The 57,671-nt window shown below is 74.7% G+C and carries 40 protein-coding genes; 13 read left to right on the plus strand and 27 right to left on the minus strand.

Going from position 1 to position 57,671, the window contains the following annotated elements:
* The first annotated feature begins 220 nt into the window (after positions 1-220).
* Positions 221-670, plus strand: coding sequence for a PTS sugar transporter subunit IIA (locus tag ACZ7MY_RS33140; protein ID WP_499607241.1), 450 nt, complete (start codon positions 221-223; stop codon positions 668-670).
* 80 nt (positions 671-750) lie between these two features.
* Positions 751-2,421, plus strand: a complete 1,671-nt coding sequence (gene ptsP / locus ACZ7MY_RS33145) for a phosphoenolpyruvate--protein phosphotransferase (RefSeq protein ID WP_499607244.1) — start codon at positions 751-753, stop codon at positions 2,419-2,421.
* 96 nt (positions 2,422-2,517) lie between these two features.
* On the opposite strand, the gene ACZ7MY_RS33150 is transcribed toward ptsP, so the two are convergent.
* A complete protein-coding gene (locus ACZ7MY_RS33150) occupies positions 2,518-3,453 on the minus strand; it encodes a DUF8829 domain-containing protein (protein WP_499607247.1) in 936 nt (311 codons plus the stop codon).
* Between the two features lie 31 nt (positions 3,454-3,484).
* Entirely contained in the window at positions 3,485-4,834 is a 1,350-nt protein-coding gene (locus tag ACZ7MY_RS33155) for an MFS transporter (RefSeq protein ID WP_499607250.1), read from the minus strand.
* 47 nt (positions 4,835-4,881) lie between these two features.
* On the opposite strand from ACZ7MY_RS33155, the gene ACZ7MY_RS33160 reads away from it, so the two are divergent.
* Positions 4,882-6,204, plus strand: coding sequence for an aminotransferase class I/II-fold pyridoxal phosphate-dependent enzyme (locus ACZ7MY_RS33160; RefSeq protein ID WP_499607252.1), 1,323 nt, complete (start codon positions 4,882-4,884; stop codon positions 6,202-6,204).
* A gap of 29 nt (positions 6,205-6,233) precedes the next feature.
* On the opposite strand, the gene ACZ7MY_RS33165 is transcribed toward ACZ7MY_RS33160, so the two are convergent.
* Positions 6,234-8,249, minus strand: coding sequence for an acetoacetate--CoA ligase (locus ACZ7MY_RS33165; protein ID WP_499607256.1), 2,016 nt, complete (start codon positions 8,247-8,249; stop codon positions 6,234-6,236).
* 220 nt (positions 8,250-8,469) lie between these two features.
* On the opposite strand from ACZ7MY_RS33165, the gene ACZ7MY_RS33170 reads away from it, so the two are divergent.
* Positions 8,470-10,824, plus strand: a complete 2,355-nt coding sequence (locus ACZ7MY_RS33170) for a glycoside hydrolase family 31 protein (protein WP_499607258.1) — start codon at positions 8,470-8,472, stop codon at positions 10,822-10,824.
* A 63-nt stretch (positions 10,825-10,887) separates the two neighbouring features.
* Here ACZ7MY_RS33170 and ACZ7MY_RS33175 read toward each other — a convergent pair whose 3' ends face one another.
* Entirely contained in the window at positions 10,888-11,397 is a 510-nt protein-coding gene (locus ACZ7MY_RS33175) for an NUDIX domain-containing protein (RefSeq protein WP_499607261.1), read from the minus strand.
* 117 nt (positions 11,398-11,514) lie between these two features.
* Here ACZ7MY_RS33175 and ACZ7MY_RS33180 point away from each other — a divergent pair, with 117 nt between their 5' ends.
* Positions 11,515-12,993 (plus strand): VWA domain-containing protein, encoded by a 1,479-nt coding sequence (locus ACZ7MY_RS33180; RefSeq protein ID WP_499607264.1) that lies wholly within the window; start codon positions 11,515-11,517, stop codon positions 12,991-12,993.
* Here the strand turns inward: ACZ7MY_RS33180 and ACZ7MY_RS33185 are convergent.
* From ACZ7MY_RS33185 to ACZ7MY_RS33200, 4 genes are read right to left on the minus strand one after another with little or no spacing between them, the layout of a single operon-like run.
* On the minus strand, positions 12,924-14,231 hold the full coding sequence (locus tag ACZ7MY_RS33185) for an adenylosuccinate synthetase (protein WP_499607267.1): 1,308 nt from the start codon (positions 14,229-14,231) through the stop codon (positions 12,924-12,926). The genes ACZ7MY_RS33180 and ACZ7MY_RS33185 overlap by 70 nt on opposite strands.
* A 19-nt stretch (positions 14,232-14,250) precedes the next feature.
* The gene (locus ACZ7MY_RS33190; RefSeq protein ID WP_499607269.1) at positions 14,251-15,273 is read right to left on the minus strand and encodes a hypothetical protein; all 1,023 of its coding nucleotides are present in this window, start codon (positions 15,271-15,273) and stop codon (positions 14,251-14,253) included.
* 54 nt (positions 15,274-15,327) lie between these two features.
* Positions 15,328-16,341: a J domain-containing protein gene (locus ACZ7MY_RS33195; protein ID WP_499607271.1), complete on the minus strand. Its 1,014-nt coding sequence runs from the start codon at positions 16,339-16,341 to the stop codon at positions 15,328-15,330.
* Positions 16,338-17,255, minus strand: coding sequence for an NUDIX hydrolase (locus ACZ7MY_RS33200; protein WP_499607273.1), 918 nt, complete (start codon positions 17,253-17,255; stop codon positions 16,338-16,340). Before ACZ7MY_RS33200 ends, ACZ7MY_RS33195 begins: the two co-directional genes overlap by 4 nt.
* Before the next feature lie 167 nt (positions 17,256-17,422).
* Here ACZ7MY_RS33200 and ACZ7MY_RS33205 point away from each other — a divergent pair, with 167 nt between their 5' ends.
* The 4 genes from ACZ7MY_RS33205 to glpK all read left to right on the plus strand — a co-directional run bounded on the left by ACZ7MY_RS33205 (position 17,423) and on the right by glpK (position 21,524).
* On the plus strand, positions 17,423-17,890 hold the full coding sequence (locus ACZ7MY_RS33205; RefSeq protein WP_499607275.1) for a Zn-ribbon domain-containing OB-fold protein: 468 nt from the start codon (positions 17,423-17,425) through the stop codon (positions 17,888-17,890).
* The gene (locus tag ACZ7MY_RS33210) at positions 17,880-19,076 is read left to right on the plus strand and encodes a lipid-transfer protein (RefSeq protein WP_499607276.1); all 1,197 of its coding nucleotides are present in this window, start codon (positions 17,880-17,882) and stop codon (positions 19,074-19,076) included. Before ACZ7MY_RS33205 ends, ACZ7MY_RS33210 begins: the two co-directional genes overlap by 11 nt.
* Before the next feature lie 152 nt (positions 19,077-19,228).
* Positions 19,229-19,960: an MIP/aquaporin family protein gene (locus ACZ7MY_RS33215; protein WP_499607278.1), complete on the plus strand. Its 732-nt coding sequence runs from the start codon at positions 19,229-19,231 to the stop codon at positions 19,958-19,960.
* Positions 19,961-19,967: 7 nt separating this feature from the next.
* A complete protein-coding gene (glpK, locus tag ACZ7MY_RS33220) occupies positions 19,968-21,524 on the plus strand; it encodes a glycerol kinase GlpK (protein WP_499607281.1) in 1,557 nt (518 codons plus the stop codon).
* 28 nt (positions 21,525-21,552) lie between these two features.
* Here glpK and ACZ7MY_RS33225 read toward each other — a convergent pair whose 3' ends face one another.
* From ACZ7MY_RS33225 to ACZ7MY_RS33240, 4 genes are all read right to left on the minus strand, one after another.
* On the minus strand, positions 21,553-22,158 hold the full coding sequence (locus ACZ7MY_RS33225) for a GTP-binding protein (RefSeq protein ID WP_499607284.1): 606 nt from the start codon (positions 22,156-22,158) through the stop codon (positions 21,553-21,555).
* Between the two features lie 245 nt (positions 22,159-22,403).
* Positions 22,404-22,796, minus strand: a complete 393-nt coding sequence (locus ACZ7MY_RS33230) for a DUF742 domain-containing protein (RefSeq protein ID WP_499607287.1) — start codon at positions 22,794-22,796, stop codon at positions 22,404-22,406.
* A gap of 10 nt (positions 22,797-22,806) precedes the next feature.
* A complete protein-coding gene (locus ACZ7MY_RS33235; protein ID WP_499607290.1) occupies positions 22,807-23,229 on the minus strand; it encodes a roadblock/LC7 domain-containing protein in 423 nt (140 codons plus the stop codon).
* Positions 23,226-25,835 carry a sensor histidine kinase gene (locus ACZ7MY_RS33240; RefSeq protein WP_499607292.1) on the minus strand — a complete coding sequence of 870 codons (2,610 nt, stop codon included), beginning with the start codon at positions 25,833-25,835 and terminating at the stop codon, positions 23,226-23,228. The genes ACZ7MY_RS33235 and ACZ7MY_RS33240 overlap by 4 nt, the downstream gene beginning before the upstream one ends.
* 325 nt (positions 25,836-26,160) lie before the next feature.
* Here ACZ7MY_RS33240 and ACZ7MY_RS33245 point away from each other — a divergent pair, with 325 nt between their 5' ends.
* Positions 26,161-26,601, plus strand: a complete 441-nt coding sequence (locus ACZ7MY_RS33245; RefSeq protein ID WP_499607294.1) for a hypothetical protein — start codon at positions 26,161-26,163, stop codon at positions 26,599-26,601.
* Between the two features lie 64 nt (positions 26,602-26,665).
* On the opposite strand, the gene ACZ7MY_RS33250 is transcribed toward ACZ7MY_RS33245, so the two are convergent.
* From ACZ7MY_RS33250 to ACZ7MY_RS33285, 8 genes are all read right to left on the minus strand, one after another.
* Positions 26,666-31,384 (minus strand): coiled-coil domain-containing protein, encoded by a 4,719-nt coding sequence (locus tag ACZ7MY_RS33250; protein ID WP_499607297.1) that lies wholly within the window; start codon positions 31,382-31,384, stop codon positions 26,666-26,668.
* Between the two features lie 80 nt (positions 31,385-31,464).
* Positions 31,465-32,346 carry a hypothetical protein gene (locus tag ACZ7MY_RS33255; protein ID WP_499607298.1) on the minus strand — a complete coding sequence of 294 codons (882 nt, stop codon included), beginning with the start codon at positions 32,344-32,346 and terminating at the stop codon, positions 31,465-31,467.
* Positions 32,347-32,386: 40 nt separating this feature from the next.
* On the minus strand, positions 32,387-33,907 hold the full coding sequence (locus ACZ7MY_RS33260) for a hypothetical protein (protein WP_499607300.1): 1,521 nt from the start codon (positions 33,905-33,907) through the stop codon (positions 32,387-32,389).
* A 74-nt stretch (positions 33,908-33,981) separates the two neighbouring features.
* Positions 33,982-37,584 carry a hydantoinase B/oxoprolinase family protein gene (locus tag ACZ7MY_RS33265; RefSeq protein WP_499607303.1) on the minus strand — a complete coding sequence of 1,201 codons (3,603 nt, stop codon included), beginning with the start codon at positions 37,582-37,584 and terminating at the stop codon, positions 33,982-33,984.
* Positions 37,585-37,588: 4 nt separating this feature from the next.
* Positions 37,589-38,623, minus strand: a complete 1,035-nt coding sequence (locus ACZ7MY_RS33270) for an SGNH/GDSL hydrolase family protein (RefSeq protein ID WP_499607305.1) — start codon at positions 38,621-38,623, stop codon at positions 37,589-37,591.
* On the minus strand, positions 38,620-39,774 hold the full coding sequence (locus tag ACZ7MY_RS33275) for a glycosyltransferase (RefSeq protein WP_499607308.1): 1,155 nt from the start codon (positions 39,772-39,774) through the stop codon (positions 38,620-38,622). The genes ACZ7MY_RS33270 and ACZ7MY_RS33275 overlap by 4 nt, the downstream gene beginning before the upstream one ends.
* A complete protein-coding gene (locus ACZ7MY_RS33280; RefSeq protein WP_499607311.1) occupies positions 39,771-40,892 on the minus strand; it encodes a glycosyltransferase family 4 protein in 1,122 nt (373 codons plus the stop codon). The genes ACZ7MY_RS33275 and ACZ7MY_RS33280 overlap by 4 nt, the downstream gene beginning before the upstream one ends.
* Before the next feature lie 526 nt (positions 40,893-41,418).
* Positions 41,419-42,843 (minus strand): HEAT repeat domain-containing protein, encoded by a 1,425-nt coding sequence (locus ACZ7MY_RS33285; protein ID WP_499607314.1) that lies wholly within the window; start codon positions 42,841-42,843, stop codon positions 41,419-41,421.
* Positions 42,844-43,190: 347 nt separating this feature from the next.
* Here ACZ7MY_RS33285 and ACZ7MY_RS33290 point away from each other — a divergent pair, with 347 nt between their 5' ends.
* On the plus strand, positions 43,191-44,678 hold the full coding sequence (locus ACZ7MY_RS33290) for a PP2C family protein-serine/threonine phosphatase (protein WP_499607316.1): 1,488 nt from the start codon (positions 43,191-43,193) through the stop codon (positions 44,676-44,678).
* A gap of 253 nt (positions 44,679-44,931) precedes the next feature.
* Here the strand turns inward: ACZ7MY_RS33290 and ACZ7MY_RS33295 are convergent, their stop codons facing one another.
* Positions 44,932-46,407, minus strand: a complete 1,476-nt coding sequence (locus ACZ7MY_RS33295) for a DNA-binding protein NsdB (protein ID WP_499607319.1) — start codon at positions 46,405-46,407, stop codon at positions 44,932-44,934.
* A gap of 395 nt (positions 46,408-46,802) precedes the next feature.
* On the opposite strand from ACZ7MY_RS33295, the gene ACZ7MY_RS33300 reads away from it, so the two are divergent.
* Both ACZ7MY_RS33300 and ACZ7MY_RS33305 read left to right on the plus strand, forming a co-directional pair.
* Positions 46,803-47,897, plus strand: coding sequence for an aminoglycoside phosphotransferase family protein (locus ACZ7MY_RS33300; protein WP_499607322.1), 1,095 nt, complete (start codon positions 46,803-46,805; stop codon positions 47,895-47,897).
* 318 nt (positions 47,898-48,215) lie between these two features.
* A complete protein-coding gene (locus tag ACZ7MY_RS33305; RefSeq protein ID WP_499607325.1) occupies positions 48,216-50,225 on the plus strand; it encodes an N-acetylmuramoyl-L-alanine amidase in 2,010 nt (669 codons plus the stop codon).
* Here ACZ7MY_RS33305 and ACZ7MY_RS33310 read toward each other — a convergent pair.
* From ACZ7MY_RS33310 to ACZ7MY_RS33335, 6 genes are all read right to left on the minus strand, one after another.
* Positions 50,188-50,688 (minus strand): hypothetical protein, encoded by a 501-nt coding sequence (locus ACZ7MY_RS33310; protein WP_499607328.1) that lies wholly within the window; start codon positions 50,686-50,688, stop codon positions 50,188-50,190. The genes ACZ7MY_RS33305 and ACZ7MY_RS33310 overlap by 38 nt on opposite strands.
* Positions 50,689-50,867: 179 nt before the next feature.
* Entirely contained in the window at positions 50,868-53,750 is a 2,883-nt protein-coding gene (locus ACZ7MY_RS33315; RefSeq protein ID WP_499607331.1) for an ATP-binding protein, read from the minus strand.
* Between the two features lie 371 nt (positions 53,751-54,121).
* Entirely contained in the window at positions 54,122-54,361 is a 240-nt protein-coding gene (locus tag ACZ7MY_RS33320; protein WP_018561140.1) for a DUF397 domain-containing protein, read from the minus strand.
* 108 nt (positions 54,362-54,469) lie between these two features.
* A complete protein-coding gene (locus ACZ7MY_RS33325) occupies positions 54,470-55,648 on the minus strand; it encodes a thiolase family protein (RefSeq protein WP_499607333.1) in 1,179 nt (392 codons plus the stop codon).
* The gene (locus tag ACZ7MY_RS33330) at positions 55,645-56,718 is read right to left on the minus strand and encodes a thiolase family protein (RefSeq protein ID WP_499607336.1); all 1,074 of its coding nucleotides are present in this window, start codon (positions 56,716-56,718) and stop codon (positions 55,645-55,647) included. The genes ACZ7MY_RS33325 and ACZ7MY_RS33330 overlap by 4 nt, the downstream gene beginning before the upstream one ends.
* Complete coding sequence (locus ACZ7MY_RS33335; RefSeq protein ID WP_499607339.1) at positions 56,715-57,665, minus strand: OB-fold nucleic acid binding domain-containing protein; 951 nt, start codon at positions 57,663-57,665, stop codon at positions 56,715-56,717. The genes ACZ7MY_RS33330 and ACZ7MY_RS33335 overlap by 4 nt, the downstream gene beginning before the upstream one ends.
* Between the last annotated feature and the right edge of the window lie 6 nt (positions 57,666-57,671).

Here is a 57,671-nt window from a genome sequence, read left to right on the forward strand (position 1 = left end):
TCGGCTTTCGCGCTCCCCGACTTTAGCAGATGCTTTCCGTCGGATTTACCGGCCGCTGAGAGGACGCACGTCTCCGTGGCGTTCTCGTCGCGGGGTTGACCCAAGGTACTGGAGGGCCCCGGTCGGAGCAAATCCGGGGTGGCGTGCGGTGCCGCGGTGTGCCGCGGTCCGAGGGGGTGGCAGACTGAGTGGTCTGGACCACTTGCTGGGAGGCTTCATCATGACGACTGTCTCGTCGCCCCTGACCGGGCGCGTCATCGGTCTGGCCGCGGTGCCGGACCCCGTGTTCTCGGGCGCCATGGTGGGGCCCGGCACGGCGATCGATCCCGTGCGCGAGCCGTCGGTGGCGGTGTCCCCGGTGGACGGCGTGGTCGTGTCCCTGCACGCGCACGCGTTCGTCGTGGTGGACGCGGACGGGCACGGGGTGCTGACCCACCTCGGCATCGACACCGTGCAGCTCAACGGCGAGGGCTTCGAGGTCCTCGTCAACAAGGGCGACACCGTGGCGCGCGGCCAGGAGATGGTGCGCTGGGACCCCGCGGCGGTCGAGGCCGCCGGCAAGTCGCCCGTGTGCCCGGTGGTGGCGCTGGAGGCGGCGGCCGAGGCGCTGACCGGCCTCGTCGAGGACGGAGAGGTGACCACCGGGGCCACCCTCTTCTCCTGGACGTAGCCTTTTCGGCAAGGCCACTCCTGACGCAAACACACAGGCAACGCGGTCGCGAGCGTCCGCGACAACCGGAGACGGGTGAGATGGAGACAACGCTGCGAGGCGTCGGTGTCAGCCACGGCGTGGCGATCGGCGAGGTACGGCACATGGGAACCGCGGTTCTCGAGCCCCCGGCCAAGCAGATTCCGGCCGACGAGGCGCCGCGCGAGCAGGCCCGGGCGCGACAGGCGGTCGACGCGGTGGCCAACGACCTCATCGCGCGCGGCAACCTGGCAGGTGGCGAGGCGCAGGCGGTGCTGGAGGCCCAGGCGCTGATGGCGCAGGACCCCGAGCTGATGGCCGACGTGGAGCGCCGCATCGCGGTGGGCAGCTCGGCGGAGCGCGCGGTGTACGACGCCTTCGCCTCCTACCGGGCGCTGCTCGCCAACGCGGGCGAGTACCTGGCGGGGCGGGTCGCCGACCTGGACGACGTCCGCAACCGGATCGTGGCGCGGCTGCTCGGGGTGCCGATGCCGGGCGTCCCGGACAGCGACGAGCCGTATGTGCTGATCGCGCGGGACCTGGCGCCGGCGGACACCGCTCTGCTCGACCCCTCGCTGGTGCTCGGTTTCGTGACCGAGGAGGGCGGCCCGACCAGCCACAGCGCGATCCTCGCGCGTGCGCTGGGGGTGCCCGCGGTGGTGGCGCTGCCGGGTGCCACGGAGCTCTCGGAGGGCACGGTCATCGCCGTGGACGGCAGCACCGGCGACATCTACGTCGACCCGGGCAAGGACCGGCGGGCCGAACTGGCGAAGGCCGCGGAGGAGCGCAGGGCGGCGCTCGCCGCGACCTCCGGCCCCGGTGCGACCTCGGACGGGCACAAGGTGCCGCTGCTGGCCAACGTCGGCGGGCCCGCGGACGTCGAGGCCGCCGTGAAGGCGGGCGCGGAGGGCGTGGGCCTGTTCCGCACGGAGTTCCTGTTCCTGGACGACTCGAAGAACGCGCCGTCGCAGGAGAAGCAGGTCGAGGCGTACCGGCGGGTGCTGGAGGCGTTCCCCGAGGGCCGCGTCGTGGTCCGGGTGCTGGACGCGGGGGCCGACAAGCCGCTGGAGTTCCTGACGCCGGCGGACGAGCCGAACCCTGCGCTGGGCGTGCGGGGTCTGCGGACGCTGCTCGCACACCCCGATGTGCTGCACACGCAGCTGCGGGCGCTCGCCCTGGCCGCCGAGGGCCTGCCGGTGTACCTCGAGGTCATGGCGCCCATGGTGGCGGACCGCGTCGACGCCAAGGCGTTCGCGGACGCGTGCCGGGAGGCGGGGCTGCACGCGAAGTTCGGCGCGATGGTGGAGATCCCGTCGGCGGCGCTGCGGGCGCGTTCGATCCTGCAGGAGGTCGAGTTCCTGTCGCTGGGGACGAACGACCTGGCGCAGTACACCTTCGCGGCGGACCGCCAGGTGGGTTCGGTGTCGCGGCTGCAGGACCCGTGGCAGCCGGCGCTGCTGGACCTGGTGGCCGCGGCGGCCGACGCAGCGCGGGCCGAGGGCAAGAGCTGCGGTGTGTGCGGTGAGGCGGCCTCCGATCCGCTGCTGGCGTGCGTGCTGACGGGCCTGGGCGTGACCAGCCTGTCGATGGGCTCGGCGTCGATCCCCTACGTGCGGGCGACGCTGGCGAAGTACACGCTGGCGCAGTGCGAGCGTGCGGCGGCGGCCGCGCGGGCGACCGACACGGCCGACGAGGCGCGGCGCGCGGCGCAGGCGGTGCTGTCCGGGGAGTGAGCACTTCCCGTCTCCCGAGGGGCGCCCCACCACCGGTGGTGGGGCGCCCCTCGGCGTTCCGGGCCGGGTCGTGCACGGCAGTACCGCGCGCCGTGCTCAGTCGTCGTCATCCGGTGGTGGGAGGACGAATCCCGGGCGGTGGACGACGCCGGGCTCCGGGGGTACGGGGTCGCCGGACTCGGCGTCGGTGCAGTAGGCGTTGAAGACCTGTGCCTCGGTGAGGGGCTGCAGCCAGCCGTCGCGCAGGGTCCAGCCGCGGACCTCGTCCGGACGCTCCGGTGGGGGCTGTCCGGTGCCCGCGCCGCTGCGCAGGACGACGCCGCCGGGGCTGTCCTCGGCGATCCCGGCGGCGAGGACGGTGCAGCAGACCAGGGCCTCGGCCTCGACGAGGTGGACCATGCCCTGCTCGTCGCAGCGGGCGTGCAGGGCGGCGAGGAGCGTGGTGCCGTCGGCGGGGACGCTGCACACGAGGTGGTGGTGGCCCGGCCCGGCGGCCTCCAGCAGGCGCATCAGTGCCTGGGAGGCGCGTTCGAAGGAGGTGCGGGCGAGGTCGTCGCCGCAGCCCGCGCAGTCCCCGGCGCCGGCCAGGATGCCGGAGGCCCGTTCCCAGGTGGCCTGGCGTCCGGCCTCGTACTCGAGCTCGGTGACGAGGAGTTCCAGGGGTTGCCCGGTGTAGGGGACGGTGGGTCCGGACGTGGTGACGTCGGCCGCGTAGCGGGTGCGGGAGCGCGAACTGTCGGGTTCGTGGCCGGTGTCGGCGCAGTACTCGGCGTACTCGGCCGGGTCGAAGGGGCCGACGCGCACGTGGATGCCGCGGGAGGAGAGCGAGCGCAGCAGGCCCTCGACCTGCCGCAGGTAGCCCGGGTGGTCGTCGAAGGTGAAGCTGCGGTAGCCGCGCATGGCGGCGAAGTCGGCGGGGTCGGTGAGGACGGCGACGGTGGTCGGGGACTCGCGGCGCAGGGTGCGGCGGCCGCTCCTCGCGGCGCGGCGGGCGGGGCGGGTGCTCTGCTTGCGGTGCTTGGTGTGTGCCATGACGGCTCCCCCTCGGTACGGCGGTCAACTGTCACCCACCGTAATCGCCGCCACTGACAGTGACCGCGCCGTCCGGGGCGGCGGGGGTCCGCGGGGCCGCGGGCGCGGGACGTTCCAGGGCGTCCAGCCGGTCCAGGCGGCGGCGTACGAGGGTGCGCTGGCCGACGGACACGGCGGCGAGCCCGGCCCCGAGGCCCAGCCAGCCGAGCGGCCCCGCGGCCATGACGGCGGAGGTGAGCAGGACCGGTCCTGCCGCACGCTGGGCCGACTGCGCGAGTCCGTGGACGCCGAGGTACGCGCCCTGGGAGCGGCCTGGGGCGAGTGACAGGGACAGTTCCCAGGAGATCGCGGCGTGGACGATCTCGGCGGCGGTGAACGCCGTGGCGGCGACCACGAGGGCGACGACGGCGATGCCCGCCGAGTCCGTGGCCGAGACGGCCATGGCGCCTCCCGCGACGAGGAAGGCGACGCCGAGCAGCGGCAGCGAGGCGGCCGCCCTGCGCGGCTGTTCGCCGAGCCGGCTGAGGCGGACCTGGAAGAGCACGACGAGCACGTTGTTGAGCACGAAGAGCAGGGCGACGAGGCTGTGCGGCGCGGCGGTCGCGGTGGCGATCCACAGCGGCAGGCCGACGTTGAGCGCCGTGTCGTCGAGGAACAGCAGGGTCTCGGTGGCGGTGTACGCGAGGTAGCCGCGGTCGCGCCAGGGGCTGGTGGCCGGGGCCTTGCTCAGGGCCGGTCCGCCGTCGCCGGCGGTGCCCGCGCCGGCCACCACGCGTACGGCGGACGGGGGTTCGGCGCAGCGCAGGACGAGCAGGGCGGCGCCGGCGAAGGACAGGGCGTCCCCGATGAGCATGGCGCGGTAGGCAGTGTCGGTGCCGACGGCCAGGGCGACGGCGGCGGCGAGGCCGCCGATGCCGAAGCCGATGTTCACGACGGTGCGCTGGAGGGCCTGGTAGCGGACGCGGTCAGGGCCGGCGACGCGGGCGGCGTAGAGCTTGGTGAGGACGGAGGCGGCGCGGTCGCCGAGGCTGCCGAGCGCGGCGATGGGGAGCAGCAGCCAGAAGGCGCCGGTGAGCAGGATGCCGACGGCGGCCGCGGCGCGCAGGGCGTGGACGGCGGGGAGCAGCCGGGTGAGCGGGACGTGGTCGGCGACGCGGCCCGCGACGGGGGTGCCCGCGACCCCGACGGCTCCGGCGACGCCGAGCAGGAGGCCGATCTCGTGCGGGGCGAGTCCGGCGACGTAGGTGTAGTAGAGCGCCGAAGTGCCGTACCAGAGGCCGGATCCGGCCTTGTCGGTGAGGCTGACCCAGAGCATGCGGCGGCCGTCGGGGCCGCCCGGTACGAGGTCCTCGATGTCTCTGCGGCTGCGAGGGATCCGCATGTACTGCCCCCTTGACCCGAAGTTTGTATTGATACATACTTACGAATGTGGCAGCACAATATGCGATCAGTGGTACGACCGCCAAGGGCATCGCCGCGTCCGTCGAACGGGGCGTGGCCGAAGGGGCGTTGTCCCCCGGGGCCGCGCTCCCGCCGGTGCGGGCGCTGGCCGAGCGTCTGGGGATCAGCCCCGGCACGGTGGCGACCGCCTACAAGGAGCTGCGGCGGCGCGGGATCGTCGTCACCCGCGGGCGGGGCGGCACCGTCGTCGCGGAGGCGCCGGCGGTGGCGTCCAGGAGGCCGCCGAAGGTGCCCGCGGGACTGCGGGACCTGGCGGGCGGCCATCCGGACCCGGCGTTCCTCCCGGAGCTGCCGCGGTCGGTGCGCGTGACGCCCGGGGCGCGCTCGCACCGGTCGGCGCCGCGCCTTCCCGAGCTGGAGGCGCTGACCCGGGCGTGGTTCGACCGCGACGGGGTGCCGGCGCGGGACGTGACCTTCGCGCACGGCGCCCTCGACTGCGTGGGGCGGCTGCTCTCCGTCGAACTGCGGCCGGGAGACGCCGTGGCGATGGAGGACCCGGGCTACCACCACCTGCTCGACCTGGTCCCCGCGCTGGGGTTGCGGATGGTGCCCGTCGCGGTGGACGACGAGGGCATGCGGCCCGACGCGCTGCGCGACGCGCTGCGGGCCGGGGCCCGTGCGGTGGTGTGCAGTCCGCGCTCCCAGAACCCGTACGGCGGGTGCTTCTCGCCCGAGCGACGGGACGCGCTGGTCGAGGTGCTGCGGGAGGCGCCCGACGTGCTCGTCGTGGAGAACGACCACGCCGCGGAGATCGCCGGTGTGCCGCTGAACAGCCTGACGTCGGGGGGTGCGCTGCCGCGCTGGGCGCAGGTGCGCACCGTCACCAAGTACCTGGGCACGGACCTGCGGTGGGCGGCCCTGGCCTGCGACCCGACGACGCTGGCGCGGCACGACGGGCGGCTGCTGCTCACCTCGGGGTGGGTCAGTCACGTGCTGCAGGGGATGGCCGCGCGGCTCATGACGGACGCGGCCGCGCGGCTGCTGGTGGACGCCGCGCGGGACGCGTACACGGAGCGGCGGGACGCGCTCGTCGCGGAGCTCGGTGAGCACGGCATCGCAGCGCACGGGGCGAGCGGGCTGAACGTGTGGGTACCGGTGCGGGACGAGGCGGCGGTGGTGAACGGCCTGCGCTCGCGCGGGTGGTGGGTGGCGGCGGGGGCCAGGTTCCGGCTCGCGGCGGGGCCCGGGGTGCGGATCACGACCGCCGGGCTGCGGCCCGCCGAGGCGGGAGTCCTGGCCGCCGACTTCGCGGGCGTCCTCGGCGAGTTCGGCGCCACGTACGGGGGGTGAGGCAGGGCCGCGCCACCCCCCGCGGGCGGTCAGCCTCGGGTGCGGGCCAGGTCCTCGTAGAACCGCAGCAGCCGCACGTCGTCGACGGAGCCGGGGTTGACGGCCTTGTCCATCGGCGTGCCCTGCAGCAGCTTCTTCACCGGGACCTCGATGCGCTTGCCGGTGAGGGTGTGCGGGATGCCGGGGACCGGGATGATCTCGTCCGGGACGTGGCGCGGCGAGAGCTGTTCGCGGATCGTGCGCTTGACCTTGTCGCGCAGGGCGTCGTCGAGGACCGCGCCCTCGGCGAGCTGCACGAACAGCGGCATCCAGTAGCCGCCGTCGGCCTGCTCGACACCGATGACCAGCGACTCGCGGATCTCCGGGAGCCGTTCGACGGCCTCGTAGATGTCGGCGGAGCCCATGCGGACGCCCTGCCGGTTGAGGGTGGAGTCGGAACGGCCGTGGATGACGACGGTGCCGCGCGAGGTCAGGGTGATCCAGTCGCCGTGCCGCCAGACGCCGGGGAACATCTCGAAGTAGCTGTCGCGGTAGCGGCTGCCGTCGGGGTCGTTCCAGAAGTGGATCGGCATCGACGGCATGGGGTTGGTGACGACCAGTTCGCCGACCTCGTCGATGACCGGCTTGCCGTACGGGTCCCAGGCCTGCAGGTCGGTGCCGAGGCAGGGGGCCTGGAGCTCGCCGATGTACACCGGGAGGGTCGGGACGCCGCCCGCGAAGCAGCTGCACACGTCGGTGCCGCCGCTGACGGAGGCGATCCACAGGTCCTCCTTGACCTCGTCGTGGATCCAGCGGAAGCCGTCCGGCGGGAGGGGGGAGCCGGTGGTGGCCACGCAGGTGACCGCCGACAGGTCGTGGTCGCGGCCGGGCTGGACGCCGGCCTTGCGGCAGGCGATGACGTACGCGGCGGAGGTACCGAAGACGGTGGTGCCGGTGCGCTCGGCCACGCCCCACTGGGCGCCGGTGTCGGGGAAGCCGGGGCTGCCGTCGTAGAGGACGATCGTGGAGCCCGCAAGCAGGCCGCCGACGAGGAAGTTCCACATCATCCAGCCGGTGGAGGTGTACCAGAAGAAACGGTCCCCGGGCCCGAGGTCGAGGTGCAGGCCGGTCTGCTTCAGGTGCTCCAGCAGGATGCCGCCCTGGGACTGGACGATGGCCTTGGGCAGGCCCGTCGTACCGGAGGAGTAGAGCACCCACAGCGGGTGGTCGAAGGGGACCTGCTCGTACACCGGCTCGGGGTCGCCGGAGACCAGGGACTCCCACTCCAGGGCGCCCTCGGGGGCGGGCGTGCCCAGCAGCGGGATGTGCACGACGGCCCGCAGCGACGGCAGTTCGGCGCGCAGCTCGGCGACGACGCCGGTGCGGTCGTGCTCCTTGCCGCCGTAGCGGTAGCCGTCGACGGTGAACAGGACGACGGGCTCGACCTGCTGGAAGCGGTCCAGCACGCTGCGCGCGCCGAAGTCCGGGGCGCAGGACGTCCACACGCCGCCGACGGCGGCGGTGGCCAGCAGGGCGACCACGGCCTGGGGGACGTTGGGCAGGTAGCCGCTGACCCGGTCGCCGGGGCGGACGCCGAGGACGCGCAGCTCGTGGGCGAGGGAGGCGACCTGGCGGCGCAGTTCGCCCCAGCCGATGGCGCCGATCTCGTGGCGTTCGTCGAGGTGGAGGAGGGCGGGCTCACCGGCCCTCGCCGCGTCGCCGGCGGGACGCAGGGCGTGTTCGGCGTAGTTGAGGGTGGCCCCGGGGAACCACTGCGCGCCGGGCATGGAGGCGTCGGCGAGGACGGTCTCGTACGGCGTGGAGAAGCGCACGTCGAACCACTCGACGACGGACCGCCAGAAGGTCTCGCTCTCGCGCGCCGACCACGCGTGCAGCGCCTGGTAGCCGGCGACGGGGTCGGCGGGGTCGGGCGCGGGCGCCCCGTGGTGCTCGGCCGCCCAGGCCTGGAAGCGGGTCACCTGGGCACCGGATACCCGGTCCGGGCCGGGCTGCCAGAGGGGCTGCTCGGTCACCGGGGCGGCGGTGGGCTCAGGTGTGGTGCTCATGGGGCGGCTCCCGGACGGTACGCGACGCTGCGTGATGTGCGGCTGGACCCCGGCCGGGCGGAATGTCCCCGGTCGCGGCTGGGCAGGACGATGCCACGTGATCGTCTCCGGCGCCAGGGCACCCCCCACACATTCGGGGGTGCGAGCATGTGCCCGGCCGCCAGGTGGAAGGTGGCCGGCCGGCGGCGGGGCGGGCGGGAACGGTGAAAGGGTGGGGCTTATGGATGCTCGGGACCTGGTGCGACAGGTACGGCAGGTCGGATCGGCGAACGGGCTGAGGGCGGTGCGCGCGGCATGGCGCCGGCAGCGCACGGACGCGCGGGACCTCCCGCGGCGGGGACCGGAGCGGGCGCGGGTGCCGGGTCCCGCCGAGGGCGCGGACCCGCTGCCGGGCGGCGGGCTGGTGCGCTTCGCCCGCTCGACCCTGCGGGTGCGGGTCGCGGCGGGCGGCGCGGTGTTCTGCGGCTGGGACGGTGCCGAGCCCGAGCCCTCGTACGCGCTGGACGGCGGCTGCCCCGACGCCGACACACGGGCCGTCATCGAGCCCGACAAGGACGGCTGGCGGGTGGTGTCGGAGCGGATCACGGTGCTGGTCTCCCGGCACGGCGCGGTGGAGTTCCGCACCCCGGGGGGCCTGCTGCTGCGGCGCGACCTGCCGCCGCGCTGGTGGGACCCGGTGAACCGGGCGCAGGGCGCGGAACCGCGCTGGGTGCAGCGCTCGGAGACGGCGGCGGACGCGGCCGTGTTCGGGCTCGGCGGACGGGCCTCGGGGCCGCGGCTCGGCGAGGGCACCTACCGGCTGTGGAACACCGACCCCGGCGGCGCGTTCGAGCCGGAGACCGATCCCCTCTACATCACCATGCCGCTGCAGCTGGTCGTCGCCGACGCGGGCAGCCACCTGGTCTTCCACGACAACACCTGGGACGGCCGGGTGACCCTGCGCGAGGGCGAGGAGGGCGCGGGCTCCGGCCACGACCGCCCGGGCGGCTGCGAGACGCGGATGGACGGCGGCCCGCTGCGCTACTGGGTGATCCCCGGCACTCCCGCACGGATCCTGTCCTCCTGGACGGCGCTGACCGGCCGGCCGGCCCTGCCGCCGCGCTGGGCGCTGGGGTACCAGCACTCCCGCTGGGGCTTCGGCACTGCGGCGGAGGTGCGGCGGGTCGCGGCGGGCTACCGGGAGCGCGAACTGCCGCTGTCGGCGCTGCACCTGGACATCGACCACTACGACGGCCACCGGGTCTTCACCGTCGACCGGGAACGCTTCCCCGACCTGCCCGCGCTCGCCGAGGAACTGCGGGGGCAGGGGGTGCGCCTGGTGTCGATCGTCGACCCGGCGGTGAAGCTGGAACCGGGCAACCCCGTCCACGACAGCGGGGCGGCCGCCGACGCCTTCGTACGGGACGCGCAGGGGCGCACGGTGCACGGGGTGGTGTGGCCGGGCGACGCGGTCTTCCCGGACTTCACCGACCCGCGGGTGCGCAAGTGGTGGGGCGGCCTCTACGCCGAACGCCTCACGCAGGGCTTCGCCGGGGTGTGGCACGACATGAACGAACCGGTCTCCTTCGCGGCGTTCGGGGACACCACCCTGCCACGCTCCGCCCGGCACGCCCTGGAGGGCCGCGGCGGCGACCACCGCGAGGCGCACAACGTGTACGCGCTGGCCATGGCCCGGGCCGGCCACGAGGGGCTGCGCGAACTGCGCCCCGGCTCCCGGCCGTTCCTGTTCTCCCGTTCCGGCTGGGCGGGCATGCAGCGGTACGGCGGCACGTGGTCGGGCGACGTGTCGACCGGCTGGCCCGGGCTGCGCTCCTCGCTGGCTCTGGTGCTGGGGCTGGGCCTGTGCGGGGTGCCCTACTCGGGGCCGGACGTCGGCGGCTTCACCGGGGGCCCGTCGCCGGAGCTGTACCTGCGCTGGTTCCAGATGGCCGCGTACTTCCCGTTCTTCCGCACGCACTCGGCGATCGACGCCGGGCACCGCGAGCCGTGGGAGTTCGGGCCGCAGGTGCTGGCGGCGGCCGGCGCGGCGATGCGCGAGCGCGAGCGGCTCATGCCGTACCTGTACACGCTGGCGCACGTCGCGCGGAGTTCGGGCGCGCCCTATGTGCGGCCGCTGTGGTGGGGCGATCCCGAGGACCGCAAGCTCCGTGCCTGCTCGGACGCCTTCCTGCTGGGCGACTCGTTGCTGGTGGCGCCGGTGATGGAGCGGGGGGCGACGGAACGGGCGGTGCGGCTGCCCCGGGGCCTGTGGTACGACACCGCGACCGGGGAGGCGTACCAGGGGCCGGGGCAGGTGCTGTTGCCCGCGCCCTTGAAGCGCGTCCCGGTGCTGGCGAGGGCCGGCGCCGTGGTGCCGGTGGCGGAGGGGAACGGCACGGTGGCCCTGGAGGTGTGGGCGCCGCCGCCCGGGCGCGGCGGGGGCGGCACCTTGGTGACGGACGCCGGGGACGGCTGGGCGGACCCGCGCGTGGAGCGCTTCACCTCACGGGTGGTGGACGGTGAGGTGGTCGTCGTGCGCGAGGAGGGTGGCGACGTGGGGTACCGGGTGCGGGTGCGCGGTGCCACCGTCCGGTAGGCCCGTTCAGTGGCGGCGGCTCAGTAGCGGCGGGTTCAGTGGCGGCGGTTCTTCAGCGGCGGTTCAGTAGCGGCCGCCGAACCAGTTGCGGGCCGCCTCGGTGTGCAGCGGGAACGCCAGTTCCGCGGGGGCGAGGAGGATCTCCCGGCCGTCGGTCTCGTCGGTGACGACGGCGGGCGGGAGTTCCTCGGCGGCGCGCTCCGGCAGGAGGCCGAAGGCCAGCAGGTGCCCGGTGTCGCCGCTGAGGGCGTCCGCGAGCCGTACGTCGGCGGCGGCGGCCTTGATGCCGGTCTCCTCCTCGAGTTCGCGGACCACGGCCTCCTGCCATGTCTCGCCGAAGTCCACGAAGCCGCCGGGAAGGGCGAGCAGTCCGCGCCGCGGCTCGATGGACCGGCGGATGACGGCCAGGCCGGTGCCGTCACCGGTGCGGACCGGGAGCAGCGCAATGGCGACGGGGAGCGGGTTGCGGTACGCGACGCCACCGCAGGCGGCGCAGGTGCGCGGCCATCCCGCGCCGGGGGCGAACTCCGTACCGCAGTAGGAGCAGTGGCTGTCCTTCTGACGAGTGGTCACGCGCGGACTGTAGCGGACGGTGTGCGGGAAGCCGGCCGGGCCGGCACGGGCCGCGCGGGCACGAGGGTCGTGCGGAGCCCTGTCCGTCGCGGCGGGTGAGGGGGCACACTGGCGTCCGTGACACCCGAATCCCTCGGAAAAGGCGCCAATCTGCCGGTTCCCGTGCCCGCCGTCCGGGCCGTACTCGACTGGACCGCGGGTCCCGGCGTGCCCGACGTCGACGCCTCGGCGCTGCTGCTGACCGGCGACGGACGGGTGCGTTCGGACGCCGACTTCGTCTTCTACAACCAGCCCGCGCACGCCTCCGGCGCCGTGCGGCACGCCGGCAAGCAGGCGGCGGGCCCCGGGCAGGCCTCGGACGCGCTCGACGTCGACCTGGCCCGGGTCGAGCCGGCGGTCGAGCGGATCGTGCTGTGCGCCTCGGCGGACGGCGGCACCTTCGGGCAGGTTCCGGGGTTGCGGCTGCGGTTGCTGGACGCCCGCAACGGGGCCGAGATCGCGCGGTTCGACATGCAGGCGACCACGGAGACGGCGTTCCTGGGCGGCGAGCTGTACCGGCGCAACGGCGTCTGGAAGTTCCGTGCCGTCGGGCAGGGCTGGAACTCCGGACTGGCCGGGCTGGCCACGGACTTCGGGATCACCGTCGACGTGCCGCAGCCGCCGCCCGCGGCACCGGTCGCACCTCAGGCTCCGCCCGTCCAGCCCCAACCCCAATATCCGCGGCCCGCGTTGCCCGTGACGGTGCCCCCGCCCCCTCCCCCGCCGCCGTTCCCGTTCCCGGCGGCTCCCCAGCCCCACCCGCAGCCGCAGCCCCAGCCGGCCCCACGGCTCACCAAGGGCGAGGAGCAACTGCCTCCCGACATGCGCGAGCGGCTGAGCCTGCGCAAGGAGCAGGTCGCCGTCAGCCTGCGCAAACACGGGGCGGCGGGCGTCGTGGCGCGCGTGATCCTCGTCCTGGACGCCTCGGGCTCGATGAGCGGCCTGTACGCCCGCGGGGTCGTCGCCGACGTGGTCGAACGCATGGCGGCGGTCGCGGCGCAACTGGACGACGACGGCGACATGCAGGCATGGACCTTCGCCTCGCACCCGGCGCGCCTGCCGGACCTGCGGATCGCGGAACTCCCGCTGTGGCTGCGGCTGCACGTCAGGGTCGGGGAGCTGAGCCTGTTCGGCCGCCCGAAGAAGCCCCGGCACGGGCTCGCGCCGGGGCAGGTCGACATGCGGTTCGTCGGCATCCAGAACGAGGAGCAGAAGGTCATCGCGGAGGTCCGGGGGTTCGTGCGGGCGTACCCGACGGCGGTGCCGACGCTCGTGCTGTTCTTCTCCGACGGGGGCGTCTACCGCAACGCCCAGATCGAGCAGCAGTTGCGGGAGGCGGTGGAGGAACCGGTGTTCTGGCAGTTCGTCGGTCTGGGCCGGGCCAACTACGGGGTGCTGGAGCGCTTCGACACCCTGCCGGGCCGGCGCGTGGACAACGTCGGGTTCTTCGCCGTGGACGACATCGCCACCGTGCCCGACGCGGAACTCTACGACCGGCTCCTCTCGGAGTTCCCCTCCTGGATCACGGCCGCGCGGCAGGCCGGGATCCTGCGCTGAACCTCCCGTTTGTCGGCGGCCGTCGGGCCGTGGGACTCCAGCACGACCGGAGCGCCCAGGGCCTCGCCGACCGCCTCCGTCCAGGCGGCCGGGTCGGGGCCCGGCACGTCCCAGCGGGCCGGACGGGCCTTCAGCAGGCGTTCGGTGAGGGCGGCCTGGCGGGCCAGGTCCCCGGGCGGCCGGGTGGGCAGCCGCGTCTCGCCGGTGTCGTACGCGCGGACCAGCCGCAGCCACGGGACGCGACGCGGGGCGTCCAGGTGAGTGAGGGCGAGAGCGTCCACGCCCCCGCAGACGTCGACGGCGTAGCGGTGGGCGACGGCGTCGAAGTGGCCGGTGCGGAAGGCGCCCTGCCAGCGGCCGTCGCCGTTGTGCGGTTCGGGCAGCAGCGGGGCGAGCTCCCGGTCCTCGGTGGCGTGCGGTCCGGGGCCGTGCCGGGTGGTGTACGTCCGTACGACGCCGAGCCTGCGGGCTTCCTGCCCGGCCTCCGCCAGCAGGGCCTCGGCGCCCTCGAACGTGGTCGTTGACCAGGTGGTGTACGGGTGGAAGCCGTGCCACTCGTCCAGGAGCACGCCCTGGGCGCCCTCCAGGACGACGGCGCCCTCGCGCAGGACGCGGGCGAGGTGGCCGTCCGCGGTGAGGGTGACGGCACGGGCGAAGGCCGTGAAGGCGTCGGCGCAGTCCTCGGGCGGGGGTGCGGGCAGCCGTCGCCCGAACTCGTCCGCCAGGCGGTCGCGCAGCAGGCGGAGCTTGCGCAGCAGCCGGGGTCGTGAGGCGCAGTCCCCCGCGGTGGGGGCGTCCCCGGGGTGGGCGAGGGCGTAGGCGGCGGTCTCGCCGATGCCCATGCCGCACGAACCGTGGCGGGCCGCGCCCCGGGCCTGCTCCCGCAGCCGGTTGGCGGCGGCGTGGTACGGCGTCGTCAGGCGCGCCTCGCGGTCGACGCTGAGCAGCGCGTACGGCGCGGGGACCCCGAGGGCGGCGAGGTGGTCGGCCTCGGCGGCCAGCGCGAGCGGGTCCACCAGCATGGAGCGGGACAGGTGGGTGGGGACGCCCTGGAGGGTGCCGGAGCCGAACTGGGCGAAGGTGTGGTGGCGTCCGTCGGTGGTGACGACGTTGTGCGCCGCTTGGGCTCCGCCGTTGAAGCGGACGACCGCGCGGACCGGCCCGCTCGCGCAGAGCCGGTCCACGACGGTGCCCTTGCCGGCGTCGCCGTAGCCGAGGTCGACGACGATGGTGTGCACGGGGTCCTCCGGGAGGTGCCTACAGGCGGGTGGTGCCGGTGGCGGGACCGTCGCCGGGGCCTGCGCCGGTGGCGCCGCCGTCGCCGTCGATCAGGGGCGTGTCGGTCACCGCGACGGCCGCGCGGTCGCGGTCGAGGGCGGCGAGTGCCCTGCCCACGGTGCCCGCGGCGGTGGAGCCGAGGTCCGCGAGGTCGTCGAGGCCCTCGGCGAGGTCGATGGCCTCCTCGCCGAGTCCGATGGTGAGGGCGATGGTCTCGCAGACGGCGTCGAGGTCGTCGAGCTCGATGACGTTCTGGCCGAGGAGCCCCCGCCAGGCGCCGAGGACCTCGGTGTTGCCGACGTAGGACGAGCCCGCCGGGAGGATGTAGTAGACGTCGAACTTCTGCTTGAGCTCGGCGACGATCCGGGTGACCGGGATGTCCTCGGCGAGGTCGTCCCCGATGACCTCGCGCACCTCACGGGCCTTGACCTTGCCGTAGGGCAGCTCGTCGCCGATCAGGAAGAGGTAGCCGCGGCGGCCGCGCTTCTCGTGGCAGTCGATCGAGGTGTGCCGGGCCATCGCGTACAGGGCGAGCTCGTAGGACTCGGTCATCTGGCCGCCGCCACCGCCCTCGAGCAGGATGTTGCCGAGGTCGTCGTCCATCCGGTTGTCCGACTCGAACTGCCCGAGCTGCAGCGGGACCCGGTCGCAGGTGGCGTCGCCGACCGCGCCGAACAGGATCTGCGGGTGCTCGGTGTAGCCCTTGCGCAGGAGGAGGCCGAAGAGCTCGGGGAGCTTGGTCTGCAGGACCTGCGGGACGGTGCGCATGGAGCCGGTGACGTCGAACAGGACGGAGATGGCGAGCGAGGTGGGGTGCTCGTCGGAGTCCCGGCTCTCGCGGACGGCGATGTCCTTGGGGTCGAGCGAGGGGTGCGCGGTCCAGGAACCGCGCGGGGCGGACGAGGTGACGCGGTCGCTGTAGGCGAAGGCGCCGGTGCCGCTGGCTGCGCGGTACCGCGAGGCGGCGTCGTAGACGTTGGTGGACCAGCTTCCGCTGCCCATGGTGGTTCCCCCTTGGTGTGTCAGGTGTGTCAGGTACGTCGGTTGTGCCGGGTGTCAGGTGCCGGTGCCCGGCATGGTGAACGGGCGGAAGGCGCGCGGGCCGTAGAGGCGTTCCAGGACGTCGTCGAGCTCCGCGAGCAGCCGCCAGGCGTCGTGCGGACGGCGGGCCTCGGAGGGGAGCGTGCAGCCGCGCAGGAAGGCGCTCAGCGGGCGCGGCGCGCGGTCCCCCATCAGCTGCTCGACGCAGCGCGAGGCGAGGTGGATGTCGGTGGCCTCGGTGGCGGGACGCCGGCCGGGGACCTCGGGCGGGTAGAGGGCGCGGTGCCGCTCCACCAGGGCGGGGACGGTCGCGCCGCGTTCGGTGGAGTGGCACCAGCCGACCAGGACGAGACCGTGCTCGGCGGGATGGATCAGGACGTGCTCGGGCAGCACGGCTCCGTGGACGACCCCGGCCCGGTGCGCCCAGCCGAGGGCCACCAGCAGACGGCGCCACATCCAGGCGGCGTCCCGCGGGTCGAGGCCGCCGGGATGGAGTGCCCGGACCCCGGCGAGGGTGTGGAATCCGCGCAGCCGCTGGAGGGCGTTGACGCGGCGCTCGGTGCCGTCGGGGCCGCGGTGGCGGAAGGACTCGACGAGGCGCGGCGCGTAGGCGCGGTGCCGGGCGTCGGCCACGGTGTGCAGCCGGGTGAGGGCGCCGGCCTCACGCTCCATCAGGTCGTTGTCCGCGGGGCGGCGCGGGATCTTCAGTACGGTGCCGGGCCCCGCGGCGCGCACGGCGAGGTCGCCCTCCGCGAGGACGGGCCCAAGCGGGTACGTGCCGCGCGCGGTGGTGAGCGCCGGGCCGTCGCCTGTGTGCCGCCGCCACAGGGCGGTGAGGCGGACGAAGGCGGCCTCGGCCTCGTCCGCGCGGCCGGGCGGTGCGGTGTCGGGGTGCAGGAGGCGGGCGAGCCGGCGGTAGTGACGGGCGGCTTCGGTGGTGCCGGCCGGGAAGGGCCGGCCGAGGGCGGCCAGGGCGTCGTCGAAGGTACGGACCCGGTGGGCGGAGGCGGAGGGCGTCGTGGCGGTCATCGGACACTGTCCTCACGGTCGGGACGGAGCAGTGCGGGGTGCAGGAGGCGGGCGTCGCCGGCGCGGTAGAGGCGTGCCCGGGGGCCGCCCCTGGAGCCGCCGCGGCCCGCGGTGGTGCCGGTGGACTCGACGAAGCCCGGCACCGACAGGACCTTGCGGTGGAAGTTCCCGGCGTGCAGGGTGCGGCCCCAGACCGCCTCGTAGACCGAGCGGAGCTCGGTGACGGTGAACTCCTCGCCGAGGAAGGCGGTGGCCAGCGGGGTGTACTCGATCTTGGCGCGGGCCCGGTCGAGGCCTCCGGCGAGGATCGTGCCGTGGTCGAAGGCGAGACCGGCGCCGGGGCCGGACGCCTGACCGGACCTCAGGCCGGGCGGGCCAGACTGGTCGGACAGGTCGGACCGGCGGCCGGAACCACCCCCGTGGATCCCGGCCGGCCGGTCCTGCTCCTTGGGACGCACAGGGGCGGCGTCAGGGTTCCCCCGTGGCGCGACCGCCTCGACGGGCACCCACTCGGCCGCCGCGGCGTCGCTGCCCGCCTGCGCCTCGGGCAGGTCCGGGGCGAAGGCGAGGTAGGCGACGGAGACGACGTGCATGCGCGGGTCGCGGTCGGGACGGCCGTAGGTGCCGAGCTGTTCGAGGTGGACGCGGTCGAGGCCGTGCGCCGCGTCGAGCCCGGTCTCCTCGGCCAGTTCGCGGGCCGCCGCCTCGTCCAGGGACTCACGGCCGGCTCGTACGAAGCCGCCGGGCAGTGCCCACGCTCCCTCGTACGGCGGTCCGCCGCGGCGCACCAGGAGCACGTGCAGCCCACCTTGACGCAGCGTCAGGGCGACGACGTCGACGGTCACGGCGATGGGTTCGAAGGCGCGCGGGTCATAGGCGGCGAGGAACGCGTCCTCACCCTGCCGGTCTGCCATCGTGCGCCACCCCTCGCCAGTTGTTCTCACTTCGAGTATTTCTCGTTTCGAGAAGAACTTAGCAGCCGACACCGACACCGTCCACCCCGTTCCGCGGCACCGCCCACCCGTGACAGACTTCTGACGAATCGTCAGATCACGACAGGGTCGATGGGGAGGGGCCGGACGTGGGGCGCTCACGGAAGCCCGTGGTGGCGGGCTGGTTCACGCAGGACACGGCGGACGGCGCCGGCTTCCGGCTGCTCGGCACCCGTTGCCGCGGCTGCGGCGCGGTGTTCTTCCCGCGCGAGGACGACGCCTGCCGGAACCCGGCCTGCGACGGCGGCGCGGCGGAGCTGGAGGAGGTGCCGCTGTCCCGGCGGGGCAGGGTCTGGTCGTACACCGACGCCCGCTACCGCCCGCCCGCCCCGTACGTCTCCGACCCCGCGCGCCCCTGGGAGCCGTACGCCCTGGTGGCGGTGGAGCTGACGGCGGAACGGATGATCGTGCTCGGGCAGGCCGCGCCCGGGACGGGCGTGGCCGACCTGGCCGTCGGCATGGAGGTCGAGCTGGTCCCCGGCGTGCTGCACGAGGACGCGGAGCACCTCTGGACCACCTGGCACTGGCGCCCCGTGGAGGCGGACGATGAACCGTGACGTGGCCGTCCTCGGCGTCGGCATGCACCCGTGGGGCAAGTGGGGCCGCCCCTTCACGCGGTACGGGGTCGCGGCGGCGCGCGCCGCGCTCGCCGACGCCGGACTGGACTGGCGCGACGTCGGTCTGGTCGTCGGCGCGGACACCGTACGCGGCGGCTACCCCGGCTACGTCGCGGGCGCCGCCTTCGCGCAGGCGCTGGGCTGGCAGGGCGCCCGGGTGGCCAGCGTGTACGCCGCCTGCGCCTCCGGGGCGCAGGCCCTGGACACCGCCCGGGCGCGGATCCTGGCCGGCCTGGTGGACACCGCGCTGGTCGTCGGCGCGGACGCGGCCCCCAAGGGCTTCTTCGCGCCTGCCGGAGGCGACCGGCCCGACGACCCGGACTGGCTGCGCTTCCGCGTACTGGGCGCCACCAACCCGGCGTACTTCGGGCTGTACGCGCGCCGCCGGATGGCGCTGCACGGCGACACGCCGGAGGACTTCGCCCGGGTGAAGGTGAAGAACGCCGCCGCCGGGGCCGCCAACCCGCTCGCCCGCTACCGGGCACCGGTCACGGCCGCCGAGGTGGCGGCCTCCCCCGTCGTCGCCGACCCCCTGCGGCTGCTCGACGTCTGCGCCACCTCGGACGGGGGCGCCGCCGTCGTCCTGTCCAGCCTGGACTTCGCCCGGCGCCGCGCGACGGCGGACCCGGTGCGGATCCGCGCGGTCTCCACCGTCACGCCGGTCTACCCGCGCACGGTGCCGGACCTCCCGGACATCGCCACCGACTCCGCCCTCGCCGCCGCGCCCGGGGAGCCGGCCGCGGGCTTCCGGGCGGCCGTCGTCCGCGCGGCCTACGAGGAGGCGGGCATCGGCCCCGAGGACCTGGACCTGGCGGAGGTCTACGACCTGTCGACGGCGCTGGAACTGGACTGGTACGAGGACCTGGGCCTGTGCCCGCCGGGCGGGGCGGTGAAGCTGCTGCGCGACGGGGCCACGGCGATAGGGGGGCGGATCCCGGTCAATCCGAGCGGCGGCCTCGCCTCCTTCGGCGAGGCCGTGCCCGCTCAGGCGCTCGCCCAGGTGTGCGAACTGACCTGGCAGTTGCGCGGCCGGTCGGGGCAGCGGCAGACCGCGGGGGCCCGCGTCGGGGTGACGGCGAACCAGGGCCTGTTCGGGCACGGCTCGTCGGTGGTCGTAATCAGGTGATCTGTCCGATACCTTGACGCTCCATCACCCCGGGACAACACTTCCGGGTGGCGCGGAGGCCGGGCGGGAGGCGGGACCTCCGTACCCGCGTCCGCGTGCGCCATTCTCTGGCGGCGCATGCCCGACACGTGCGCCCGCACGAAGGAGCCGTCATGTATTCCAACGGAGACGTCTTTGTCGGCGAGATCATCGGAACGGCGATCCTGATCCTGTTCGGCGCCGGCGTGGTGGCCGGGGTCCTCCTGCACCACTCGAAGGCGCGGGCATCCGGGTGGATCGTGATCTCCTTCGGGTGGGGCCTCGCGGTCCTGGCCGGCGCGTACACCGCGGGCCCGCTGTCCGGAGGGCAGATCAACCCGGCCGTCACCTTCGGCGTCGCCATCAGCTCGGGCAAGTGGGGCCAGGTGCCGGTCTACCTCGCCGGGCAGATGATCGGCGCGATGCTGGGCGCCGTCCTGTGCTGGCTGGTGTACTACGGCCAGTTCGCGGCGAACCGCGCCGAGGAGACCCGCCAGCCCACGCTCGCCGTCTTCTCCACCGTCCCCGAGATCCGCGTCTGGTGGCAGAACCTGATCACCGAGGCGATCGCCACCATGGGCCTGGTCCTGCCGATCCTGGCCTTCGGCCTCAGCAAGGGCCTCGGCGAGACCGGCACCGGCACCCTGATCGTGGCGCTGCTCGTGACCGGCATCGGGCTCTCCCTGGGCGGCCCCACCGGCTACGCCATCAACCCGGCGCGCGACCTCGGGCCGCGCATCGTCCACTCCGTGCTGCCGATCCCCTTCAAGGGCACCTCCGACTGGGCGTACGCCTGGATCCCGGTGGCCGGTCCGCTGATCGGCGGCGCCCTGTCCGGTCTCATCTACAACGTCGCGTTCAAGTGAGGCGGTCATGACCGAAACGTCCGGTGCGGCGACCCGCTACGTGGCCGCCATCGACCAGGGAACGACCTCCAGCCGCTGCATCGTCTTCGACTCCGACGGGTCGATCGTGGCGCTCGACCAGCGCGAGCACCGCCAGATCTTCCCCAAGCCGGGCTGGGTGGAGCACGACGCCACCGAGATCTGGTCCAAGGTGCAGGCCGTGGTGGCGGGCGCGCTCGCCAAGGCCCGGCTCCACCCGGACCAGCTCAGTGCGCTCGGCATCACCAACCAGCGCGAGACCACCGTGCTGTGGGACCGCACCACCGGCCGCCCGGTGCACAACGCGATCGTGTGGCAGGACACCCGTACCGCCGCGCTGTGCGACCGGCTCGGCGGCCAGGACGGCCAGGACCGCTTCCGCGAGTCCACGGGACTGCCGCTCGCCAGCTACTTCTCCGGCCCCAAGGTGGCCTGGCTGCTGGACAACGTGCCGGGTCTGCGCCGCCGCGCGGAGAACGGCGAGATCGCCTTCGGCACCATCGACTCCTGGCTGATCTGGAACCTGACGGGCGGTACGGAGGGCGGCGTCCACGTCACGGACGTCACCAATGCGAGCCGCACGATGCTGATGAACCTGGAGTCGCTGGAGTGGGACCCGGCGATCCTCGCCGCGATGAACGTCCCCGAGGCGCTGCTCCCGGAGATCCGCTCCTCATCCGAGGTGTACGGCACGGCGGTCGGCCAGCTCGGCGGGGTGCCCGTGGCCTCGGCCCTCGGCGACCAGCAGGCCGCGATCTTCGGCCAGGCCTGCTACGGGACGGGAGACGCCAAGAACACCTACGGGACGGGCAGCTTCCTGCTGCTCAACACCGGGAACCGGCCGGTGCCGTCGAAGAACGGCCTGCTCACCACCATGGGCTACCGGCTGGGCGGGCAGGCCCCGGTCTACTGCCTGGAGGGGTCGATCGCCATCACCGGCGCCCTGGTGCAGTGGTTCCGCGACAGCCTCGGCATCATCACCGCCGCGGACGAGATCGAGGCCCTCGCGGCGAGCGTCCCGGACAACGGCGGCGCCTACATCGTCCCCGCCTTCTCCGGGCTCTTCGCCCCGTACTGGCGCTCCGACGCGCGCGGGGTGATCACCGGCCTCACCCGGTACGTCACCAAGGCGCACCTGGCGCGGGCGGTGCTGGAGGCGACCAGCTGGCAGACCCGCGAGGTCGTCGACGCGATGTACCAGGACTCCGGGGTGCACATCACCGGGCTCAAGGTCGACGGCGGCATGACGGCGAACGGCCTGCTGATGCAGCACCAGGCGGACGTGCTGGGCGTCCCGGTGGTGCGGCCGCGGATCTCGGAGACCACGGCGCTGGGGGCGGCCTACGCCGCCGGCCTCGCCACCGGGGTGTGGGACGGCCTCGACACGCTCAAGGCGCACTGGCAGAAGGACGCCGAGTGGCAGCCCCGGATGGACGCGAAGACCCGTGAGAAGGAGTACCGCCGCTGGAAGAAGGCGGTCGAGCGCAGCTTCGGCTGGCAGGACGACGACGAGGACGAGGGCCCCGCGCCGTCCGCCGGGGGCTGACCGGCTCGCGCCGTACGCGCCGCGCGGCTCAGTTGGCGGCGGCGGCCCTGCGGTCGCCGGCCACCTGGGCCGCGTGCTCGACCACCGTGATCAGCACCTTCTTCGCGGAGGCGCGGTCCCGGGCGTCGCACATCACCAGCGGCACCTCGGGGTCGAGGTCGAGCGCGTCGCGCACGGTGTCGGCGGGGTGCCGCTCGGCGTCGTCGAAGACGTTGACGGCCACGGCGAAGGGGATGCCGCGGCGCTCGAAGTAGTCGACCGCGGAGAAGCAGTCCTCCAGGCGCCGGGTGTCGGCGAGGACGACCGCGCCGAGGGCGCCCTGCGCCAGCTCGTCCCACAGGAACCAGAAGCGGTCCTGGCCCGGCGTGCCGAAGAGGTAGAGCACCAGGTCGTCGCGGAGGGTGATCCGGCCGAAGTCCATGGCCACGGTGGTGGTGCGCTTGGCCTCGACGCCCGCGGTGTCGTCGACGGGCCGCCCGGCCTCGCTGAGCGTCTCCTCGGTGCGCAGCGGGCGGATCTCGCTGACCGCGCCGACGAGCGTGGTCTTGCCGACGCCGAAGCCGCCGGCCACCAGGATCTTCAGCGTGACGGGCTCGACGGGGGAAAGACGGCTCTCAGAGCGTCCGAAGGCCATGGCTCACTCCTCCGGTCGTGCCGTTTACACAGGTCAGAGGCATCCTGGGTCCTAGGGACTGCGTCGGGCGATCAGCTGTGGCAGTGGAACATTACTACGGTACGACCGGACAACTACCAGCGGTCCTTGGGCCGTTACCGGTCCGACGCCCCACCCGTCCGGCCGGGAACGGCCCTGACGGCCCCTCGGGCACGCATGAGGGGGCACCAGGGGCCACGGCGGGCCCACGGTGCCCCCGGGGTGGCTCAGAGCGCGCGCAGGCCGTCGATGACGTCACGGAGCAGCCCGGCGTCGGGCAGCTCCGCCGGCGGGACGGGCCGGCTGATGTGGACCAGGCCGGCCTCCAGGACGTCGCCGATGAGCACCCGCACGACGCCCACGGGCAGGTCGAGGTCGGCCGCCAGCTCGGCGACCGACATCGGCTGCTCCCGGCAGAGCCCGACGATGTCGAGGTGCTCGGGCGACAGGGTGCGGTCGACGTCGGCGTCGTCGTCCTCGCTGCGGGACTCGGCGATCACCAGGGCGATCAGGTCGAGCCGGGCTTCGGCGGCGTGGCTGGTACGGCCGCGCGTCATGGCGTAGGGCCGCACCACGGGCCCGGCGTCGTCGTCGTACCAGCGGTCCGCTTCGGGGCTCATGGCGTCCTCGTCACACCGCCCGCGCCGCGTCGTCGTCGGTGCGCGGGGCGGTGGCGAGGTGCACGCCGACCCGCTTCACCAGCAGCGCCATCTCATAGGCGACCTGCCCGACGTCGGAGTCGGAGTCGGCGAGCACGGCGAGGCAGCTGCCGTCGCCCGCGGCGGTGACGAACAGGAAGGCCTCGTCCAGCTCCACGAGGGTCTGCCGGACCTTGCCGGCCTCGAAGTGCCGTCCGACGCCCTTGGCGAGGCTGTGGAAGCCGGAGGCGACGGCTGCGAGGTGCTCCGCGTCCTCACGGGTGAGGCCCTCGGACGCGCCGGTGGCCAGGCCGTCGCTGGAGAGCACCAGCGCCTTGCGGATGCTGGCCACGCGACCGACCAGTTCGTCGAGAAGCCAGCTGAGCTCGCGGGACGCGCTCGATGGTGCCGTCATGGACCGTTCCCCTCCGTGGTGGTTCTGGTTGTGCTGTCGCCGCCGCGCTCCGCGGCCGGGGTGGTTCCCGGACGGTCGGCGGGGCGGACGTCGTCGGTGCCGTCGGTGCCGAGGTCGTCGGCGACCGCGCGGCCGCGCAGCCATCCTCGCTGCAGCGAGGCCATGCGGTCGCGCACCTCTTCGGGCGAGCGCTCGGGCCCGTCGTCCCCGTCCGCGGCGGCGGCGGTACGGGTCCCGGTGGTGGATTCCCCGCGCAACTGCGGGGCGAGGCTGGCCTGGCGCACCCGGCGGGGCAGTCCGGCGCCCACGGGCTCCTCCTGCGGCTCGGGCACGGCGGGCTCCTCCTGCGGCGCGGGGTCGGCGGTCGGGGGCGCTTCGCCCACGGGGCGGCCGTTCTCGGCGACCAGGACCGGCGTGCGGCGGCGGCGCGGCAGCACGGTGAGCCCGTCGCCCGGCGCCAGGGAGGGCTTCGCCCCCGGGGCCGCGTCGCCCGCGCCGGCCGGGGCCCCCTCGGTCCCGGTGAGGTGCGGCCGGTGCTCGCGGGGCTCGTCGTCCGGCTCGGGGACCAGACCCCACTGGCGGAAGCTGTGCTCGGTGGCGGCCGACATGGGCCGGACCCGCGGCTCGTCCGGCGCGTCCGGGACCACCGTCACGTCCGGCGCGTCCTGCTGCGCGGCCTCGTCGGCCAGGGGCTCCGGCTGCTGTTCCTCGCCGGGCTCGGTCAGCAGCGTCGCCGGCACCAGCACCACGGCCGTGGTGCCGCCGTAGGGGGACGGGCGCAGCGACACCCGGACGCCCTGGCGCTGGGCCAGCCGGCTGACGACGAAGAGGCCGAGCCGGTCGGTGTCGGAGAGCTCGAACTCGGGCGTCTCGGCGAGACGGAGGTTCGCCTCCAGCATGGCGTCGGGGGTGAGGCCGAGGCCGCGGTCGTCGATCTCAAGGACGAAGCCGTTGGCGACGGACTCGCCGTGCACCTGGACGCTGGTGTGCGGCGGCGAGAAGACGGTGGCGTTCTCGATGAGTTCGGCGACGAGGTGGGTGAGGTCGGCGACGGCGTGGCCGGTGACGGCGAGCCGCGGCAGCCGGCGCACGTCGACCCGCTCGTAGTCCTCGACCTCGGCGACGGCCGCCCGCACCACGTCCATCAGCTGCACCGGCTTGCGCCACTGCCGGGACGGCACGGCGCCCGAGAGGATCACCAGGCCCTCGGCGTGGCGGCGCATGCGGGTGGTCATGTGGTCGAGGCGGAAGAGGTCCGCGAGTTCCTGCGGGTCCTCGGTGCGCCGCTCCATGGCGTCCAGCAGGGTGAGCTGGCGGTGCAGCAGCACCTGGCTGCGGCGGGCGAGGTTGACGAAGACCTCGGAGACGCCGCGGCGCAACTCGGACTGGCGCACGGCGGCCTCGACGGCCGCGCGCTGCAGCGTGTTGACGGCCTTGCCGACCTGGCCGACCTCGTCGTCGGGGTAGTCCAGGCGCGGCGCCTCGGTCTCGACGTCGACCTCCTCGCCCGCGGCGAGCCGGCGCATGACGCGTGGCAGCCGGGTGCCGGAGACCTCCTGGGCCTCCTTGCGGAGCCGGGACAGGTCGCGGATGAGGCTGCGGCCGATGCGTATGGAGACGATGACGGAGGCGACGACGGCGATCAGGCCGAGGCCGCCGGCTATCGCGGCGGTCGCGACCAGCCGCATGCCGATCGGTTCGGCGCGCTTCTTGTGCAGGTCCCCGGCCTCGACGCCCATCCGGTCCAGGTCGCTCAGCGCGGTGGAGGCCGTGCTCTGCCAGGACACGCGGTCCGCGGCCCGGGGCGCGCCGGAAGCGCCCGCGGAGATGACGGTGTCCTCGGCGGCGCGCAGGGCACGGCCGGAGGGCCCGGCCCAGTAGGCGTCGTAAAGGGCGCGCTCTTCGCCGGTCAGCAGGTGGAGGTTGTCGGCGTAGTAGGCGCGCTGCTCGGCGACGGCGAAGGTGAAGGAGCGCATCTCCGCCGCGCTCATGCGGCCGGCCGCGATGGCCGCCACCATGAGGGCGTCCTCCTGGCTGATCGCCTCGCGGGCCCGGGTGACCTGGATGAGGGCGCGGCCCTGCTTGTCGATGGTGACGTTGTTGATCGGGTTCAGCGAGTCCAGGAAGGCGTAGGCCGGGTCGAAGAGGCCGCTGTAGGCACGGAAGGCGTCGTTGCGGCTGATGCGGCCCTTGGCGACCTTGCCGCGCAGCGTCTCCAGGCCGCCGAACCCGCGGACGACGAGGTCGAGGCGGCGCCGCGAGTCGGGGGTCAGCCGTTCCCGGTTGCCGGCGTCGCGCGCGTTGTCGCGCAGCCGGGCGATCACCGTGTCCGTCGCGCGTTCCCGCGCCAGAAGTGTGCCGCGGGCGTCGGACCGTCGAGGATCGGCCAAGTAGAGCATGGCGGAACGGCGTTCCTGCTGGAGTGCCTGGATGCCGTCCTCGACCGGGTAGCCGAGCGTGTTGACGGTCTGCTCGACGCCGAAGAGGCCCCAGACCTGACGTCCGGTCAGGGTCGCGGCGAAGGCCCAGATGGCCGTGAGGGACACCAGCGGAATGAGCAGCAGTGCCACGATCTTCCGCCGGATCGTCGTACCGCGAAAGCGCATGGCCTCCCCAACGTCAAACCCGGTCAAGGGCTGTCGTGTTCCGACTGCAAACGGCGCGAGCCTACTACTGCCGGATGACCAAACCGAAAGCCCTGCTTCCGCCCTTGCCCCGGGACGACCCGATTCGTACGGATGAACAGCCGGCACGCCTGGCCGAAATGCACCGCACAGGGAACCCGGGGGGCCCTTCCGGCGTATGAGAGGTGGGGAGGGGGTGCTCCGGAATGCGGAGGGCATTCATCGGCGGAAACCGGGCAGCCACTCTGGAGTCGGACATCGGGGATCCGGCACCGCAGCACCGGTATTCCGCAGGGGAGCAGATTTCATGGACGACCTCGTCGAGGACGCACTGGATCGCGACATTCCGCCGCGGAAGGCCCGGCGGCAGTTGTGGGTGGAGGAGCCCGTCGGGCGACCGCGCCTGCCCGACCCGGTGCGCCGGGCGGCCGTGCGGGCCTGGCTCGTCGTGTCGCTGACCTTGATCGCCGCGGTGATCGCCGCACTGGGGACGGCCGGTGAGTCCTGGCTCGCGGCGCCCGCGATGCTCACCGCCATAGCCTTCACCGTCCTCGCCACCTGGGCGGTGCTGGACGTGTGGATCACCCGCCAGGTCTGGAACCAGCGCAACGGCGTGGTGTCCAGCCCCAGCAGCGCGGCCCGCAGGCTGCGCCGCGAGCGCCGGCGGGAACGGCGGCGGGCCCGGTCCGAGGCCCGCGACGCGGAACGGCGCCGGCACGTGTCCGGCACCGGCGCCCGTACCGCCTGAGCGAGCCGCGGGGACTCGGGGCGACCTGGGCGGCCCAGGGGCGCGACGGCGCCCGGCCGAGGGGTCAGCCGCCCTGCGGGGCCGGCTGCTCGGCCGGGCGGCGGAACATCCGCGTCGCCGTGATCTCGCCGTGCACCGGCTCGGACTCCGGGTCCCGGACGGGCAGTCCGGGCCGCAGGTGCTCCTCGACGCTGATGTACTTCAGGCCCGCGCGCAGGTCCGCGTCATTGCGCAGCCGTACGACCAGCGGGAACTCGGCGAGCGCCGTGGTGTCGAACAGCCCCGTGGTGTAGATCAGCTGGACGCCCAGCGCGTCGGCGACCGCACGCTGCAGCTCCAGCAGGTAGGTGGCGTTGGCGCGGCCGATGGGGTTGTCGAGGAACAGCGTGCCCGCGTGCCGGTGCCGGTCCCTGCCGCGGTCGTTGCTGCGCAGCGCGGCCATCGTGCAGTACAGCGCGATGGCGGCGGTGAGCAGCTGGCCGCCGGAGAAGACGTCGCCCATCTGCCCGACGGGCACGCGCTCGGCCCGCAGCACCGCGTCCGGCTTGAGGATCTCGACGGCCACGCCCTTGGGCTCGAGGGCCGCCGCGACCCCGCGCAGCAGGAGCGACATGCCGTCCCGGCGCAGATCGGAGTTCTTGCGGACGGCAGCCCGGGTCGCCTCGTCGATGACGGCGCCGAGCCGCTCGTTGAGCTCCGCGTGGTCCGGGTCGTCGAAGCGGATCCGCAGGAACTCCTGGCCCGACCACTCCCCCAGCCCCTCCGGCAGGCGGGACAGCCGCTGCGCGGACCGCAGGGTCGCCAGCGAGGACTCCACCATGCCGCGCAGCCGGTCCACGATGCTGTCGCGGTTGCGCTCCAGCTGCTCCAGCTCGTCGGTCAGGACGCGCAGCCGCGGCGCGAAGGCGGCGTGCCAGCCCGCCGCGTGATCGGGCAGCGCGGAGCCGGGCAGTTCGCGGATCTGCTGGCGGGCCGGGGTGCGCACCTGCTCGTAGCGGGCCGCGTTGGCGTGCCGCACGAGGACGTCGCAGGCCTCGCGCAGCTGCGATTCGGCCGCCGACAGGTCGGCGGCGCAGCCGCGCAGGCTGCGGCGGGTCTCGGCGACCGCGGCCCTGGCCTCCTCCAGGGAGCCGGAGTACGGCTCGGGCTCCTCCTCCGCCTCCTCGGGCTGGCGGTCGCCGTCGCGGAGCAGGTCCCGCAGCAGGGCGGCGAGTTCGTCGAAGCCGGTCGCGGCGTCCTCGGCGGCGCGGTGGGCGCGCACCAGGTCCCCGTGGCCGTCCCGGGCGTGGGCCAGCGCCTCGGTGCGGGCGGCCAGTTCGCCGTTGGCGCCGCGCAGCAGCTCCTGGGCGTGCCCGGCGTCGCGAGGCAGCAGCTCCTCGGGGAGCTCGGTGTGCGCCTCGCCGTCCGCCGGGGCGTGCCGCTCGGCCTCGCCTCGCAGCCGGCCCAGCTGCTCGCTGGCCGTGGAGGCGCGGGAGTCCAAGGTCGCCACGAGCTGTTCGGCGCGCGCGGCCGCGGCCTGCCGGGCGGGGCCGTCGGCGCCGTCCGTGCCTTCCAGCAGCTGGGCGGCGCGGGTGCGCACCTTGTTGGTGAGGCGCTCCAGTTCGGTGAGGGCGGACTGCTCGGTGCTCTCGGCGCGGGCCTGCTCGGCCCGCAGGTCGGCGCCGACGCCCACCTTCTCGTACACCTGGGACGCGGCCCGGTAGGCCTCGCGCAGGGCGGGCAGCGAGCCGGACTGCTCTGCCGCGCCGTCCTCGTCGTCGAGGGCCTCGTCGGGGGCGCCGGTGATCTCCGAGCGCTCGGCGCGGAGCACCCGCGCGGTGCGGCGGGCGTCGTCCGCGGCGCGCTGGGCGGCGCGGCGGTCCTCGTCGGCGGCGCGCGCCAGGGTCAGGCACGTCTCGGCCCGGGTCTCGGCCTCGGCCGCGTCCTCGGCCAGCTCCCGGGTCCTGCGCTGCCAGTTGGCCCGCTCCCGCAGCCGGAAGGCGAGTCCGGCGAGCGCGTCGGCGGCCCGGCGGGCCTGCTGTGCCGTCTCCTGGCGCTCGTCGCGCAGGGCGGTCGCCTCGGCGGCGGCCTCGTCGGCCTCCCTCCGTACGGAGCGTGCCTCGGCCAGTTCCTCGCGGGCGGTGCCCGCGGTCTCCCGGGCGGTCCCGACGGCCGCGGCCAGCTCGGCGAGCCGGCCGCTCGGGCAGCCGGAGCGCCACGAGGAGAGCCGGGCGGCCAGCGTGCGGTCCTCGGCCAGCCGGGCGGCGAGGTGGCGGATGTCCTCCTCGCGGGCGGTCGCGCGGGCGCGCAGCGCCTGCCGCTCGCCGTCGGCGGCCAGTTCGTCGTGCATGGCCGGGTTGGGCGGGACGAGGAAGAGCTCGGGCTCGGCGCCCACCGGGGGCGGCGGGGCGAGCAGGGCCGCCGCCGTGCCGACCGTGACGGTCGACCGCGGCAGCAGGGCCGCCTGCGCGAGCACCTCACGGGCCCTGGCGTAGCTCTGCGGGTCGGTGACGACCACGCCGTCCACGAGCTCCGGGCGTGCGGCGAGCACGGCGGCGTGGTCGGCCGGGTCGACGGCCTGGGCGAGGTAACGCCAGCCGGGGAGCGCGGGGATGCCGTGCTCACCCAGGTACTCGACGGTGGCGAGCACGTCGGGGCCCGGCGGCAGCAGCCCGCCGTCACCGAGCGCGGCCAGGATGCGGGCGTCGTCGGCGGCGGCGGTGCGCAGGTCGAACAACTGCCGCTCGGCGGAGGCCACCGCGCCGTCCAGCATCTCCCGCAGCGGCTCCGCGAAGGTGTCGAGTTCGGCCGCGGTCAGCGGGCCCTGCTCGGCCGGACGCCGACCGGACGCGGGGACGCCGCGACGGGCGGTGGAGGCCTGCGCGGGGATGGCGGGGGCCCGGTCCGCGGCGGTGTCGTCCTCCGAGCCGGCCGCCGGGACGGTCCCCGGGACCTCCGCGGGCGGGAGGCCGAGCAGTGCGGCCAGCCGGGGTTCGGCCGCGAGGGCGTCGGCCACGCGCGACTCGGCGGCGTGCGCGGCCTCGGCCGCGGCGAGGGCGTCGGCCGCGCGGGCGGCGGACAGCTCGGCGCGCGCGTCGGCGGCGGCGGCCCCCCGGGCCCGCTCCCCGGCCCGGCGGGCGGCGTCTCGGGCCGCCTCGGCCACGGTCGAGGCCGCCTTCTCGGCGTCCGAGGCCTCCAGTGCCGCACGGGCCGGGTCGGCGTCCGGGGCGGAGTCGTCCAGCCAGCCGGCCCGGACCGCCTCGGCGGTCTCCTGCTCGACCTCCGCGAGCCGCTGCACCAGGTGCCCGGCCTCGCTGCGGGCGCGCTGCCCCTCCGTCGCGGCGGCGGTGGCGTCGCGATGCGCCGCCTCGGACTGCGCCTGGAGTCCCGCGGAGCGTTCCTCCTCCGCGTCCGCCCGCTCGTCGGCGGCGTCCGCGGCGGCGCGCAGGGCGCGGACGAGGTCGGCGGCGGCCTTCGTACGGGCGGCGAGCGCGGGAGCGGCGTCCCGTTCCGCCTCGCGGATGGCGGCGGTGACCCGGGCCAGGCGGTCGGCGGCGGCGCGGTGCCGCAGCACGGTCTCCGCGGCCTGCCAGGCGGACTGCAGCGTTCTGGCGTCGTTGAGCTCGCGGCGCAGCGCGGTGGCGCTCTTCTCACCGGCGGCCAGGGCCAGCGAGGCGTGCCGGTAGGCGAGTTCGGCCGCGACGAGGGCGCCGCGGCCGCGGGCGGCCTCGGCGTCGGTGACGGTGTGCGCGGCCCGGGCCGTCTCCTCGGCCAGTTCCGCGGCACGGCCCCGCTCCTCGCGGGCGCGCGCGGACAGCCGGCGGGCCAGGGCGCGGGTCCGGCGCTCGGACTGTGCGTGCACACCGCGCGCCTGGTCGCGGGCTGCGGTGGTCTCGACGATGCGGCCGAGCAGTTCGAGGGAGCCGGCCGTGAAGTCGCGTTCCGCGGTGAGCTCGGCCCGGCGGCCCAGCTTGCCGGCGAAGCCGTGCACGAGGTCGGCGAGGCCGTCGGTGTCCCGGGTGTCGGTGACGGCGCGCAGCAGCAGGTCGGTGAAGTCGGAGTCCTTCTTCACCGCGAAGAGGCCGGCCGCCTCGCCCTCGTCGGCGTTCATCTCCCGCTGGTAGCGGAAGAGTTCGGGGTCGAGGCCGAGCTCGCCGAGGTGCTCGTTCCACCGGTCGTGGATCTCCTCCCACACCACCTCCAGGTGCGGGTAGTAGCGTCCGGCGTCGGTCAGCGCGTCGCGGAAGCCCTTCATGGTGCGGCGGCGGCCACGGGCACCCGAGGCGCCCTCGGCGGACGGGCGGACCGCGGTGGACTCGGCGACGGGCAGCGAGTCCAGGCCGAGCCCGGGACCGGGCCGGAAGGAGTACCAGGCCTCGGCGAACTTGCGCGGGTCCGAGGAGACCTGGCGTCCGCGCCACTCGCTGACCTTGCCCACGACGACCAGTTCGCCGGTGACCGTGTGCTGCCACTCCAGGGCGACGTGGCCGCAGTCGTCGGCCAGCAGGAACTTGCGGAGCACGCCGGAGCTGGCGCCGCCCAGGGTGTTGCGGTGACCGGGCAGCATGACCGAGAAGATCAGCTTGAGCAGGACGGACTTGCCGCCGCCGTTCTCCAGGAACAGCACCCCGGCCGGGGCCGGACGGCGCGGCGGCCCGGTCGGCTCGTCCTCGAAGAACTCCGCCTGGGCGGGTGCGGGTTGCGGCACGGGCTCGCCGACTCCGCGCAGGTCCAGCACGGTGTCGGCGTAGCGCGCACCGGCGGGCCCGATGGAGTAGAGGCGGACCCGGGACAGCTCGTACATGGGGGGCTCTCGTCGTGGTGGTCTGTGGTCGGCGGTTTCGGGTGGATCGGCTGGATCCCGGTGGCGGCGCGGGCCTCTTGTCAGGAGTGGAAGGGCAGGCCGGCTCCGGCCGCGAGGCCGAGGTCGTCGCCCTCCTCGGCCGGCATCAGGGCCGCCGCCTCCCCGGCCCGGGGCACGATGCCGAGGTCGAGGAGCTCGGCCATGGCGGCGCTGCCCGCCATGTCGCGCACCTGGAGCTGGTAGCGGGCGGTGGTGCGGTAGGTGCCGCCCGACTCGTCACCCGTGCGCTGCAGGAACCCCGAGTCGACGAGGAAGGAGACCGCCTTGCCCACGATGCCGGTGGTGGAGCCCGCCAGGCGGCGCGCGTCCTTGGTGGCCCCGGTGGAGCTGCGGCGCACGTAGACCCGCCAGGCGGACTCGAGGCCCGGGGCGTCGGTGGCCGGGTCGGTGTTCTCGCCCTGCTCCTCGGCCCGTTCCTCCAGCCGGCGGCAGGCCTGGCGCAGGAAGCCGTCGATGCCGTTGACGGTGACGCGGCCGATGTACGCGTCGTCGGCGAGGTCCTCCGGGCGCGGGAAGGCCATGGCGGCGGTGGCGAGGTGGGAGAGGCCGTGCAGGAAGCGGTCGCCGGCGTCGGAGGCGGCGCGGCGCGAGTAGTCGCCCATGCGGACGGCGAAGACGGAGTCCTCACCGGCGGCCAGTGCCATGCCGGCCCGCGGCGAGACCTCCAGCACGACCAGGCCGAGGCCGGCGGCCACGGCGTCGGCCAGCCGGGAGAACAGGGGCTCCTCGCGGTAGCGGCGGATCAGTTCGGCGTACTCGGCGTCGCGCGCGGGCAGCAGCTTCGGCTGCAGGCCGAAGGCGACGAGGCGGGCGGCGTCCGCGGCGTCCCCGGGGGTGACGGCCGCCGCCGCGGGGGCCGCTGCGGGCGGCTGCGTGCTCTCGCCGTCGCGGTGGTCGCTCACGGGGTCGTCTCCTCGGTACGGATGGTCGGTTCGCTCATCGTCACGCCACCTCGGACCGCTCGGCGGCCATTCCGGCGGCGTCCAGCCGGGCCGTGCCCACGACCAGGTCGGCGCCGCCGAACTCGGGGTCGTCCAGCCGAGTGCCGTCGTCCACGGCGAACAGCAGCCGCTCCTCGCCCTGGCGGTAGGCGGTGCCGACCGGCGGGCTGGCGGCGTGCACCGCCAGCAGGGCCACCAGGTAGGGCAGTTCGGGGTCGAGACGACGGGCCTCGGCGAGCAGCCCGGAGAGCCGGCGGGGGGCGTCGTGGGGCAGGTCGAGGAGCTCCAGGGCGGTCTCGAGCTGCTCCTCGCTGAACCGGCTGTCGTCGGGCGTGGCGACGAGGTCGGGCTCGGGCATCTCGGCGCCGAGGTGCTCGCGCTCCAGCGGCGGGGTGAGCAGCGCCTCCACGAGGTCCGTGACGCGCACCGAGGCGGGGGTGCGGTAGCCCGTGCCGCGGGCGAACCAGGCGTCGGTGACGCGGGTGGCCTGCTCCACCGGGAGCGGCAGCACGGGCGCGACCAGCTGCCCGTACAGGTCGAGCATGCCGACGAGGGCGCCGCCGCGGGGTGCGGCGAAGGCCTGCCGGTCCTGCTCGGCGCGGAAGATCGGGCCGGCCTCCAGCAGCCGGGACTGCAGCTGGGTGTGGCGGCGGATGCAGTCCTTGACGATGTCGACGAGTTCGGCGGCGCGGCGCTTGTGCTCCGGGTCCTCCGACTCGTCCCTGGCCTTGCGGATGTTGGTCAGGATGGCGTTCTCGTGCCGGTAGCGGTCGGCGACGTGGTCGAGCGCCTCGGCGATCATGTCGGGGACGGCCGCGACCCAGTCGACGGCCCGCACGTTGCGGCGGGTGGCGTCCAGGGCGCGGCGCAGCGTCTCGGCGTACTGCACCGTGCGGTAGCGGGCCTGCTCGGCGGCGAGCTGGGCGTCGGCGAGGCGGCCCCGGTTGATCAGCACCTCGAGCTTGACCTCGGCGGCGATCTGGGCGCTGGTGACGTCGGTGTCGAGGGCGCCGACGAGCACGTTGACGGCCTCGTCGGTGGTGCGCAGGTAGACGGTGCCGTCGCGGCCCGCGACCTCCTCGATCAGCTTGAAGTCGTAGTCGCGGCGGACGTACACGCCGTCGGCGCCGAAGGTGCCGTAGACGGCGCGGAAGCCGCGGTCGACGCTGCCGACGTTGATCAGGTTCTCCAGGACCCAGCGGCCCACCCGTTCGTGCTCGGGGGCGGGACGGCCGGGGGCCTGGGCGGCGATGCGGGGCAGCAGCCGGGAGATTATCTGGTCGTGGTCGGCGCCGGTGTCGAAGTCCATGTTGAGCGTGACCAGGTCGATGGCGGCCAGGGCGACCTCCGCCATCGCGTACACCGAATACTCGCCCGCGAGGTTGGCCTTGCGCACGTCGAGGTCGTGCAGCGGCGCCGTGCAGGCCAGGGCCTTGAGGCGGCGGGCCAGGCCCTCGTCGGCGGCCGGGCCCGGCGCGGGCCGGACACCGCCGCTGAGCTGGTGCGGAACGGTCGTGGTCACGACGCACAGACTAGGCGCTCCGACCGACAACGGCCCAAACGGCGCGGTCCGGGCACCGCCGCGTCCGGGACCTTTCAGGCGCCGGCGGCCCCGTAGCCGCCCCCGCCGGGCGTGGCGACGACCAGGACGTCATCGGGCCCCACCTCGGCCGAGTCGACCCCGCCGAGCGGGGTGACGGTGCCGTCGGCGCGCTCGATCCGGTTCTCGCCGAGCGCGCCGGGCCCGCCGCCCGCCATGCCGTACGGGGCGACCCGCCGGTGGCCGGACAGCAGGGCGACCGTCATGGGCTCCAGGAAGCGGATGCGGCGCACCGCGCCGCGGCCCCCGTGCCAGCGGCCCTCTCCCCCGCTGCCGTCGCGCAGGGCGAAGCCCTCGACACGGACGGGGTAGCGCCATTCCAGGATCTCGGGGTCGGTGAGCCGGGAGTTGGTCATGTGGGTCTGGACGGCGTCGGCGCCGTCGAAGCCCTCGCCCGCCCCGGCGCCGGAAGCCACCGTCTCGTAGTACTGCACCCGGTCGTTGCCGAAGGTGACGTTGTTCATCGTGCCGGAGCCCTCGGCCTGCACGCCGAGCGCCGCGTACAGGGCTCCCGTGACGGCCTGGGACGTCTCCACGTTGCCGGCGACGGTGGCCGCCGGGTACTCCGGGGCGAGCATCGACCCCTCGGGGACGCGGACGTCCAGGGGCTTGAGGCAGCCGCTGTTGAGCGGGATGTCGTCGGCGACGAGGGTGCGGAAGACGTAGAGCACGGCGGCCATGACCACGGAGCGCGGGGCGTTGAGGTTGCCTTCCTGCTGCGGCGAGGTGCCGGTGAAGTCCAGGACGGCGGAGCGTGCCCCGCGGTCGACGCGGACGGCGACGCGGATGACCGCGCCGTTGTCCGTCTCGTACGCGCGGTCGCCGTCGTGGAGGCCGGCGACGATGCGCCGCACGGACTCCTCGGCGTTGTCCTGCACGTGCCGCATGTAGGCGTGCACGACGTCGAGGCCGAACTCACCGGTCGTGCGCCGCAGCTCGGAGATGCCCTTCTCGTTGGCGGCGATCTGCGCGCGCAGGTCGGCGATGTTGGTGTCCGGGTCGCGCGAGGGGTACGGGGCGTCCGCGAGCAGGGCGCGGGTCTCCTCCTCGCGCAGCCGGCCGTCGCGCACCAGGAGCCAGTTGTCGAAGAGGACGCCCTCCTCGTGCACGGTGCGGCTGAAGGCGGGCATCGAACCGGGGGTGAGCCCGCCGATCTCGGCGTGGTGGCCGCGCGAGGCGACCAGGAAGAGCAGCGAGCGCCCCTCCTCGTCGAAGACGGGGGTGATCACGGTGACGTCCGGCAGATGGGTGCCGCCGTGGTACGGGTCGTTGACGGCGTAGGCGTCGCCGGGGCGCATGGTGCCCCGGTTGCGTCGCAGCACCTCCTTGATGGACTCGCCCATGGAGCCGAGGTGGACGGGGATGTGGGGCGCGTTGGCGATGAGGTTGCCCTCGGGGTCGAACAGGGCGCAGGAGAAGTCCAGGCGTTCCTTGATGTTGACGGAGTGGGCGGTGTTCTCCAGGCGGACCCCCATCTGCTCGGCGATCGCCATGAAGAGGTTGTTGAAGACCTCCAGCATCACGGGGTCGACCTCGGTGCCGACGGCCGTCCTGCGGGGCCGTGACCGCACCCGGGTGAGCAGGAGATGGCCGTGCTCGCCCACCGCGGCCCGCCAGCCGGGGTCGAGAACCGTCGTCGCGTCGGCCTCGGCGATCACCGCGGGCCCGTCCACGGTGTCGCCCGGGCGCATCCCGTCCCTGCGGAACAGGGGGCAGTCCTGCCGCCGGCCCTCCGCGTACAGCGACACCTCGGCGGCCGGCCGCAGCGGGCCCTCGCGGTCCGGTTGCTCCACGAAGTGCCGGCCCGGCGGGCCGGCGGAGCCGACCGCCTCCACCGAGACCGCCTCGACGACCAGCGGCTTGTCCATGGTGAAGGCGTAACGGGCGCGGTGCTCGGCGGTGAACGCCTCGCGCATGGCGTCGACCGTCCCCATGGGGACGGGCAGCGCCGCATCGGTGCCCGCGTAGCGGACGTGGACGCGCGTGACGGTCTCCACGGTGGCGTCGGGGACCCCGTCCTCGCGCAACTGGGCGCGGGCGAGGCCGTCGAGCCGGTCGCGGACCTCCTCCAGGGCGGGCAGCCCCTCCTCGGTGAGGTCGCTCTCCACGGACTGTTCCCGCATGGCGGTGGCGTCGGCCAGGCCGATCCCGTACGCGGAGAGCACACCGGCCAGCGGCGGCACGACGACAGTGTCGACGGACAGGGCGTCGGCGACCGCGCAGGCGTGCTGGCCGCCGGCTCCGCCGAAGCTGGTGAGGGCGTAGCGGGTGATGTCGTGGCCGCGCTGCACGGAGATCTTCTTGACGGCGTTGGCCATGTTCAGGACGGCGATCTCCAGGAAGCCCGCGGCGACCTCCTCCGGGGTGCGGCGATCGCCGGTCGCGGCGGTGGCCTCCTCGGCGAGCCGCGCGAAGCCGTCGCGTACGGCCTCGGTGTCCAGTGGCAGGTCGCCGTCCGGGCCGAAGACGGCCGGGAAGTGCGCCGCCTGGACGCGGCCGAGCATCACGTTGGCGTCGGTGACGGTCAGCGGGCCGCCGCGGCGGTAGCAGGCGGGTCCGGGGTCGGCGCCGGCGGAGTCGGGGCCGACGCGGTAGCGCTGCCCGTCGAAGTGGAGGACGGAGCCGCCGCCCGCCGCGACCGTGTGGATGTTCATCATGGGCGCGCGCATCCGTACGCCCGCCACCTGGGTGCCGAGGACGCGTTCCAGCTCGCCCGCCCAGTGGGAGACGTCGGTGGACGTGCCGCCCATGTCGAAGCCGACGACGCGGTCGAACCCGGCCTGCCGCGAGGTGCGGACCATGCCGACCACTCCTCCGGCGGGACCGGAGAGCACGGCGTCCTTGCCGCGGAAGTGGCCGGCCTCGCGGAGCCCGCCGTTGGACTGCATGAACATCAGGCGGACGCCCCGCAGTTCGGCGGCCACCTCGTCCACGTAGCGGCGCAGGATCGGCGACAGGTAGGCGTCGACCACGGTGGTGTCGCCGCGCGGGACCAGCTTGATCAGCGGGCTGACCTCGTGGGAGCAGCTGACCTGGTCGAATCCGGCCTCGCGGGCCGCCCGCGCGACGGCCTGCTCGTGAGCGGGATGGCGGTAGCCGTGCAGCAGCACCACGGCGACGCTCTTGAGGCCGTCCCGGCGAGCCCCGCGCAGGGCCGCGCCGGTGGCGGCGGCGTCGAGCGGACGGACGACGTCACCGTGCGCGTCGATGCGTTCGGGCACCTCGACGACTCGCTCGTAGAGCGCCTCGGGAAGCACGATCTCGCGGTCGAAGAGCCGCGGCCGGTTCTGGTACGCGATGCGCAGCGCGTCCCGGAAGCCCTCGGTGACGAGCAGGACGGTCGGCTCGCCCCTGCGCTCCAGGAGGGCGTTGGTGGCGACCGTGGTGCCCATCTTGACGGCGGAGATCCGGTCGGCGGGCACGGGTTCGCCGGGCTCGAGGCCCAGCATGCGCCGGATGCCCTCGACGGGGGCGTCCCGGTAGCGGCCCGGGTCGTGGGAGAGCAGCTTGCACGTCTGCAGGCCGCCGTCGGGCCGTCTGGCGACGACGTCGGTGAAGGTGCCGCCCCGGTCGATCCAGAACTCCCAGCGTCCGGTCACGCCCTCATTGTCCCAGGGACGTCCCTCCCAGGCGGGCCAGCGCACCGGCCGTGGCGTCGCGGGAGCGCAGGTCCAGCAGGCCGTCGGTGCCGGCCAGCCGGTGGCGGGTCTCCCGCCCGGCGAGCCGCAGCAGGTCGGGCAGCAGATCGGTGCAGCGGTCGGCGACCCAGCGGGTGCCCTTGGTGGCCATCCACCAGACGCTCGCCGCGGCGCCGGGTCCGGGGCCGCCGGGGGTCGTGGACGCCGGTTCGCCGTCCGACAGGCCGCGCGCCGCCAGGAGGTCGTGGAACTCCCGGGCCAGCAGCCGGTGGCCGAGTTCACTGGGGTGCAGCCGGTCCGCACTCCAGGCGGCGCGGTCGGCCACCCACGGGTGGCGGGCGGCGTGCAGGTGCACGGCTCCGTGGCGTTCGGACAGGACGTGCACGACCTGGTTCAGCGCGGCCATCCGGCGGCCCAGCGGGCGGGCGAGCGGCCACGGCAGGCCCAGCATGCGGCCGGGGTCCGGCAGGCAGGCGGTGAGCACCTCGGCGCCGTGGGCGCGCAGTTGGGCCAGCACGGTGTCCAGGCGGTGGGCGACGGTCTCGATGTCGAAGCTGCCGCGGAGCGTGTCGTTGGCACCGATCACCACGGAGGCCAGGTGCGGCCGGTGGTCCAGGGCGCGGGGCAGCTGCTCCTCGACGACGTCCTTGGTGAGGGCGCCGCTGCGGGAGCAGTTGAGCAGGCGCACCGCCGAGGGTTCGGCGGACAGCCCCTGCGCCAGGAGCGGCACCCAGCCGCGCCATCCGCCGGCGACGGGGTCGCCGAGGCCCTCGGTGAGCGAGTCGCCGAGGGCGGCGAAACGTATCTCCTTGATGCCGGCGAACACCCCGCCCGCCTCGGTGGAGGCAGGCGTCCGGGCGCCGGCCTGGGGCGGGACGGTGACCTGGGCCTGGGCGGCGACCGTGGGGGGCACGGTGGCCGCGACCTCGGTCCCGGTGGGCGGAAGGGGCGCGGGTCTGGGACGTCCGGGGACGGTGGGCGTCTCCGTGCCCGTCGTCATGGCGTGACCTCCGGGGCGGTGAGCCGGGGCGCGGCGTCGTGGGCGGCGAGGAAGGCGCTGACCGCGGTCGGCCAGCCGTAGCGCTCGGCCTGGGCGCGGGCGATGGCCCGGCGCATGGACTCGGGACGGGACAGCAGGTGGCCGACGGCGTCGGCGAAGGCGGGACCGTCGTCGGTGGCGGCGGCACCGGCGGGGCCCAGGATGTCGGGCAGCGCCGACAGCGCGCTGGCGACGACCGGGGTGCCGCAGGCGAGAGCCTCGAGGGCGGACAGGCCGAACGTCTCGACCGGGCCCGGGGCCAGGACCACGTCGGCGGTGGCCTGGAGCGCGGACAGGGCGCGGCGGGTGGGAACGTGCCCGAGGAAGGTGACCGGCAGCCGGGACTCCCGGGCCCGCGCCTCCAGACGGGCGCGCATCGGCCCGTCCCCGGCGACGACGAGGACGGCGTCGACACCCTGATGACGCATGTGGGCGAGCGCCTCCAGGGCGCGGCCCGGCCGCTTCTCGGGCGACAGGCGGGAGCACATCACCAGCAGCACCTCGGCGTTGCCGGCGTACCGGGCGCGCAACTCCGGATCGTGGTGCGCCGGGTGGCACGCCTCGAGGTCGACGCCGAGCGGCGCCCGCACGACGTTGCGGGCCCCGATCCGCTCGAACTCCGCGGCCGCCCAGGCGGTGGTGCAGACGATGCGCGAGTACACGTGCGCGCTGCGGCGGTTGAGCCGGTCGGCGGCATTCTGGGCGAGGCCGCTGGGCAGGCCCCAGGTACGCAGCACCCCGTCGACGCTCTCGTGGGACACCATGACGGACGGCACCCTGCGGCGGCGCGCCCACTCCCCGGTCCAGCGCAGCGTCGTACGGTCGGAGACCTCCAGCCGGTCCGGGCGGAGGCCGTCCAGCACCGTCTCCAGCCGGGCCCTGCCGGTCAGCACGCGGTAGCCGCCGGTGCCCGCGACCAGGGGGCCGGGGAGGGTGATGACACGGCCCTGGGAGGTGGTCTCGTCCTTGGCGGCGGGACCCGGGACGACCAGGACCGGGTCGTGGCCGGCCGCGAGGTAGCCCTCGCCGAGGTGGCGCAGCGCGGTGCGCAGGCCCCCGGAGGTGGGCGTGACGAAGTTCGCCAGCCTGACGATGCGCAGCCGTCCGGTCATGCCGCCACCGCCGTACGGGCCTCGATCACCTGCGCGTAGTGCTCCAGGAGCAGGTCGCCGACGGCCTCCCAGGTACGTGCGGCCACGTCGGCGCGCCCCTCGGCGCCGAATTGGTCGCGCATGGCGGGAGCGCTCGCCAGCAGGCGTACGGCGCCGGTGACGGCGTCCAGGTCGCCGGGCGGCACGAGCAGCCCGGTGCGGCCGTGGTCGACGAGGTCGAGCGGACCGCCGGCGGCGGGGGCGACCACGGGCAGCCCGCTGGCCATCGCCTCCTGGACGGTCTGGCAGAAGGTCTCGAACGGCCCGGTGTGGACGAACACGTCCAGGGAGGCGTAGATCCGCGCCAGGTCGTGCCCGGTGCGGCGGCCCAGGAACACCGCGCCCGGCAACGCCTCGTGCAGCCCCGGGGCGCTCGGGCCGTCGCCGACGACGACCACCTTGACCCCTTGCAGGCGGCAGACGCCGGCCAGCAGCTCCACGTGCTTCTCCGGGGCCAGACGTCCGATGTAGCCGACCAGGACCTCGCCGTTCGGGGCGAGTTCACGGCGCAGCGCCTCGTCGCGGTGCGCAGGGTCGAAGCGCGAGGAGTCCACGCCGCGCGGCCACAGGTGCACCCGCGGGACGCCGTGCTCCTCCAGGTCGCGCTGGGACGCGCTGGAGGGCGCGAGCGTGCGGTCGGCGGCCGTGTGCACGGCGCGGATACGGCGCCACGCGGTGCTCTCGCCGCGGCTCAGGTAGGTGCGGGCGTAGCCCGCCAGGTCGGTCTGGTAGACCGCGACGGCGGGGATGTGCTGCCGGGTGGCCGCGGCCATGCCGCGCACCCCGAGGATGAACGGGCTGGCCAGGTGGACGAGTTCGGCGCGGTGCGCGGCGATCGCCGCCGCGGTCCTGCGGCCGGGCAGCGCCACCCGGACCTGCGGGTAGCCGGGCAGGGGCACCGACGGCACGCGCACGACGGGGCACGGCTCGTCGCCCGGCGTGGACTCGTGCGGGCCGGCGGGCGCGATCACCAGCGGCTCGTGGCCCCTGCGGACCAGGTGCTCGGCCGTGCGCAGCGCGCAGTGGGCCACTCCGTTGACGTCGGGTGGGAAGGATTCTGTGACGATGGCTACTCGCATACGGACGTTGTCGGCTCCCCGGGCGTTGTCCGGGTCACGTGGATCTTTCACCTTGGGGAACGTGCCGTGAGCGTTGGCCCCGGATCGGGCCTTCCGGCCGCCGCGGCGCCCCTGGGCCTCCTCCCGGACGCCGCGTCCGGCGGCGTCAGGCGGCGCTCGCCGGTCCGGGCGGGAGTTCGGCGGCGGGCACGGGGCCGGCGGTCGGGTCGGCGCGCGGGAGGCCGCCGGCGAGTCCCTCGGCGAGGCGGTGGAACAGGCCGCGCGGACCGAGGGGGCGCCGTGGTCCTCGCCCTCGGGTACCGCCCCCGGGGCGCGCGGTGCGGGGGGTGAACCGCCGGGTGGCGCGGTCTGCCCGTCGTCGGCGTGGCGGAACCCGGCGGAGGTCGGGCTCGGGCTCAGCGGCGGCAGGTCGCACCGTCCATCCGGTCCGGTCCCGGTATGTGCCGTCCTCCCGCTCCCTGTTGCGGCCACGGGGAGACGGTGCGCGCGGGCGCCGACAGCCGGGGGCAGGGGCTGTGACCCGGGCCTACCGCGCGGGGTCTCCGGAGCTGAGGCGGCCGCGGACGGCGGTCTGGACCTCGGCCTCCTCGGCGGGATCCGCGGCGAGGCTGCGCAGCCTCGCCAGGACCCGGACGTCCGAGGTCGTGGCGGTGCGGGCGGCGAGTTCGCGGGTGGTCTCCTCGCAGTCCCACAGGCACTCGACGGCGAGTCCGGCGCCGAAGCAGGGATCGGTACGGCCGAGGGCGTGGGCGGCGACGCCGCGCACCTGTGAGGAACTGGTCTCGCGGTAGACGTGGCGCAGCACGGGGGCGGCGCACTCGATGGAGAGCCGTCCTGCCCCCTCGACGAGGGTGGCCAGGCCCTCCGCGTCGGCGCCCTCGCGCTGGACGAGGCGGCGCAGCGCGCCGAGGACGCGGTCCGCGTCCTGTTCGCCGCCGCGACAGGCGAGCATGCGGGCGGCGGCCGCGCCGAGCACGTCGTCGCGGTGCGTCCAGGCGCGGGCCCGGGTGAGGGCGGCGACGCTGCGCATCCGTTCGAAGGACTCGACGGCGGCACGGGAGACGAGCTCCGACGCGCTGAGGGCGGCGGCCTCGATGAGGTCGAGGGCCTCGCGGTCCTGGCGGTCGGAGAGGTGGCGCAGGGCGGCCGCGCGGGCGGCCTCGGGACCGCCGCGGGCCGCCTGGACGAGCTCCTCGCGGTCCTCGGGACCGGCGACGGCGGCCAGACAGCGGGCGGCCGGGGCGTCACGGTATTGCGCCGGGAGGGCGGCCAGGCCCTCCTGGGCCCATTCGAGCACGGCGCGCACGCTCCAGCCCGGGGTGGGCCCGGCAGGCCGCATCTGCCGCTGCCACCGGTCGAAGGCGGTCTGTTCCGACGCCTTGCGCACGCGTTCGGAGACGGCGGGGTCGGGATCCTCCGCCCACAACCGCCAGGGCCGTGGCTCGTACGCCTCACGAAGGGCGGCGGCGAGCTGGGCGTCACCCTCCGTGGTCAGCGGGAAGCGGGCGAGCACGGCCGGGCCGAGCGCACGCAGCGCGTCGTCGTCGTCACGCACGGCGAGCTCGTCCAGGGCCCACTCCCAGTTGCCGCCGGTGGCGGCGTAGCGGCGCAGCAGCAGGACGGCGTCCCGGCGGCCGTAGCCGGCGAGGTGGCCGAGGACGGACAGGGCCAGGCCGCAGCGGTGCTCGTCGGGGCTGACGATGTCGTCGGGGTGGAAGAGGTGCTGTTCGATCCCGTCGAGCGGGCCCTCGAGCTCCGAGTAGAGGCGCGCGTAATAAAGGGAGCGGGACTCCACGCGCCAGTCGTGACGGGGGTCGCGCAGGACGCACTGCTCCAGCGCGGCGAGCGCGTCGGCTCGCTGCGCCGCGAGGGCGTGCAGGGTCCCGTCTCCGCGTCCTCTCTGGAGGAGGCCGAGAAGGGTACCGCTGGGCGCTATGTCGGGGTCGAACATGAGGTCAGCATCCGGTGCGGGGGGTTGGTTGGCAACGGGATTTCCCGTTACCGGCTGCGAGGTATCTTCGCAGATCGTCCCGGGTTCAAACCCTTTGCACAGCACCCGGGCGGCCCGCGAGCGCGCTCACGGGCGGAGTCCCGCAGCTTACCCGGACCGAGGCATTCCGCCGAGTCCCCCGAGCGTGCGGGCACCGCAGGCTTCTGGCATATGCCGTCAGCACCACCGGATCGGGTATTGCAGAAACCCTTACGGGCCATCACTCCTTGTGCAAGAGTCGTGACTGGCCCATCCGTACGGCCCCGTTGAGGCCGGCGCCCGGTTCGGAGACATGTTCGGAGAGCGTCATGCCGCCCCATTTGCATGAGGATCGCGCCACCGCGAAGCCTGAGCCCGGCACCGTGGACGCGCTCATCTCCCAGACCCGCCAGCTGCGCGGCAAGGTCGACGCCGTCCGCCGCGACGCCGCGGCCGAGGACGAGGAGGACCCGCAGCTGCGCTGGCAGCGCGCGCTGTGCGACCTGGCCGTCCACCAGCTCGACGACCTGGGCGCGCACCTCGGGCAGCTGCGGGACGGGCTCCCCGTCCTCGGCGACCGCGAGGCGGACGCCGGGCCCGCGGCCGCCGCCTGGACGGCACCCCGGGCCCCGGAGGCCCCCGTCCCCGCGCCGGTCCCCGCCGCCGTGCAGGCCCTGGGGCGGGCCGGCAGCGCGGAGTGGAACCTGGTCACGGACGGTGTCCAGTGGTCGGAGGAGCTCTACCGCATCTTCGGGCGCACCCGCGAGGACGGGCCGCTGACCCTGGACGAACTGCCCTCCTGGCTCTTCGCCGAGGACCAGCAGACCCTCACCGCGGCCGTCACCGGCTGCCTGGTGGACGCCCGGCCGATCGACTGCGAGTTCCGCATCGTCCGCCCGGACGGTGCCGTGCGTACCGTGCACATGGTGGGCGAGCCGGTGCTGGACGCCGCGGGCGCCACCTCCTCGATGTGGGCGGTCCTCCGCGACGTCAGCGAACTGCGCCGCAGCCAGCGGACGCTGCGCGAGACCCGTGACTCGCTGCAACGCGAGCGGCAGATCGCGCAGACCGAGCGACGGCTGGCGGTCGAGCTGCAGGAAGCCGTGCTGCCGCCGTGGCGCGGTTCGCTGCGGTTCCCGCAGGACGGCGGCCCCACCACGGTCGACCTCGCCGCCCACTACCTCCCCTCCTCGACCGGCGCCCTGGTCGGCGGCGACTGGTACGACGCCCTGCAACTGCCCGACGGCTCGACCCTGCTCACCGTGGGCGACCTGACGGGGCACGGGGTCTCCGCCACCTCCGGCATGGCCATGCTGCTCGGCGCGCTGCGCGGGATGGCGATGACGGGGCTGGACCCGGCACCGCTGCTCGGCGGGCTCAACCGGTTGCTGGACAGCTCGGCCCAGCCGGCGCTGGGCAGCGCCCTGTGCTGCCGCTACCGCCCGGAGGACCGCTCCCTGGTGTGGGCGCAGGCCGGGCACCCCGCCCCGCTGCTGTTCCGCGACGGGACGGGGCGGCTGCTCGAGGCGCCCGAGGGGGTCCTGCTGGGAGCCACCTCCGGCGCCCGGTACGGCCAGGTCGCCGAGGTGTTGCACCCCGGCGACCTGCTGGTGCTGCACACCGACGGCCTGCTGCCGCGCCGCACCGGTTCCGCGACGGCCTCGGACACGGCCGCCGCGGTCCGGCACCTGCTGGAGCTCGGCCCGAGGTTCGCCCGGGCCCGTACCCCTCAGGAGTGCGTGCGCATCGTGGTGGAGGAACTCGGCGCCCCCGAGCGCGAGGACGACGCCTGCGTGCTCGTCGCCAGGTTCCACTGAGCGCCTGACCCCGTCGGCCGCCGCGCGACGACCGCACCGCACCGGGGTGCGGCGCCGGTGGTCGACGTATCGGCATGTCGATGTGTCGACATGAGGAGGACATCCGGGAGAGCCGGCTCGTTCGGCGTCGAGTCGGCTGGTCCCGCTCGGCTCCCGCTCGGCGATGTCCGCTTCGTGTGTGCGTCCGCGACGTCCGCGTCATGCGCCCTTCCGCGACGTGCGCACCCTCCACGTGCCCCGTACGGGGCCCCGCTCAGATCGCGGGTCCCCTGCGCTTCGGGCCGCTGGGCAGCGCGGTCTCGATCTCCTCACGCAGGTCCTGGATCCTGGTGAAGTCGGAGTAGCGGGCCGTCAGCCGGTACATCTCGCGCAGCCGGTCCCAGGTACGCAGCGACGAGTTCTGCCTTATGGTCAGCAGCGCCAGTCGTGCGTAGCGGTCCGCCTGCTCCGGGTCGTCGGCGATGAAGCAGGCCGAGGCCAGTGAGATGTAGTCGAAGATGTTGGACCGGTCCCGGCCCTTGCCGCGCAGTTCCAGCGCCTGCTTGGCGTGCTGCTGGGCCGTCCGCGCGGCCAGCGGCTCGTACTCGGCGAGGGTGCGGTACGCGAGCGCCTGCATGCCGTGCAGGTCGGCCTCGTCGAACATCTGCATCCAGCTCGGCGGGGGGACGTCCCCGCGGTCGGTGGCGAAGAGGTCCTCGGCCTTGCCCAGGGTACGGCGCATCGCCTGGCCGTACCCCATGGAGGCCTGCGCCCAGGCCTCGATGGTGCAGAGCATGGCACGGGTGCGCGGCAGGGTCTCCTGCCCGGAGCCGGACTGCGCCAGCTTCATGAGGTCCAGGGCGTCGTCCGGCCGGCCCAGGTGGACCATCTGCCGGGCGGCGCGGGAGAGCGCCTCGCCGGCCCTGGGCCGGTCGCCGCCCTCGCGGGCCGCGTGCGCCGCGATGACGAAGTACTTCTGCGCGGTGGGCTCCAGGCCCACGTCGTGGGACATCCACCCCGCCAGGACGGCGAGGTTGGCCGCCACGCCCCAGAGCCTGCGCTTGAGGTGCGGGGGGTGGTGGTAGGCGAGCATGCCGCCCACCTCGTTGAGCTGCCCGACGACCGCCTTGCGCTGCAGCCCGCCGCCGCGGGACGCGTCCCAGGCGCGGAACACCTCGACCGAGCGCTCGAGCGCCTCGATCTCCTGGGAGCCGACCGGGGCCGCCTCGTAGCGGTCGTAGGAGGCGGCGTCGACGGCGAAGGGGTCGTGGGTGGTGGGGGCGTCGGCCGCGAGCGCCGGATCGGTGTGCAGCCAGTCGTACATGGCGCTGCTGATTGCGGAACCCGCGGCAAGCGCGGCTCCCGCGCCCACCAGACCGCGTCGGTTGAGCATGAGGTCCATTCCCGTGAATTCGGTGAGGACCGCGGCTGTTCGCTCCGGTGGCCAGGGCAGTCCGTCGGCGCTGACGGACTGCTTCCTTCCCGTACGCCGATGCCGGCCGAACCCGAGATCCTCGATGGTTACGACACGGCCGAGACGCTCGGTGAACAGGGCCGCCAGCACGGTGGGCACGGGTTCGCGGGGAGATTCACCGGTGTCGATCCAGCGGCGCACGCGCGAGGTGTCCGTCGCCAGCTGCGGGTGGCCCATGGCCGCCGCCTGCCGGTTGACGAGTCGCGCGAGCTCTCCCTTGGACCATCCGGTGAGTGCGAACAGGTCCGCTAGCCGTGTGTTGGCTTCCTTGTCCATCCAAGCCCCCAGGTTCCTCGGCACTGTTGACACTAACGGCCGGTCAGCGCCGCCGCGAGCATTCGCCATGGTTCGCCAGGGTGCGCCAGATGGTCTGCCACCCGCACGCGGTGGTCAAGTAAGAACGCGCCACCCGGCCCGGCACTCGCCGGCTCGTGAACGGTCGCATATGAGCAACTTTCGAAAAACGCCGATCAGCGTTGAACAACTCGAGAGACATGTGCGTACTGGTACGCGAGGGGCGTACGGCGCGTGGACAGTTCGGACCGCCGGCCCGGACCCGCATTCCCCAGGGTGCGGGACCGGACGCCGACTCCGGCTCCGGATCCGTCCACGCGCCGGCCCCGCCACCTCGTCAAGAGCTCGTTGGCACACGAAGGGATCTGTCTCCCCATATGTATTCAGCATCGTCCTCCGTGTCCGCACCGCCCCGGCCGACCCGGATCCCGGGGTTCTCCGGGACCGGGACCGCCATACGTCCTCGCCCGGTGCTGCCCGCTCCGCGCAGGGGCGCGCCGGGGACCTCCCACCCGCTCAGCGGGAGGCTCGACTTGACCGGTCCGCAAGGCGCGCAGCTGCGTTCGGCCATCGCCTCGGTGCAGCGCATCTGTCCCGAGTTCACGCCCGTCCAGATGCTGCGCCGCAGCGGCCGCTCGGTGCTGCTGGTCGGCACCTCGGGCCGTGCCCCCGCGGTCGCCAAGTGCCTGCTGGACCACTCCCCCGCCTGGGTGGAGCGGTACCGGCACGAGATCGCCGCGTACCGGGCGTTCGTACGGCACCGGCCGCCGGTCAGGGCGCCGCGGCTGATCGCCGCCGACCCCGAGAGCTGCACACTCGTCCTGGAGCGGATGCCCGGACGGGTCGCGGCCCTGCAGCGGCACCCGTCGGAGGCCCCGCCGCGGGCGGACGTGCGGATGGCGCTCAGCGCGATCTCCCGGGTCAACATGTGGCGTCCGCCGGCCGGGGTCTTCGACGCGCCGGTCGACTACGCGGCACGGCTGTCCCGTTACCACGAGCTGGGCCTGCTCACCGACCGCGACATGGGCGACCTGCAGAAGCTGCTGCACGGACTGGCGCACGCGCAGGGCCAGTTCAACCACGGCGACGCCCTGCTCTCCAACATCCTGCTCTCCCCGGCCGGCCCGGTGCTGGTCGACTGGGAGCACGCCGGCTGGTACCTGCCCGGTTACGACCTGGCGGTGCTCTGGATGATCCTGGGCGACGACCCGGTCACCCGGCGGCAGATCAGCCAGATGGCACAGGCCGCGGGCCCGATCGCGCGGGACGCCTTCCTGGTCAACCTCATGCTGGTGGTCACCCGTGAGATCCGCACCTACGAGACGGCCGTGCAGCGCACGATGCGCAGCACCGTCCCGGCGGGTCCGGGCGCGGCCGAGGCCGGCGAGGAGCAGCGGCTGCTGCTGCGCAGGCTGCACGACGACGCGGGCCTCGCCCGGCGGGCCGTCAGGGCCGCCGTCGGAACGAGGTGATCCTCCGGCCGGTTCCCAAAGGCAGGAGGAGGAACCGGTGCGTGGTGGACGACGGAGCACCGCGGTCGCGGACCCGGGGGCCAGGGGAGAGTCCTCCGGTGCCGTCGCGGTGCCGCCCGGACGGCCGCAGGGCCGGGGCGGCACCGCCGGTGGTCCGGTCCTCTGACGCACCGCAGGCCACGGCGCCCGTGCGGGGAAAGTTCCCGCACGGGCGCTGACATGCGTAAACGGCGCTCCGAACGCACAGTTGACGGGACGTCGGACAAGGGATACCTCTGTGGTGCCGAACGGCCCCGTGCGTCACCACAGGAGGCTGCAGTGCGAGGATCCCCCCACAACGCGAGACGCCCGCGCAAGGTCGTCACCGCCGCGACGGTCAGCGTGGCCGTCGGCGCCCTGCTCTCCGCGCTGTCGCCGCTCCCCGCGGCCGGCGCGGCCCCGGAGGAGCGGGACACGACGCTCCGGCAGGCCTTCGAGGACGCCGCCGAGCGCCAACACGTGCCGGAGAGCGTGCTGATGGGCGTGGCCTATCTGGAGTCGCGCTGGGACACCCACCGCGGGCTGCCCAGCGTCACCGGCGGATACGGCCCCATGCACCTCACGGACGCCCGGACCGCGCTCAGCGACTTCCCTCGAAGGGGTGATGGTGGTGACGACCCGCGCGGCGACGTAGGACGTCCCCTCACCGACGTCGGACTACCCGCCGCGGACACCCGTGCGCTGCCCCCGTCGCTCAGCACGCTGGACCGCGCCGCCGGGCTGACCGGGCTGAGCGCCGAGGCGCTGCGGGAGGACCCGGCGGCCAACGTCGAGGGCGGCGCGGCGCTGCTGGTCCAGGCCCAGAAGTCGCTGGGCGCGCCGCTGAGTTCCGACCCCGCGCGCTGGTACGGCGCGGTCGCCCGCTACTCGGGCGCCGACGACGCCGCCACGGCCGCGGTCTTCGCCGACGACGTCTTCCAGGTGATCCGGGACGGCGCCACGCGCACCACGGAGGACGGGGAGACCCTCGTCCTGGCCGCGCACCCCGCTCTCACGCCGGACACCGGCCGGCTCCGCTCCCTGGGCCTGCGCACCGTCGCCGCGGACCGGACGGAGTGCCCGCGCACGATCGCCTGCGAGTGGGTCCCGGCCCCGTACGAGGAGTACGGCACGGGCGACTACGGAAACCACGACCTCGCCGACCGTCCGCACGACCAGAAGATCGACTACATCGTGGTGCACGACACCGAGGCCACCTGGGACACCACCCTCCAACTGGTGCGGAAGCCGGACTACCTGGCGTGGCACTACTCGATCCGCTCCTCCGACGGCCACGTCGCGCAGCACGTGCGGACCAAGGACGTCGGCTGGCACGCGGGCAACTGGTACGTCAACGCCAAGTCGGTCGGCATCGAGCACGAGGGTTTCCTCACCGATCCGGGCACCTGGTACACGGAGGCGATGTACCGGGCGTCGGCCCGGCTGGTCCGCTACCTGGCGCTGCGCTACGGCATCCCGCTGGACCGGCAGCACGTCCTGGGCCACGACGACGTCCCGGGGCCGACTCCCGCGAACATCCCGGGGATGCACACCGACCCGGGCCCGTACTGGGACTGGGCGCACTACTTCCAGCTGCTGGGGGCGCCCTTCCGGCAGACCGCCGGGCCGGGCAGCGCGCTGCTGACGATCGCCCCGGACTACGTCTCCAACCGGCCCGTCTACACGGGGTGCACGACCGCCGGCGACCCCTGCCCCTCCCGCGGTTCCACGGCCGTACGGCTGTACACCGAGCCGCGCGAGGACGCCCCGCTCGTCAGGGACGCCGGCCTGCACGGGGAGGCCCCCTCGACGACCGGGGTGAACGACACCGGGGCCCGCGCCTCGACCGGCCAGCAGTTCGCCGTGGCCGGACGGCGGGGGGACTGGACGGCGATCTGGTACCTCGGCGCGAAGGCCTGGTTCCACGACCCCCGGGGGCACCGGACCGCCCTGCCCGCCACGGGCCTGCTGGTCACGCCCAAGGACGGCCGCGCGGAGGTCCCGGTCTACGGGCGCGCCTATCCGGAGGCGTCGGCCTACCCGGCGGGCGTCCCGGTGCAGCCGGAGTCCCCGCTGCCGTACCGGCTGCTCGCGGGGCAGAGCTACGCCGTGGGCCAGGCCACGCGCGGCGAGTACTACCGGGCGGTCACCTTCGACGCGTCGCAGCACGTGGTGGTGCGGGGCGAGCAGCTCTACTACGAGATCCAGTTCGGCCACCGGGTGGCCTGGGTCAAGGCCGCGGACGTCGACCTGGGGCCCTCCTGGGCCCCGGTCAGCCCTGCTGGAACATCTCCGCGGGGAGGGGCTTGAGCAACTGGTAGAGGTCGTCGGTGATCGGGCGGTCCCAGGTCGCGATGGTGACCAGGACGCCGTCGCTGCGGTCGAACTGCGTGCAGGCGATGCGCCCCTCGGACAGCTTCACCTTGCGCACGATCAGCAGGTTGTCACCGTGCATGACCGGGGTGTCCTCGCTGCCGACGACCTCCACCGGCTCGTCGTTACCGAGGGACAGCAGCAGCTGCGCGACCTCGAAGGGGACCTGGCCCTCCTCGAGGTCGCGGGCGGGCGAGCCCTCGGGGAGGTTGCCGATCAGCATGGCGGGACCGCGGCCGCCGAAGAGGTCGTAGCGCAGGAAGATGCCCTGGCAGCTGCCGTCCTCACCGGGCAGCAGCCCGGCGCCGAGTTCGCCCGGCCAGTCGCCCGGGTCCATGGCCAGGACGTCGAATTCCGGCCCTGTGGGCGTTGCGGCGTTGCGGCGGCGGAGGAACGACATGCGCCCATCGTACGGTCCCCGGACGGCCCGCGTACCCGGGGTCGGCCGCCCGGCCCCGTCTCCGAAGTCTCGCCCGCCCCGCGGCGCTCGCCGCGCCGCCGGAGCGGTCGAGTGGCCTGGCAGGAGCACGCCTGGGCGCCTCCCGGCGGTGGCGGGTGAGCCGCTCGGACGGGAGGGCCTCAGGGCGCCAGGGCCCTGGCCAGGCCCGCCCGGTCGGTGCCGATCTTGCGATAGACGGCGGAGAGCAACCGGGTGACGCCCTCCACGTCGGTGTCCAGACCCGCGGCGATCTGCTCGTCGTCCTCGCCGCGCGCGGCCCGTGAGGCGGCCGCCCGTTCCTGGGCGGTGAGGGCGTCGGTCTCGGTCGTGCGGAGCCTTCGGGGGCGCAGTCCGGCGGCGGCGAGTTCGTCGCGGGCGCGTTCGGCGAGTGTGTCGGCGCCGCAGTGGACGGCGGTCTCCAGGCCCCGGTAGAGCTGCTCGGCCGCCTCCTGGAGCCGGGCCTCGCGGCGCAGGGCGGCGCCGTGGTCGACCAGGGCCCGGGCCAGCTCATATCCGGCGGGCGAGCGCTCCAGGTGCGCGACGGCCTCGTTCAGCAGCTTGAGCCGGTCGGGCTCCGCGGCCACCTCGGCGGAGACCCGCAGCGCCTGGCCGATCGCGGACGCCGTGCCGTACTGGCGGGCGCGCTCGACGGCGTCGGCCGCGGTGGCACGGGCCCGCTGCGGGGTCTCCCGGACCTCGGCGAGGGCGAGGTGGAGCTGCCACGGGGACCATGCGGGGTTGCGCATGCCCCGGGGGTCGAGCCGCCGGCCGCACGCCTCGAGCTGGGCGATGGCCTCGTTGACCAGGCCCCGGGCGAGCAGCAGCTCGCCGTAGACCGTCTGGGCGTCCGGGAAGGTGACGGCCGCCGGGAACGGCTCGCAGAAGTCGTACTCCTCGGCGAGGGCCGCGGCCTCGCGGACCCGGCCGCGGGCGAGCAGGATCTCGACGAGGATCGCCACCGTGTACCAGACGACGGGGGTGCCGCGGCCGACGCGGTCGGCGAGGCGCAGGCCGTCGCGGGCGAAGTCCTCGGCTTCGGCGAGCCGGCCGCGGCGGTAACGGACGTAGCCGAGCAGGGAGTAGCCGAAGGCGAGGTGGGCGCCGCGCCATCCCTGGCGCTCGTAGTCGCCGATGCCGGCGGCGAAGAGCTCCTCGGCGCGGCCGGGCCGGTCGGCGTACATGTACGTCATCGCGACCAGCACCGGGACCTCGAAGCCGAAGTCCTCGCTGGCCCAGGGCAGGCCGCCGACGAGGGCGCGGTCGGAGTGCCGCAACGCGGTCTCGGCGGTCTCGCCGCGGAGGGTGGCGTCCCAGGCGCGCAGGCCGATGATGTAGCGCTCGGTCAGGTCGCGTCCGGACAGCCGGTCGGCGAGGCGGGCCAGCCGGCGGGAGCGGGCCGGGGAGTCGGGTTCGTCGGAGCGGAAGGCGTCCCACATGAACTGCTCTTCCTGCATCCGCAGCCGGGCCCGCGCGTTGGTGGCGGTACGGGCGGCCTGGCCCACGGTGTCCGCGGCCTCGCCGAGCCGGTCGGAGTGGGCCAGTGCCTGGGAGAGCCGGTAGGTGATCGCGTCGCGCAGCGCCGGGTCGACGATCGGTTCCTCGAGCGCGGCGCGCAGGTGGTTGACGGTGGTGGCCGGCTCGGTGAGCAGGGAGGAGCAGCCCAGCTCGAAGAGGACGGACGCCCGGTCCTCGAACGGCGGCGGCTCGCGCAGCGCGCGGGCGAGGTAGCGGCGGGCCGCGTCGGGGGCGCCGGCCCGGGCGGTGTCCCGGGCGGCCTGGCGCAGCTGGGCGACGACCCAGGGGTCGCCCTCGGGGTGGGTCTCCAGCAGGTGGCGTGCGGCGGCGGAGGGGCCGAGCCCCGCGTCCACGACGGACCAGGCGGCCTGGCCGTGCAGGGCGACCCGGACGGCGTCGGGGATCGCCCGGTACACGGCGGTGGCGATGAGGGGGTGGACGAACTCCAGGACGTCGCTGCCGGTGAGGATGCGGGCCTTGCGCAGCCGGTCCGCGGCGTCGGCGGCCTCCTCGCCGCCCAGGCCCGCCACGCTCGCCGCGATGGCCGGTGAGATGGACGTGCCGAGGACGGCGGAGGCCCACGCCATGCGGACGGTGGAGGTGCCCAGGCGCTCCAGGCGGGCGATGAGTCCGCTGCCCTTGGCGGCGGCGGCGAGGTCGCGCAGGAGGTGCGCGCTGGTCTCGTCGGGCCGCAGCGCGCGGTCGAGCACCTTGGCGGTGAGCTCCACGGCCTCGAAGGGGTTGCCGGCGGTGACGGCCCAGGCCTCGCGGCAGAAGGCCTCGTCGGCGTGCTCGCCCACGGCGTCGCGGACGAGCCGGCCGATGGCGGCGGCGCTGAGCGGTTCCAGGCCGAGCGGGCGGGTCCCGGAGCGGTCCGGCAGCCCGCGGAACGCCTCGGCGTGGGCGGGGAGTTCGTCGGGGCGGTAGGCCACGACGACCAGCATCGGGAGTTCCTCGGCGCGGGGCGCGAAGGCGGCCAGCCAGCCCAGGGACTCGGGGTCGGCCCAGTGGGCGTCGTCGAGCACGAGGACCACGGGGGCGCGGCGGACGGCGATGTGGGTCAGGACCCAGTCGAGTCCGTCCGCGAGGCCCTGCGGGTCGGGGGGCGCGCCCTCGCCGTCGGTGCACAGCCCCAGGGCGGGGCCGACGATGCCGTACCAGCTGCCGAGGGTGGAGCGGAGCACCTCGTCGCCGGCTCCGGCGAGCTGGGGCTGGAGCAGCTGGCGGGCCACGTGGAAGGCGACGCCCTGCTCCTGGTCGCCGCCGCGGGCGTACAGGACGGTGCAGCCGAGGGCGGAGGCCCGGCGCCGGGTCTCCGCGAGCAGGGTGGTCTTGCCGAGGCCCGCGGGGGCCGCGAAGGCGAGGACGCCACCGCGCCGGGTGCCGCTGCGGGGGTGGTCCCCGTGGGTCCGTATGCCCGTGAGTTCCGCCAGCGCCTCGTCGACGGCCACGAGTTCGGCCTCGCGTTCGAGGAGCGGTCGCCGGGACTTCGGTGTGCGCCGCGCCATAGTGCACCCCCTGCCCCTGATCCGGCGCGCGCCGGGGGCGCACCGGTGATGCCCGGACGCCTGCCCGGTGGCTCCTCAGCGTACGCCACCAGGGACCGAGCGTGAGTGGATAAATGCGAACTGGTGACGACTGTTCACAACCGTCCGGGGAATGATCGACCCTGCTCGATCAGGTACGCCCACATGCGGGAACGCACCCCCGCGATGCCTCCGGCACATGCCCGGGCGACGGCGTCATGACGGGCCGTCGGGTGCGTGTGCCGGGAGGCGACGGGGGCGGGCGCACGGGTGGCGCCCCGCGCGCCGGGGGTGCGCCGGCGGCTCGCCTCCGCGGGCGAGGGCGGGCCGCCGGACGCACCCGTGGGGGTCCGTCAGGTGAGGTCGAACTCGCCGTCGCGGGCCCCGAGGACGAAGGCCCGCCATTCCGCCGGGGTGAAGATCAGCGAGGGCCCCTCGGGGCTCCGGCCGTCCCTCATGGCGATGTAGCCCTCGACGAAGGCGATCTGGACGTCTCCTGTGCCCTGGCTGCTCGACTGCCATGTTGCGTTGGCCAGATCAAGCTGCGGCTTCTTCCCGTTGGCCAACGGCGATCCGATCGTGCTCTCGGCCACGTCCGTTCTCCTCCCGACTCCGTCGTCCGGGCCAGCCTAGCGACCGTGCCGGGGCCCGGACAGGTCATGGGAGAACCTGCCCGGACCGGGTACCGGTTCATGCCCGCTTCACTCTCCGGGGTGCCCGGATCCGACCATCCACATGGCGAAGAACTGCGAACCGCCGCCATATGCGTGCCCGAGCGCCCGGCGTGCGCCGTCCACTTGGTGCCCGCCCGCGGTGCCGCGCACCTGGAGGGCGGCCTCGGCGAAGCGGATCATCCCCGAGGCGCCGATCGGGTTGGTGGACAGCACACCACCCGAAGGGTTGACGGGCAGGTCGCCGTCGGGCTCCGTCACCCCCGCCTCGGTGAGCTTCCACCCCTCGCCCTCCTCCGCGAAGCCGAGGTTCTCCAGCCACATCGGCTCGTACCAGGAGAACGGCACGTACATCTCGACGACGTCGATCTGCCGCCGCGGATCGGTGACGCCCGCCTGCCGGTAGACGTCCGCCGCGCAGTCGCGCCCGGCCCGCGGGCTGACGAAGTCCTTGCCCGCGAACATCGTGGGCTCGCTGCGCATCGCCCCGCCGTGCACCCAGGCCACCGGTCCCGGGGCGCGGCGCCCGCCCGCCTCGTCGGTGAGCACCATCGCGCAGGCCCCGTCGGAGGACGGGCAGGTCTCGGAGTAGCGGATCGGGTCCCAGAGCATGGGCGAGGAGCGCACCTTCTCCAGCGTGATGTCCTCCTCGTGCAGATGGGCGTACGGGTTCCGCAGCGCGTTGCGCCGGTCCTTGTACGCGACGAGCACGCCGACGGTGTCGGGAGCACCCGTGCGGCGCATGTAGGCGCGCACGTGCGGCGCGAAGAAGCCGCCCGCACCGGCCAGCAGGGGCTGCTGGAAGGGGACGGGCAGGGACAGCCCCCACATCGCGTTGGACTCGGACTGCTTCTCGAAGGCGAGGGTGAGGACCGTGCGGTGGACACGTGCCGCGACCAGGCTCGTGGCGACCAGCGCGGTGGAGCCCCCGACCGAACCCGCGGTGTGCACCCGCATCATCGGCTTGCCCACCGCGCCGAGGGCGTCGGCGAGGTACAGCTCGGGCATCATCACGCCCTCGAAGAAGTCCGGGGCCTTGCCGATGACGACCGCGTCGACGTCCGCCCAGGTCATCGACGCGTCCACCAGGGCGCGGTGGGCGGCCTCGCGGACCAGTCCCGCGATGGAGACGTCGCGCCGCGCCGAGGTGTGGTGGGTCTGGCCGACGCCGACGACCGCGACGGGCTCCCTGCCGGTCACCGTGCTCATCGGTCCTCTCCTTCCAGGACGGCGACCAGGTTCTGCTGCAGGCAGGGCCCGGACGTGGCGTGGGCGAGCGCCCGGCGGGACGCGCCGCGGTGGATGCGGGCGGCGGCCTCGCCGAGCCGGACCAGGCCGGCGGCCATCACGGGGTTCGCGGCGAGCGGTCCGCCCGAGGGGTTGACCACGACGTCGTCCCCCAGGCGGAGTGCCTTGCGGAGCACGACCTCCTGGGAGGTGAAGGGGGCGTGGAGCTCGGCGGTGTCCACGGGCGCGTCGAAGGCCCCCGCGCGTTCCGCGGCCAGCCGGGTGGAGGGCGAGTCGGTGAGGTCCCGGACCCCGAGCGAATGGGCCTCGATGCGGTGGTCCATGCCGCGGATCCAGGCGGGGCGCGCGCACAGCCGCCGCGCGGTGTCCCCGGCGGCCAGCACGACCGCGGCCGCGCCGTCGCCGACCGGCGGGCAGTCGCCCCGGCGCAGCGGCCGCACCACGTACTCCCCCTGCGGCCGGTCGCCGGACTCCTGCGCGTACGGGTTGGCGACGGCCGCCGTCCGGTTGCGGCCGGCGACGGCGCCGAGCGCGGCCTCGTCGGTGTCGCCGGCGTCGATCAGCGCCTGGGCCTGGAGCGCGGCCAGGGCGACGGAGTCGGGCCACAGCGGCGCCAGGTAGTAGGGGTCGAGCTGGCGGGTCAGCACGTCCCGCAGCCGCCCCGGTGAGGACTTGCCGTAGGAGTAGACCAGTGCGGTGTCGGCCTCACCGGTGAGCAGCTTGACCCAGGCCTCGTACAGCGCCCAGGCACCGTCGGTCTCCACGTGGGACTCGGAGATCGGCGGCCAGGCCCCGACCCCGTCGAGCGCCATGGTGAAGGAGAAGGCCCGGCCCGCCAGGTAGTCGCAGGAGCCCGAGCAGGTGAAGCCGATCTCGCCCGCGGTGAGGCCCACCCGGTCCAGCACCTCGTGCAGCACCGGCATCAGCATCTCGACCTCGGAGAGCGCGGCGCTGTCGCGCACGTGCCGGGTCTGGGCGAAGGCCACGACGGCCACCTCCCGGCGCGCCTCCCGCCTCGTCCGCGTGGTCACAGCAGCTCCTTGTAGGTGTCGTAGTCGGCGTCGGGCTCTCCGGTCGGCCGGTAGTGGTCGGGGTAGCCCCCGTCGTCGCTCCAGACGGGTTCGACGCGCAGGCCCATGCGCACCCGGTCGTACGGGATGCCGCCGATGCGGCCGTGCAGGGCGAGTCCGGCGCCGTCGAGGGCGATGTGGGCGTAGACGTACGGCACCTCGATGTCGAGGCCCCTGGCCTTGATGTTGACGATGCAGTAGGTGGTGACGGTGCCGCGCGGGCCGACCTCGACCTGCTCGTCCGTGGCGACGCCGCAGGTGGGGCAGGCGCCCCGGGGCGGGACGTAGACCTTGCGGCAGGAGGGGCAGCGCTCGCCGAGGGTGCGGCGCTCGGCCAGGCCCGCCAGGTATCGGCTCTGGGCCCGGCCGGGGGCGTAGGTGTACTCCAGGCGGGCGGGCACGGTGATGCCGGTGACGGGTTCGGCGAAGGCGCCGGTGTGCGCCGTCGCGAAGGTCTCGCCGCCGGCGTCGTCCCCGGCGGGTTCGAAGCACGCGATGTCGGTGACGGCGCCGGTGCGCAGGCCGGCCCAGCGGACGCGGACGCGCATGCCGGTGCGCACCGCCTCCGGGCCGGACGCGTCCAGGACGTGCAGCAGCGCGGTGTCGGCGCCGTCGAGGCGGACCAGGACCCAGGCGAAGGGGGTGGCCAGCGGCTGCTGCGGCCGCGGGGACGGGTTCCAGGCCCAAGTGGTCACGGTGCCGGTGGTGCCGACCTCGACGAGGTCGCGCAACTCCTCGGCGGTGACCGGGTCGTACTCGAGGGGCGGGACGAGGACGCGGCCGTCGCCGGTGCGCACGCCGAGGACGGTTCGCTCGCGCAGGCCGGTGAGGAAGGCGCTCTGCACCGGGCCGAGGGAGCGGGTGAAGGGGAACTCGACGACGAGGGGTGCGGTGAGCGGTTCGGGCATGGCGTG

Source organism: Streptomyces sp. NPDC111520 (assembly GCF_055635295.1).

Excerpts from the sequence above, each read along its gene's own strand:
- ACZ7MY_RS33140 (WP_499607241.1), top strand. The coding sequence starts at position 221 with ATGACGACTGTCTCGTCGCCCCTGACCGGGCGCGTCATCGGTCTGGCC.
- ptsP (WP_499607244.1), top strand. The coding sequence starts at position 751 with ATGGAGACAACGCTGCGAGGCGTCGGTGTCAGCCACGGCGTGGCGATC.
- ACZ7MY_RS33150 (WP_499607247.1), bottom strand. The coding sequence starts at position 3,453 with ATGGCACACACCAAGCACCGCAAGCAGAGCACCCGCCCCGCCCGCCGC.
- ACZ7MY_RS33155 (WP_499607250.1), bottom strand. The coding sequence starts at position 4,834 with ATGCGGATCCCTCGCAGCCGCAGAGACATCGAGGACCTCGTACCGGGC.
- ACZ7MY_RS33165 (WP_499607256.1), bottom strand. The coding sequence starts at position 8,249 with ATGAGCACCACACCTGAGCCCACCGCCGCCCCGGTGACCGAGCAGCCC.
- ACZ7MY_RS33170 (WP_499607258.1), top strand. The coding sequence starts at position 8,470 with ATGGATGCTCGGGACCTGGTGCGACAGGTACGGCAGGTCGGATCGGCG.
- ACZ7MY_RS33190 (WP_499607269.1), bottom strand. The coding sequence starts at position 15,273 with ATGGGCAGCGGAAGCTGGTCCACCAACGTCTACGACGCCGCCTCGCGG.
- ACZ7MY_RS33195 (WP_499607271.1), bottom strand. The coding sequence starts at position 16,341 with ATGACCGCCACGACGCCCTCCGCCTCCGCCCACCGGGTCCGTACCTTC.
- ACZ7MY_RS33200 (WP_499607273.1), bottom strand. The coding sequence starts at position 17,255 with ATGGCAGACCGGCAGGGTGAGGACGCGTTCCTCGCCGCCTATGACCCG.
- ACZ7MY_RS33210 (WP_499607276.1), top strand. The coding sequence starts at position 17,880 with ATGAACCGTGACGTGGCCGTCCTCGGCGTCGGCATGCACCCGTGGGGC.
- ACZ7MY_RS33215 (WP_499607278.1), top strand. The coding sequence starts at position 19,229 with ATGTATTCCAACGGAGACGTCTTTGTCGGCGAGATCATCGGAACGGCG.
- glpK (WP_499607281.1), top strand. The coding sequence starts at position 19,968 with ATGACCGAAACGTCCGGTGCGGCGACCCGCTACGTGGCCGCCATCGAC.
- ACZ7MY_RS33225 (WP_499607284.1), bottom strand. The coding sequence starts at position 22,158 with ATGGCCTTCGGACGCTCTGAGAGCCGTCTTTCCCCCGTCGAGCCCGTC.
- ACZ7MY_RS33230 (WP_499607287.1), bottom strand. The coding sequence starts at position 22,796 with ATGAGCCCCGAAGCGGACCGCTGGTACGACGACGACGCCGGGCCCGTG.
- ACZ7MY_RS33235 (WP_499607290.1), bottom strand. The coding sequence starts at position 23,229 with ATGACGGCACCATCGAGCGCGTCCCGCGAGCTCAGCTGGCTTCTCGAC.
- ACZ7MY_RS33240 (WP_499607292.1), bottom strand. The coding sequence starts at position 25,835 with ATGCGCTTTCGCGGTACGACGATCCGGCGGAAGATCGTGGCACTGCTG.
- ACZ7MY_RS33245 (WP_499607294.1), top strand. The coding sequence starts at position 26,161 with ATGGACGACCTCGTCGAGGACGCACTGGATCGCGACATTCCGCCGCGG.
- ACZ7MY_RS33250 (WP_499607297.1), bottom strand. The coding sequence starts at position 31,384 with ATGTACGAGCTGTCCCGGGTCCGCCTCTACTCCATCGGGCCCGCCGGT.
- ACZ7MY_RS33270 (WP_499607305.1), bottom strand. The coding sequence starts at position 38,623 with ATGACGACGGGCACGGAGACGCCCACCGTCCCCGGACGTCCCAGACCC.
- ACZ7MY_RS33275 (WP_499607308.1), bottom strand. The coding sequence starts at position 39,774 with ATGACCGGACGGCTGCGCATCGTCAGGCTGGCGAACTTCGTCACGCCC.
- ACZ7MY_RS33280 (WP_499607311.1), bottom strand. The coding sequence starts at position 40,892 with ATGCGAGTAGCCATCGTCACAGAATCCTTCCCACCCGACGTCAACGGA.
- ACZ7MY_RS33285 (WP_499607314.1), bottom strand. The coding sequence starts at position 42,843 with ATGTTCGACCCCGACATAGCGCCCAGCGGTACCCTTCTCGGCCTCCTC.
- ACZ7MY_RS33290 (WP_499607316.1), top strand. The coding sequence starts at position 43,191 with ATGCCGCCCCATTTGCATGAGGATCGCGCCACCGCGAAGCCTGAGCCC.
- ACZ7MY_RS33295 (WP_499607319.1), bottom strand. The coding sequence starts at position 46,407 with ATGGACAAGGAAGCCAACACACGGCTAGCGGACCTGTTCGCACTCACC.
- ACZ7MY_RS33300 (WP_499607322.1), top strand. The coding sequence starts at position 46,803 with ATGTATTCAGCATCGTCCTCCGTGTCCGCACCGCCCCGGCCGACCCGG.
- ACZ7MY_RS33310 (WP_499607328.1), bottom strand. The coding sequence starts at position 50,688 with ATGTCGTTCCTCCGCCGCCGCAACGCCGCAACGCCCACAGGGCCGGAA.
- ACZ7MY_RS33315 (WP_499607331.1), bottom strand. The coding sequence starts at position 53,750 with ATGGCGCGGCGCACACCGAAGTCCCGGCGACCGCTCCTCGAACGCGAG.
- ACZ7MY_RS33325 (WP_499607333.1), bottom strand. The coding sequence starts at position 55,648 with ATGAGCACGGTGACCGGCAGGGAGCCCGTCGCGGTCGTCGGCGTCGGC.
- ACZ7MY_RS33335 (WP_499607339.1), bottom strand. The coding sequence starts at position 57,665 with ATGCCCGAACCGCTCACCGCACCCCTCGTCGTCGAGTTCCCCTTCACC.